The sequence below is a fragment of the Streptomyces zaehneri genome, from assembly GCF_032248645.1.
GTDB classification, from domain to species: domain Bacteria; phylum Actinomycetota; class Actinomycetes; order Streptomycetales; family Streptomycetaceae; genus Streptomyces; species Streptomyces coriariae.
In genome coordinates, this window is sequence record NZ_JASTTJ010000005.1 from 282,819 (window position 1) to 339,148 (window position 56,330).

Annotated in this window: 51 protein-coding genes, 1 tRNA gene and 3 pseudogenes (1 of these 55 only partly in view); 26 read left to right on the forward strand and 29 right to left on the reverse strand. The window is 72.0% G+C overall.

Annotation, left to right across the window (positions count from 1 at the left end; all coding sequences use genetic code 11):
• From QQM72_RS11440 to QQM72_RS11450, 3 genes are all read left to right on the forward strand, one after another.
• Positions 1–54: the end of an MFS transporter gene (locus tag QQM72_RS11440; RefSeq protein WP_314220722.1), read on the forward strand. It extends 1,185 nt beyond the left edge of the window; 54 of the gene's 1,239 nt are visible here — the last part of the coding sequence; the start codon falls outside the window, past its left edge; its stop codon occupies positions 52–54.
• A gap of 170 nt (positions 55–224) precedes the next feature.
• Positions 225–578: a VOC family protein gene (locus QQM72_RS11445; protein WP_314220723.1), complete on the forward strand. Its 354-nt coding sequence runs from the start codon at positions 225–227 to the stop codon at positions 576–578.
• Between the two features lie 203 nt (positions 579–781).
• Entirely contained in the window at positions 782–1,228 is a 447-nt protein-coding gene (locus QQM72_RS11450; protein WP_314220724.1) for a hypothetical protein, read from the forward strand.
• A gap of 311 nt (positions 1,229–1,539) precedes the next feature.
• On the opposite strand, the gene QQM72_RS11455 is transcribed toward QQM72_RS11450, so the two are convergent.
• Together QQM72_RS11455 and QQM72_RS11460 are read right to left on the reverse strand one after the other, a co-directional pair.
• A complete protein-coding gene (locus QQM72_RS11455; RefSeq protein ID WP_314220725.1) occupies positions 1,540–3,702 on the reverse strand; it encodes an FG-GAP-like repeat-containing protein in 2,163 nt (720 codons plus the stop codon).
• 163 nt (positions 3,703–3,865) lie between these two features.
• Entirely contained in the window at positions 3,866–4,393 is a 528-nt protein-coding gene (locus tag QQM72_RS11460) for an AAA family ATPase (protein ID WP_314220726.1), read from the reverse strand.
• Positions 4,394–4,548: 155 nt separating this feature from the next.
• On the opposite strand from QQM72_RS11460, the gene QQM72_RS11465 reads away from it, so the two are divergent.
• From QQM72_RS11465 to QQM72_RS11480, 4 genes are all read left to right on the forward strand, one after another.
• Entirely contained in the window at positions 4,549–5,103 is a 555-nt protein-coding gene (locus QQM72_RS11465) for a hypothetical protein (RefSeq protein WP_314220727.1), read from the forward strand.
• Between the two features lie 82 nt (positions 5,104–5,185).
• Positions 5,186–6,046, forward strand: a complete 861-nt coding sequence (locus QQM72_RS11470) for an oxygenase MpaB family protein (RefSeq protein ID WP_314220728.1) — start codon at positions 5,186–5,188, stop codon at positions 6,044–6,046.
• Between the two features lie 730 nt (positions 6,047–6,776).
• Positions 6,777–7,565 carry an alpha/beta fold hydrolase gene (locus QQM72_RS11475; protein WP_314220729.1) on the forward strand — a complete coding sequence of 263 codons (789 nt, stop codon included), beginning with the start codon at positions 6,777–6,779 and terminating at the stop codon, positions 7,563–7,565.
• 158 nt (positions 7,566–7,723) lie between these two features.
• Positions 7,724–8,224, forward strand: coding sequence for a hemerythrin domain-containing protein (locus tag QQM72_RS11480; protein ID WP_314220730.1), 501 nt, complete (start codon positions 7,724–7,726; stop codon positions 8,222–8,224).
• A 208-nt stretch (positions 8,225–8,432) separates the two neighbouring features.
• On the opposite strand, the gene QQM72_RS11485 is transcribed toward QQM72_RS11480, so the two are convergent.
• On the reverse strand, positions 8,433–8,711 hold the full coding sequence (locus QQM72_RS11485; protein ID WP_314220731.1) for a GlsB/YeaQ/YmgE family stress response membrane protein: 279 nt from the start codon (positions 8,709–8,711) through the stop codon (positions 8,433–8,435).
• 353 nt (positions 8,712–9,064) lie between these two features.
• Positions 9,065–10,441: an MFS transporter gene (locus QQM72_RS11490; RefSeq protein WP_314220732.1), complete on the reverse strand. Its 1,377-nt coding sequence runs from the start codon at positions 10,439–10,441 to the stop codon at positions 9,065–9,067.
• A 490-nt stretch (positions 10,442–10,931) separates the two neighbouring features.
• On the opposite strand from QQM72_RS11490, the gene QQM72_RS11495 reads away from it, so the two are divergent.
• A complete protein-coding gene (locus QQM72_RS11495; RefSeq protein ID WP_314220733.1) occupies positions 10,932–11,834 on the forward strand; it encodes an NAD-dependent protein deacetylase in 903 nt (300 codons plus the stop codon).
• A gap of 112 nt (positions 11,835–11,946) precedes the next feature.
• Here QQM72_RS11495 and QQM72_RS11500 read toward each other — a convergent pair whose 3' ends face one another.
• Both QQM72_RS11500 and QQM72_RS11505 read right to left on the reverse strand, forming a co-directional pair.
• On the reverse strand, positions 11,947–13,206 hold the full coding sequence (locus QQM72_RS11500) for an NAD(P)/FAD-dependent oxidoreductase (protein WP_314220813.1): 1,260 nt from the start codon (positions 13,204–13,206) through the stop codon (positions 11,947–11,949).
• Between the two features lie 621 nt (positions 13,207–13,827).
• Positions 13,828–14,301, reverse strand: a complete 474-nt coding sequence (locus tag QQM72_RS11505; RefSeq protein ID WP_314220734.1) for a pyridoxamine 5'-phosphate oxidase family protein — start codon at positions 14,299–14,301, stop codon at positions 13,828–13,830.
• A 173-nt stretch (positions 14,302–14,474) separates the two neighbouring features.
• Between QQM72_RS11505 and QQM72_RS11510 the strand changes: the two genes are divergently transcribed.
• Positions 14,475–17,267, forward strand: coding sequence for an ATP-binding protein (locus QQM72_RS11510; protein WP_314220735.1), 2,793 nt, complete (start codon positions 14,475–14,477; stop codon positions 17,265–17,267).
• A gap of 28 nt (positions 17,268–17,295) precedes the next feature.
• Here the strand turns inward: QQM72_RS11510 and QQM72_RS11515 are convergent, their stop codons facing one another.
• The gene (locus QQM72_RS11515) at positions 17,296–17,748 is read right to left on the reverse strand and encodes an iron chaperone (RefSeq protein ID WP_314220736.1); all 453 of its coding nucleotides are present in this window, start codon (positions 17,746–17,748) and stop codon (positions 17,296–17,298) included.
• A gap of 474 nt (positions 17,749–18,222) precedes the next feature.
• On the opposite strand from QQM72_RS11515, the gene QQM72_RS11520 reads away from it, so the two are divergent.
• The gene (locus QQM72_RS11520; protein WP_009192932.1) at positions 18,223–18,426 is read left to right on the forward strand and encodes a cold-shock protein; all 204 of its coding nucleotides are present in this window, start codon (positions 18,223–18,225) and stop codon (positions 18,424–18,426) included.
• A gap of 53 nt (positions 18,427–18,479) precedes the next feature.
• Positions 18,480–18,553, forward strand: a tRNA-Met gene (locus QQM72_RS11525).
• A gap of 246 nt (positions 18,554–18,799) precedes the next feature.
• On the opposite strand, the gene QQM72_RS11530 is transcribed toward QQM72_RS11525, so the two are convergent.
• Positions 18,800–19,324 carry a cupin domain-containing protein gene (locus QQM72_RS11530; protein ID WP_314220737.1) on the reverse strand — a complete coding sequence of 175 codons (525 nt, stop codon included), beginning with the start codon at positions 19,322–19,324 and terminating at the stop codon, positions 18,800–18,802.
• Positions 19,325–19,579: 255 nt separating this feature from the next.
• On the opposite strand from QQM72_RS11530, the gene QQM72_RS11535 reads away from it, so the two are divergent.
• A complete protein-coding gene (locus tag QQM72_RS11535) occupies positions 19,580–20,221 on the forward strand; it encodes a nucleotidyltransferase domain-containing protein (RefSeq protein ID WP_314220738.1) in 642 nt (213 codons plus the stop codon).
• A 205-nt stretch (positions 20,222–20,426) separates the two neighbouring features.
• Here the strand turns inward: QQM72_RS11535 and QQM72_RS11540 are convergent, their stop codons facing one another.
• From QQM72_RS11540 to QQM72_RS11565, 6 genes are all read right to left on the reverse strand, one after another.
• Positions 20,427–21,188 carry a bestrophin-like domain gene (locus QQM72_RS11540; protein WP_314220739.1) on the reverse strand — a complete coding sequence of 254 codons (762 nt, stop codon included), beginning with the start codon at positions 21,186–21,188 and terminating at the stop codon, positions 20,427–20,429.
• A 97-nt stretch (positions 21,189–21,285) separates the two neighbouring features.
• The gene (locus QQM72_RS11545; RefSeq protein ID WP_314220740.1) at positions 21,286–21,516 is read right to left on the reverse strand and encodes a hypothetical protein; all 231 of its coding nucleotides are present in this window, start codon (positions 21,514–21,516) and stop codon (positions 21,286–21,288) included.
• A 684-nt stretch (positions 21,517–22,200) separates the two neighbouring features.
• Entirely contained in the window at positions 22,201–23,811 is a 1,611-nt protein-coding gene (locus QQM72_RS11550; protein ID WP_314220741.1) for a sodium/solute symporter, read from the reverse strand.
• Positions 23,808–24,137, reverse strand: coding sequence for a DUF485 domain-containing protein (locus QQM72_RS11555; protein ID WP_399076825.1), 330 nt, complete (start codon positions 24,135–24,137; stop codon positions 23,808–23,810). The genes QQM72_RS11550 and QQM72_RS11555 overlap by 4 nt, the downstream gene beginning before the upstream one ends.
• Before the next feature lie 431 nt (positions 24,138–24,568).
• A complete protein-coding gene (locus QQM72_RS11560) occupies positions 24,569–25,513 on the reverse strand; it encodes an ornithine cyclodeaminase family protein (protein ID WP_314220743.1) in 945 nt (314 codons plus the stop codon).
• Entirely contained in the window at positions 25,510–26,280 is a 771-nt protein-coding gene (locus QQM72_RS11565; RefSeq protein WP_314220744.1) for an IclR family transcriptional regulator, read from the reverse strand. The genes QQM72_RS11560 and QQM72_RS11565 overlap by 4 nt, the downstream gene beginning before the upstream one ends.
• A 129-nt stretch (positions 26,281–26,409) precedes the next feature.
• Between QQM72_RS11565 and QQM72_RS11570 the strand changes: the two genes are divergently transcribed.
• The 3 genes from QQM72_RS11570 (at position 26,410) to QQM72_RS11580 (ending at position 29,240) form a co-directional block, all read left to right on the forward strand.
• Positions 26,410–27,741, forward strand: a complete 1,332-nt coding sequence (locus QQM72_RS11570) for an amidohydrolase family protein (RefSeq protein WP_314220745.1) — start codon at positions 26,410–26,412, stop codon at positions 27,739–27,741.
• Complete coding sequence (locus tag QQM72_RS11575) at positions 27,738–28,805, forward strand: dipeptidase (protein WP_314220746.1); 1,068 nt, start codon at positions 27,738–27,740, stop codon at positions 28,803–28,805. The genes QQM72_RS11570 and QQM72_RS11575 overlap by 4 nt, the downstream gene beginning before the upstream one ends.
• Positions 28,806–28,892: 87 nt before the next feature.
• Positions 28,893–29,240, forward strand: coding sequence for a PRC-barrel domain containing protein (locus QQM72_RS11580; RefSeq protein WP_314220747.1), 348 nt, complete (start codon positions 28,893–28,895; stop codon positions 29,238–29,240).
• Positions 29,241–29,284: 44 nt separating this feature from the next.
• On the opposite strand, the gene QQM72_RS11585 is transcribed toward QQM72_RS11580, so the two are convergent.
• Genes QQM72_RS11585 through QQM72_RS11595 form a run of 3 tightly spaced genes read right to left on the reverse strand, consistent with a single transcriptional unit; the run spans position 29,285 to position 32,357 of the window.
• A complete protein-coding gene (locus QQM72_RS11585) occupies positions 29,285–29,677 on the reverse strand; it encodes an STAS domain-containing protein (RefSeq protein WP_314220748.1) in 393 nt (130 codons plus the stop codon).
• Positions 29,674–30,768, reverse strand: a complete 1,095-nt coding sequence (locus QQM72_RS11590; RefSeq protein ID WP_314220749.1) for a cobalamin B12-binding domain-containing protein — start codon at positions 30,766–30,768, stop codon at positions 29,674–29,676. Before QQM72_RS11590 ends, QQM72_RS11585 begins: the two co-directional genes overlap by 4 nt.
• Complete coding sequence (locus tag QQM72_RS11595) at positions 30,768–32,357, reverse strand: PP2C family protein-serine/threonine phosphatase (protein ID WP_314220750.1); 1,590 nt, start codon at positions 32,355–32,357, stop codon at positions 30,768–30,770. Before QQM72_RS11595 ends, QQM72_RS11590 begins: the two co-directional genes overlap by 1 nt.
• Before the next feature lie 406 nt (positions 32,358–32,763).
• On the opposite strand from QQM72_RS11595, the gene QQM72_RS11600 reads away from it, so the two are divergent.
• Positions 32,764–33,132: an amphi-Trp domain-containing protein gene (locus tag QQM72_RS11600; RefSeq protein ID WP_314220751.1), complete on the forward strand. Its 369-nt coding sequence runs from the start codon at positions 32,764–32,766 to the stop codon at positions 33,130–33,132.
• A 159-nt stretch (positions 33,133–33,291) separates the two neighbouring features.
• Here the strand turns inward: QQM72_RS11600 and QQM72_RS11605 are convergent, their stop codons facing one another.
• The 7 genes and pseudogenes from QQM72_RS11605 to QQM72_RS11635 all read right to left on the reverse strand — a co-directional run bounded on the left by QQM72_RS11605 (position 33,292) and on the right by QQM72_RS11635 (position 40,675).
• On the reverse strand, positions 33,292–33,444 hold the full coding sequence (locus tag QQM72_RS11605; RefSeq protein WP_314220752.1) for a hypothetical protein: 153 nt from the start codon (positions 33,442–33,444) through the stop codon (positions 33,292–33,294).
• A gap of 355 nt (positions 33,445–33,799) precedes the next feature.
• Positions 33,800–34,258: pseudogene (locus QQM72_RS11610) on the reverse strand (SigE family RNA polymerase sigma factor); the annotation flags it as partial.
• A 346-nt stretch (positions 34,259–34,604) separates the two neighbouring features.
• Positions 34,605–34,868, reverse strand: a complete 264-nt coding sequence (locus tag QQM72_RS11615; protein WP_314220753.1) for a DUF3253 domain-containing protein — start codon at positions 34,866–34,868, stop codon at positions 34,605–34,607.
• 31 nt (positions 34,869–34,899) lie between these two features.
• A complete protein-coding gene (locus QQM72_RS11620; protein ID WP_314220754.1) occupies positions 34,900–35,337 on the reverse strand; it encodes an ATP-binding protein in 438 nt (145 codons plus the stop codon).
• Positions 35,338–35,550: 213 nt separating this feature from the next.
• Complete coding sequence (locus QQM72_RS11625; protein WP_314220755.1) at positions 35,551–37,305, reverse strand: glycoside hydrolase family 3 protein; 1,755 nt, start codon at positions 37,303–37,305, stop codon at positions 35,551–35,553.
• A gap of 131 nt (positions 37,306–37,436) precedes the next feature.
• Entirely contained in the window at positions 37,437–39,752 is a 2,316-nt protein-coding gene (locus QQM72_RS11630; protein ID WP_314220756.1) for a glycoside hydrolase family 78 protein, read from the reverse strand.
• Between the two features lie 299 nt (positions 39,753–40,051).
• Entirely contained in the window at positions 40,052–40,675 is a 624-nt protein-coding gene (locus tag QQM72_RS11635; protein ID WP_314220757.1) for a TetR/AcrR family transcriptional regulator, read from the reverse strand.
• A gap of 248 nt (positions 40,676–40,923) precedes the next feature.
• Between QQM72_RS11635 and QQM72_RS11640 the strand changes: the two genes are divergently transcribed.
• From QQM72_RS11640 to QQM72_RS11660, 5 genes are all read left to right on the forward strand, one after another.
• Entirely contained in the window at positions 40,924–42,411 is a 1,488-nt protein-coding gene (locus tag QQM72_RS11640; RefSeq protein WP_314220758.1) for an MFS transporter, read from the forward strand.
• Positions 42,412–42,479: 68 nt separating this feature from the next.
• Positions 42,480–43,982: a glycoside hydrolase family 43 protein gene (locus QQM72_RS11645; protein WP_314220759.1), complete on the forward strand. Its 1,503-nt coding sequence runs from the start codon at positions 42,480–42,482 to the stop codon at positions 43,980–43,982.
• 74 nt (positions 43,983–44,056) lie between these two features.
• A complete protein-coding gene (locus tag QQM72_RS11650; RefSeq protein WP_314220760.1) occupies positions 44,057–44,872 on the forward strand; it encodes a DUF427 domain-containing protein in 816 nt (271 codons plus the stop codon).
• A 24-nt stretch (positions 44,873–44,896) separates the two neighbouring features.
• Positions 44,897–45,601, forward strand: coding sequence for a TetR/AcrR family transcriptional regulator C-terminal domain-containing protein (locus QQM72_RS11655; RefSeq protein WP_314220761.1), 705 nt, complete (start codon positions 44,897–44,899; stop codon positions 45,599–45,601).
• Between the two features lie 176 nt (positions 45,602–45,777).
• Positions 45,778–46,767, forward strand: coding sequence for an NAD(P)-dependent alcohol dehydrogenase (locus QQM72_RS11660; protein ID WP_314220762.1), 990 nt, complete (start codon positions 45,778–45,780; stop codon positions 46,765–46,767).
• 7 nt (positions 46,768–46,774) lie between these two features.
• Here QQM72_RS11660 and QQM72_RS11665 read toward each other — a convergent pair whose 3' ends face one another.
• Positions 46,775–47,422 carry a TetR/AcrR family transcriptional regulator gene (locus tag QQM72_RS11665; RefSeq protein WP_314220763.1) on the reverse strand — a complete coding sequence of 216 codons (648 nt, stop codon included), beginning with the start codon at positions 47,420–47,422 and terminating at the stop codon, positions 46,775–46,777.
• 284 nt (positions 47,423–47,706) lie between these two features.
• Between QQM72_RS11665 and QQM72_RS11670 the strand changes: the two are divergent.
• From QQM72_RS11670 to QQM72_RS11685, 4 genes and pseudogenes are all read left to right on the forward strand, one after another.
• A pseudogene (locus tag QQM72_RS11670) lies at positions 47,707–47,853 on the forward strand (CoA transferase); the annotation flags it as partial.
• 14 nt (positions 47,854–47,867) lie between these two features.
• On the forward strand, positions 47,868–48,893 hold the full coding sequence (locus tag QQM72_RS11675; RefSeq protein ID WP_314220764.1) for an LLM class F420-dependent oxidoreductase: 1,026 nt from the start codon (positions 47,868–47,870) through the stop codon (positions 48,891–48,893).
• Positions 48,894–48,921: 28 nt separating this feature from the next.
• Complete coding sequence (locus QQM72_RS11680) at positions 48,922–50,064, forward strand: acyl-CoA dehydrogenase family protein (protein WP_314220765.1); 1,143 nt, start codon at positions 48,922–48,924, stop codon at positions 50,062–50,064.
• Positions 50,065–50,512: 448 nt separating this feature from the next.
• Complete coding sequence (locus QQM72_RS11685; protein ID WP_314220766.1) at positions 50,513–52,345, forward strand: AMP-dependent synthetase/ligase; 1,833 nt, start codon at positions 50,513–50,515, stop codon at positions 52,343–52,345.
• Positions 52,346–52,544: 199 nt separating this feature from the next.
• Here the strand turns inward: QQM72_RS11685 and QQM72_RS11690 are convergent.
• From QQM72_RS11690 to QQM72_RS11700, 3 genes and pseudogenes are all read right to left on the reverse strand, one after another.
• Positions 52,545–52,664 (reverse strand): annotated as a pseudogene (locus QQM72_RS11690) (IS5/IS1182 family transposase); the annotation flags it as partial.
• A 37-nt stretch (positions 52,665–52,701) separates the two neighbouring features.
• Positions 52,702–53,643 (reverse strand): NADP-dependent oxidoreductase, encoded by a 942-nt coding sequence (locus QQM72_RS11695; RefSeq protein WP_314220767.1) that lies wholly within the window; start codon positions 53,641–53,643, stop codon positions 52,702–52,704.
• A gap of 113 nt (positions 53,644–53,756) precedes the next feature.
• Positions 53,757–54,578, reverse strand: a complete 822-nt coding sequence (locus QQM72_RS11700) for a helix-turn-helix transcriptional regulator (RefSeq protein ID WP_314220768.1) — start codon at positions 54,576–54,578, stop codon at positions 53,757–53,759.
• 308 nt (positions 54,579–54,886) lie between these two features.
• On the opposite strand from QQM72_RS11700, the gene QQM72_RS11705 reads away from it, so the two are divergent.
• Positions 54,887–55,204: a UBP-type zinc finger domain-containing protein gene (locus QQM72_RS11705; protein WP_314220769.1), complete on the forward strand. Its 318-nt coding sequence runs from the start codon at positions 54,887–54,889 to the stop codon at positions 55,202–55,204.
• Between the two features lie 285 nt (positions 55,205–55,489).
• Here QQM72_RS11705 and QQM72_RS11710 read toward each other — a convergent pair whose 3' ends face one another.
• Positions 55,490–56,323 (reverse strand): SAM-dependent methyltransferase, encoded by an 834-nt coding sequence (locus tag QQM72_RS11710; protein ID WP_314220770.1) that lies wholly within the window; start codon positions 56,321–56,323, stop codon positions 55,490–55,492.
• Positions 56,324–56,330: the final 7 nt, after the last annotated feature.

The following is a 56,330-nucleotide window of genomic DNA, read 5'->3' on the forward strand; positions in this document are numbered from 1 at the left end:
CCGTCGGCCGGCAGGACCGCCGAGGTCGCCACCGCCGGCGAGACGGCGGGCTGACTGCACAAGGCCTGCGAGGTGCCGGACGGACAGCCGGTGGGGACCCGCGGCAGCCGGTGTAGGGACCCGAGGCAGCGAAAGACGCCCCGCGGTCATCGCAGTGCGGGGGTGAGAAGAGGGAGATTCCGTGGTGCCGTCCCGCCCGACCGCCGTCCTGGCAAGATGGCGGCATGGAACGTGTGCTTGGAATCGGTGGGTACTTCCTGCGGGCTGCCGACGCGGCGGCGCTGGGCGCCTGGTATCGCGACTGTCTGGGCCTGGACGCCGATGAGAACGGCCTGTGGCGTCAGGAATCCGGGCCGACGGTGTTCGCGACGTTCGAGTCCGGAACCGACTACTTCGGGTCCCGCGCCCAGCAGACCATGCTCAACCTCCGGGTCCGCGACCTGGACGCGATGCTCGCGCAACTGCGTGCCGGGGGAGCGGAGGTGGCCGAAGAGACGCAGGACATGGAGGGCGTCGGTCGTTTCGGCTGGGTCACCGATCCCGAGGGCAATCGGATCGAGCTGTGGCAGCCCGCCTGACCGCGGACGACATCGTGTTCGGAGACGGCGCGCGTCTCGTAGCGCCGGTCATTCCGCGCGGACGCAGCCGGTGACAGGCCCGACTGTCACATCCCCATGGCGGCCCCGTCACAGGGCCCCGCCGAAATGCCCCCTGCGTGGCCGTCGCCCGTCCTGGCCATGGCACCATGCCTATTTTGGCACCACCGTCCAGGGGGGACACCATGCGCACCAGCGCGACCATCGCCACCGCGGCTCTGCTCCTCGCCGTGCTCACCGCCTGCTCCTCGTCCGAGAAGACCCCGGCCGCGAGCGACAGCGGGACACCCGCCGCCGAGCCCACGGTGAGCGTTCCCGCGGACCACGAAGGCGACGACCTCAAGGCTGCCGTCGCCGTCTACACCGCGTCCTACTTCGCCGCCGACACGGATACCGCGTACGCCATGCTGTCCGCGCGCTGCGCGAAGGAGATCACCAAGGACGCGTACGCCGGCGTCGTGCGGCAGGCGAAGACGGACTACGGGCCCGACCACGCGGCGACGGATGTGCAGGCCGACGTGTCGGGGGACCTCGGCCGGGCCACCTACAAGGTGGAGGGCCTGCCCAAGTTCGACCAGACGAAGCAGCCGTGGACGTTGGAGGGCGACGCCTGGAAGTACGACGCCTGCTGACGGAGCACGGAGCACGGAGCACGGAGCACGGAGCACGGAGCACGGAGCACGGAGCACGGAGCACGGAGCACGGAGCACGACAGCGAGTCCCGCCGGACAGGGCCCGCCCTGCTCTGAGCGCGTCCGCTGATCACCCGAGACCGGGTGTGCTGCGGGGCCCGATGCGGTGGGGCGGTTCGGGGCCCGCGCAACGCCTCCACCTACCGCGACGACCTGCGCGAGGAGTTCGTCCACGGCAGGCCCGCGCCGTCATGGAGGTCGGCTGCTGCACGTACCTGGGCGGCGCCCGCTCGGCAGCCGTCGGGGCTGCCTCAGGACAACGCGCCGTAGTTCTGCCAGCCGGAGGCGAGGGTGTAGGTGGCGCTGAAAGTGCCGTCGCCCCAGCCCTTGTTGCGCAGCAGCCTGCCGTCGGTGGTTCGGGAGACCAGGTCGGGGAAACCGTCGCCGGTGACGTCGCCGACCGCGACGATCGCGTCGCGGTCGACGCCCCAGTCCCGGAACACCAGCGTCCGCGGCTTGAAGCCGCCGGCGCCGTTGCCGTCGTAGCGCCACAACTCGCCGCCGGCGTCCCGCGCGATGAGGTCGCCGATGCCGTCGCCGGTCACGTCGGCGGCGCCGACGACGGTGTAGCCCTTCCATCCGGTACCGACGCGCACACCCGGGTCAAGAGTGCCCTGGGCGTTGGACTTGTACAGGTAGAGGTAGCCGGTCGTGGTCTGGCGGGCCAGCAGGTCGGGGTGCTGGTCACCGGTGAAGTCGTCGGCGGCGACGACGGTGTCGAAGCCGTTCCAGCCGGAACCGACCAGCGTGCGCTCGGCGTCGGGCAGGAAGACGCCGGTGCAGCCGCCGGAGTGCCGGTACAGCTTGCCGTCGGTGGTCCTGCTGAGCATGTCGGAGCAGCCGTCGCCGGTCATGTCGCCGACGGGGACGAAGCGCGTGCCCGGGCTCCAGCCCGACCAGCCGCGGGAGTCGGTCAGCCTGCCGTCGGCGAACCGGTGGGCTTCGAGCAGACCGCCGCTGGTCATCGTGTACAGCTCGCCGTAGCCGTCGGTGTCGGCGTCATGGAAGGCGGACCGGCCACCGGACAGCAGGAAGCTCCCGGCCGGGAGGGTGCGGACGGCGCCGCCGTCGCCCGGGTCCACGGTCATGGTCCAGTGGTAGCGGCCGCTCACCGCCTTCACGCCCGCGTCGTCCTTGCCGTCCCAGGAGGCGCGGACGGCGGCGCCCTCGTGGGAGTTGCCCGTGAGGGTGCGGACGGTGGTGCCGTACGCGTCCTTGATGGTGAGCTTCCAGGACGAGGGCGGGCGGGTGAACCGCCAGGTGCTCTCCCACAGGCGCTCGCTCGCCCGGCGCAGGTCGACCGTGGCGTCGGCGCGCCAGTCGAACAGGCTGATCCGTGACCGCGGCACCGTCACCGGCCGGATGTGGATCATCTGCTCGGCGTCGACGTAGGCCACGTGGCCGCCGTACCGGTCGACGGTGAGCATGCCGACCCACGCCCCCTCGGGGGCCGTGACGAACGGGGAGGTGGCGGCAGGGTGGCCCCCGCCGAGGTGGAAGTCGGTGAGCGTCACCGCCCGCCCGTCCTCGGACTGCTGGACCAGATAGCCGTCGCCGACCTCGGCGGGCAGCGCACCGGGGACGGGGATGTTCCTACCGGTGCTGTTGTCCCACACCCCGGCCTTGTCCGACGCGGAGCAGCGCCAGTACAGCCACCGCCCCACCGCCTGCAGGTCGTCGGGGACGCAGCCGGAGCCGAGCGCCAGGTTCGCCGTGCTCGCCTTGGTGACCAGGTCGTAGGAGTTGACCGTGCCGACGGTGCTGCCCGGCTTCCAGATCTTCGTGCCCCAGATGGACACCGCGGTGACCGGGCGGGTGTGGACCTGCCCCGGGTAGGACACGCCCGGGGCGAAGGAGCCGACGCGCTGCACGCCGTCGTCGTTGACCGCGACATACGAACCGCCGGCGGCCACCACACGGTCCGGTGACTCCCAGTCGAACGTGCCGAGCCCGAGCTCGCTCTCGGGCGCCCCGCCGCCCAGGGCTTCCTGGCCCCCGAACGGCGTCATGAAGCCGACCCGGCCGTCGCCGAGCGCCCACAGCCTGGAGTAGAACCCGCTGCACGTGTACTCCGCGGGGTCGACGCCCTCGCACGGGTAGTTCGTCCAGACCTGGGGTACCGAGAGCTGCCGGGGTCCCGGCTGTGGGGCGCCGACGGCAGGGAGGTCGAACTCCCACAGCCCGCGCGCGGTCTCGGGGTCGGCCGTTCCCAGCACGCTGAGTTTCCCGCCGCCCAGCGCGAGGGTCTCGACAGAGGCCGTGAGGTCGCCCCTGGTGCCGAGCGGGATCACTATCTCGTCGTCGGCCTGCGGCGCAGCCGTCGCCGGCGCCGGGGAGAGACCGAGGCCACCGACCGCCAGCGCGACGGCGGTCCCGATCGTGAGCGAGGTGTGTATCGTCGCGCGAGTGGTCATGTCAGCCCCCTGGTTGACGAGGAGTCCCGCCGTCGTCCTGGAAGCTATGACCCTCAGGTCACCTCGCGGGTTGTACGGAACCGAATGCTGGTGAGCCGCTCGGCCGAGCCCCGTCGACGGCGCGTCTGCCGGTGCCGGTGCACCCCGGCCCGGGCAGGCGACCTCACCCCTTGACGGCCTCCGCGATCCGCAAGGCGGCCTGAGCGGGCGTGAGATGCGTGGTGTCGACGACCTCGGCCTCACGGTGCAGCCATGTGCGGGCCGCTTCGGCGTAGGGCTCGAGGTGCTTGAGGCGGAACGGGGAGGGGCCGAGAACGGTGTCCCCCTCGATGCGCCCACGGAGGGTCTCCTGGTCGGCGTGCAGGACGAAGTGCCTGACCGGGATGGCATGTTGGGCGAGGCCCGTGCTGATCTCGCGCCAGTACCGCTCGACCAGCACGGTCATGGGCATCACCAGGGTGCCGCCGGTGTAGTCGAGCACGCGGCGGGCGGTCTCGACGACGAGCGGCCGCCACGGCGGCCAGTGCTGGAAGTTGTCCGTCCCCGGCCCGGGCAGCCCCGGTGTGATGTCCATGAGTGTCTCGCCGACCTTCTCGGCGTCCAACACCCGTGCATCCGCAATCAGTTGCTGCACGAGCGTACTCGTCGTCGTCTTGCCTGCGCCGTGCGTGCCGTTGAGCCATACGATCATGGGACCCCACGCTAGCGCCGAGCGGTCCGAGGGAACGGGCACGGCGGAAGTCCGGCACGGTTCGGCCGTTCCCGGTGGCGCCGACCATCGAACTCAGGCACGCGGCGGGGTCCAGGGACGTTCACGGGGGAGAGACGGGGAGGGGAAGGACTCGGGTGGAGCTGTCGTCGGAGGCGAAGGCGTTCGAGGAGCTGGTGCGGCAGGGCGGGGATCCTCGGGCCGCCGCGGTCTCCCTCTGCGTCGGTTTTGGCGTCCCGCCCGCGGAGGCGCAGAGGCGGGTGCGGGCCGCGGAACCCCTCTTCGCCGGTCTCGGACCGGAGGAGGAAGAGGCACTCGCCCTTCTCCTCGACCTGTCGTATGTCTTCGTCGTCGACCGCCGGCTCGACGCGCGCGGGGAGGAGATCCGTCACCTGCTCGGCAGGGCGGTCGGTGCGATGGGCGCTGTTCGCAGCGGGCTCGGCCACAGTCTGCACCGGTGGCTGCGGACCGGAGAGCTGACCCGGTCCTACCTTGCCCTGGCCAGGGGAAACCAGGTCAAGGCCACCGGCGATCCCTCCGCCTACTGGTCCGCTCTCGTTGCCGTCGGGGAACTGCTCCCGGTCGGACCGGACGGCGGCGAGCAGGAATGCCTCGCGAAGGCGCGAGCGCACTGCCGGCGCATGGCCGCGCGGCATTGCGCCGCACGGCAACCCGTCGAACCCACAGAGTGAGGAGGGCGCCTCGCTGAACCCGATGCCGCCCGGATCCGGGCGGCATCGCGGACACTGGACAGCAGGAGAAGGGAGGCCGACCGTGCTGACCGTAGTCCGTGAGCGGATGGGCCGGGCCCTGTTCCGCCGTGTCGCGGGGCCCGAGGGACCGGCGGTGCGTGCCCGCATCCACCACACTCCCGGCCCGCGCTGGTTCGAGCCGGACCGCCCGATCCGTGTCGTCCACGGTGACGCCTCGATGTTCATCGGCGGGCTGAGCGCGCTGCTGCTGCAGTCCCTGCACCCGCTCGCGATGGCGGCGGTGGCCGGGCATTCCGGATACCGCGGCGACCCGTGGGGCCGACTGCAGCGCACCAGTACCTTCCTGGCCGTCACGACCTACGGCACGGCTGCGGACGCCCAGCAGGCGGTCGACGTCGTCCGCCACATCCATGAGGGGATCCGCGGGACCACGGCCGAGGGCGTGCCGTACCACGCGGCCGACCCGCACCTGCTCGGCTGGGTGCACGCAGCCGAGACGGACAGCTTCCTGCGCGCCCACGAACGCTTCGGCGCCCACCCGCTGGACGCCGCCGGGTACGACGGCTACGTCGCCGACACCGCGCGGGTCGCCGAGGCGCTGGGGGTGAGCGACCCACCGCGCGACCGACGCGAGCTGGGCGAGCGGCTGACCGCCTACCGCCACGAACTCGGGACCACGTCCGAGGCCCGCGCCGCCGCCCGCTTCCTGCTGTTCCGGCCGCCCCTGCCCCTCGCCGTACGCCCCTTCTACGGCGGGCTGGCTGCGAACGCCGTCGTGCTGCTCCCGCCCTGGGCCCGGGGCATGCTGTGGCTGCCCCGGGTGCCGGTCGTCGAGGATCTCGCCGTACGCCCCACCGGACATGCCCTGACCCGGACCATCCGCTGGGTCATGACCCCGCCGCGCGAGTCCCTCCCGACGTGATCGCGCGCCGTCCCGCGTCCCGCCCGGCCCCGTACGCATGGCTGCGTAGCGCCGGAGCCAGAGCCGGAGCCGGAGCCGGAGCTATCGCCGACGCGAGGTCCTGCACGTCACCGACGGTGTCGGCCTGGTGGGCACCCGTGACGGCAAGGTCGTCCGCGTCAGCGCCGGCGATGTCGGTCGGCCCGGACCGCGCTGGGTCGGGCTGCCCGTCGGTCAGTAGGTCAGCCACTGAAGTTCCTTACTCGTCTTGCGTGAAGTGACCTGGCTGCAGGGTGAGACACCAGGTGGGTGCTGTGCCGACAGTGGCTTCCGCCCTCATTCGCACGGCTCAGGCAAGGACGACGGGCACGCCGACCTCCGACGTCCGGCAGGGGGGAGGGGGCGGCGCAGACCTCCCCAGGCAGAGCCGCCCCCGGCATCACATCTGCCACACCCCGCCTGCCCGCGAAACGTTCCCGCACACCTGCGTCTTCGACGGCGTGGAGGGGAGGGACGGACACCCCGCGCTCACGGCCGTGTCGCAGCGCTGATCACGAGCTGCCCAGGGTCAGCCCCGAGCCCGTGAGCCGCACGCGGATGCCGTCCTTCTCCACGCGGACGTACCGCAGCCGCATGTCCCCCTCCTTCGGCCAAGCTGAAACCCGGGTATGCGACTCAGTTCACGATAATGATCTCCGGCGATCCGGTAATACAGTCCGCGCAGCACCCGTACGACAAGCGAAGAAGGCCGATGCAGCACACGACAACGCCTGACGGGGTCCGTATCGCCTACCAGGTGCGGGGCGAGGGGACGCCGCTCGTTCTGCTGGCGGGTCAGGCGAACAACCACCACTGGTGGGACGGGGTACGCGACGACTTCCACGCCGAACGCAGCACCCTCACGGTCGACTACCGCGGCACCGGGCAGAGCGACAAGCCCGACAGCCCCTACAGCACCGAGATCTTCGCGCAGGACGTGATCGCGGTGCTCGACGAACTCGACATCGACCGGGCCGACGTCTACGGCACGTCCATGGGGGGACGCGTAGGTCAGCAGCTCGCGGCCCGCCATCCGGACCGTGTGCGCGCCCTGGTACTCGGCTGCACGTCGCCCGGCGGCCCGCACGCCGTCGAACGCGACAACGACGTGCGCAGGTCGTTGGTACAGCCCCAACCCGGCGCGGCCCGAAAGGCCCTGCTCGAGCTGATGTACACCCCGGTCTGGCTGGCGACACACCCCGGCCCCCATCGGACGCTCGGCGATCCGGCCATGCCCCCGTACGCCCAACGTCGTCACCTGGTGGCCAGCAACCGGCACGACGCGTGGGACCTCCTGCCCGGCATCACCGCACCCACTCTGGTCGTGCACGGCAGCGACGATCTGCTCAACCCCGCCGCCAACGCGCCTCTGCTCGCGAACCGCGTCCCCGGTGCCCGGCTGCACATGATCCCCGGAGCACGGCACGCCTATTTCGAGGAGTTCCGAGCTGTCGCAAGCCCGCTCGTCCTGGACTTCCTCACCACGGCGCCGCCCCGGTAAGGGCAGACGGGCGGTCGTACGCGTGAGGGTGCCCGTCGCGGGGTCGCAGATCCAACCGAGCCCGCATGGGCGCAAGGATCAATGAAGAAGGCGGGCCGGGGTACTCGGTCGTGCCACAGGTTCCTCGTACGAAAGTGAAGCCCGTTCCCATGGCCGACATGCCTGACACGCCTGACACGCGAGACGTCGTCGCACTCATTCTCCAGGATCACCGAAGAATGGAGGACCTCTTCCGTCTGATGCGCAGCGTCGAAGCCGACCGGGCAGCCGCCCTGCGGGAGTTCGCCGACCTGCTCATCGCGCACGCCCTTGCGGAAGAGGCGAAGGTGTACCCCGCCCTCAAGCGCTTCGAGAAGATCGAGGACGAAGAGGTCGAGCACGGCGAGGAGGAGCACGAGGAGGGCAACAAGGCGCTCCTCGAGCTCCTGGAGGTCGACGAGGTCGGCTCCGAGGAGTGGGACGAGAAGCTGGAAGAGCTCGTCGAGGCCATCGCCCACCACACCGACGAGGAGGAGCGCACGATCCTCAACGGAGCCCGTGAGAATGTCGCCATGGAGCGACGGGAGGAGCTGGGCGAGGCGTTCCTGGAGGAGAGGGAGCGTCAGCTGAGGGCCGGCTGCGGCGCTGTGGACAACGTGCGCCGTATTGTCCGCTCCTGACCGCGACCCGTCGCGTGATCTCGCGATCCCGGCCGGCGAGCCCTTGCGGGAGCCACTGACGCCTGGGCTCGCAGGCGGCGACGAACCATCGCGCCGCGCCCCTGGACGCCGTGCCGACCCGCCGGCAGATGCCTCAACGCCGACGGCTCCCACCCCGAGGACAGGGTAGGAGCCGTTCGGATGCCTTACCGTCTACGATGTCGGCGGTTCACGCGTGGCGGTGCGAACGCCGGTTGCCCGTGACGAGGCGGTAGAGGGCGAGCAGGATGAAGGAGCCCACGATCGCGGCGATCCAGGTGGAGAGGTCGAAGAACCCGTCGACGGAGTCGACGCCGAAGATCACCTTGCCGAGCCAGCCGCCGAGCAGACCGCCCGCGATGCCGATGAGCATGGTGATGATGATGCCGCCGGGGTCCTTGCCCGGCATCAAGGCCTTGGCGATGGCGCCGGCGAGCAGACCGATCACGATCCACGCGATGATGCCCATGGTGTCTCTCCGCTTCGTCGTGTAAAGACAGTGTCAGTTTCTCGTGTGCACCGATTGCCTTCGAACAAACGTCTATGGCGAATACTTGGTGGGACGAGGAGCGACGCCCGGCCTCGATGAGGGGGAGGGCGGGGCGGGAGGCACGGGCGTGGTGCGGGTGTCTGTCGTGACGCATGGTCTGCGCGGCTGCCTCCCTGATCCGGCCGGCGGAGGGTCAGGACTCCGACAGTCGGTGGACGGTCAGGGGGCTCCGAGAGCCGCCGGACGGTCACGGGTTCCACGGTCGGCGGACCGTCAAGGCCCGGCCGGCCGGGGCCCGGTGTCCCGGGCGAGCGGTCCGGCGGTCCTCAGCCCTACAGCGAGGGTGCCGAGCCCGGCAGCGGGCGCCCCGCGGACTCGGCCATGAACCACACCGCCACACCGCCGATCACGGCCGCGGCCATCATGTAGTACGCGGGCATCATCATGTTGCCGGTCGCCCCGATCAGGGCCGTCACCACCAGCGGGGTGGTGCCGCCGAAGAGCGACACGGAGACGTTGAAGCCGATCGACAGCGACCCGTAACGGACCTTCGTCGGGAACAGCGCCGGCAGGGCGGCCGGCATCGCCGCCGTGAAGCAGACCAGCAGCAGGCCGAGCGCGCCCATGCCGAGCGCCACCGCGAACAGGCTGCCCTGGCGGATCAGCAGCAGGGCGGGGACGGACAGCAACAGGAACCCCGCACAGCCCGCGGCGATCACAGGCCGGCGGCCCACACGGTCCGTCAGGGCTCCCGCGAAGGGCTGGACGATCATCATCACGGCCATCACGCCGAGTACGACGAGCAGGCCGTGCGTCTCGTCGTAGTGGAGCTCACCGGTCAGATAGCTCGGCATGTACGACAGCAGCATGTAGTCGGTGACGTTGAAGACCAGCACCAGGCCGACGCAGAGCAGCAGCGCCCGCCACTGGCCCACGATCATCCGGCGCAGCGGCACCTTCGGGCGGTTCGACTCGGCCTTCTCGATCTCGGCGGCGAACGCCGGGGTCTCCTCCAGCCGCATCCGCAGATAGAGGCCGACGATGCCCATCGGGCCCGCGATCAGGAACGGGATCCGCCAGCCCCAGCTCAGCAGGTCCTCCGTGGACAGCAGGGCGGTCATCACGGTGACCAGGCCGGCGCCGCCGATGTACCCGGCGAGCGTGCCGAACTCCAGCCAGCTGCCGAGGAATCCGCGCCGCTTGTCCGGCGCGTACTCGGCGATGAAGGTGGAGGCGCCCGCGTACTCGCCGCCGGTGGAGAAGCCCTGCACCAGGCGGGCTGCCAGCAGGAGCACCGGGGCTCCGACGCCGATCGACGCGTACGACGGGATGAGGCCGATGGCGAAGGTGCCCGCGGCCATCATGATCATGGTGACGGCCAGCACCTTCTGACGGCCGACGCGGTCGCCCAGCGGCCCGAAGACCATGCCGCCGATCGGTCGGACGAGGAAGGCGGCGGCGAAGGCGCCGAAGGTGGAGAGCAGCTGGGTGGTCGGGTTCCCGGACGGGAAGAAGACCTTGCCCAGGGTGACCGCGATGTAGCTGTAGACACCGAAGTCGAACCATTCCATCGCGTTGCCCAGCGCGGCGGCCCGCACCGCGCGTTTCACCAGTGCGGGGTCCGTGGCGGTGGCGTTCTTCGGGACGGTGCCGTCCTTCGGGACGGTCGGGAGGGATGTCGGGGGAGAGGCGACTGTGGCAGTCGGCAAAGCTTCGCTCGCCTACTTTCGTCGGGGGCGGGGACGGGTCTGCTCGACAGCGCCGGCGGCAGGCCGAAGAGCGACGATAGGCGGACATGTCCCCCTCACGGGCTGTGCGCACTTCGCTGCATACTGCATGTAAATGTGGTGTGGGCAGGCCCGTAGCGCCGCTCCGGAGGGCACTTCACGGGATCATGTTGTGACCCATCTCGCGTCCCGCGAACGCGACCGAACCTCGGGGCCGGGCTGCGTTCGATCGGGGACGTGGCCCGGTCTCGGTCTCGGTCTCGGTCTCGGACCCGGACCCGGTCTCGGACCCGGACCCGGTCTCGGACCCGGACCCGGTCTCGGACCCGGACCCGGTTACGGACCCGGTCTCGGACCCGGACCCGGTCTCGGACCCGGACCCGGACCCGGTTACGGACCCGGGCCCGGACCCGGGCTCGGTCACGGACCTGGGCTCGGGCGCCGAAGGCGGCCTGTTCCGTACCCTGGCGGCATGCGCATGCGCCCCACCCTGAGCTGGACCCCCGCCGAGGACCTGCCGCCGGGCACGACCGATCCGGAGCGTGTCGTCGACGCGCTGAGCGCCGGTGGCGTGCTGGTGCTCAGCGGGGCGGGTATCTCCACGGAGTCGGGGATTCCCGACTACCGGGGCGAGGGCGGGAGCCTGAGCCGGCACACCCCGATGACCTACCAGGACTTCACCTCCGATGCCCAGGCCCGGCGCCGGTACTGGGCGCGCAGCCACCTCGGATGGCGCACCTTCGGACGCGCCCGCCCCAATGCCGGGCACCGGGCCGTGGCGGCGTTCGCGCGACACGGTCTGCTCTCGGGCCTGATCACCCAGAACGTCGACGGTTTGCACCAGGCCGCCGGCAGCGAGGACGTCGTGGAACTCCACGGGAGCCTGGGCCGGGTCGTCTGCCTGTCCTGCGGTGCCTTCAGCCCGCGTCGCGAACTCGCCGAACGGCTGGCGCAGGCCAACGCGGACTTCGAGCCCGTGGCGACGGCGATCAATCCGGACGGTGACGCCGACCTCACCGACGAACAGGTCGGGGACTTTCGGGTGGTGCCCTGCACCGTCTGCGGCGGCATCCTCAAACCGGACGTGGTGTTCTTCGGCGAATCCGTTCCGCCGCCGCGTGTGGAGCACTGCCGCACGCTGGTCCGTGAGGCGGCCTCGCTGCTGGTCCTGGGTTCCTCACTGACGGTGATGTCCGGACTTCGGTTCGTCCGCCAGGCGGGTCAGGCCGGGAAGCCCGTGCTGATCGTCAACCGGGACCCGACCCGGGGCGACCAGCACGCCCTCGCCCGGGTCGCGCTCCCCTTGGGAACGACCCTCACCACCGTGGCCGGCCGACTGGGCATCCTGGTCGACGATCGGGCCGCGCCTGGGTGAGACCGTGACGGCGAACGTGGCGATTCCGTGCGACCGCGACGCACGACCGCGACGCACGACCCGCGCCCGCACGACCACGCAAGCACGACTGCTTCCGGTCCTTGCGCGGGTGCTACCCGCGGCCGAGGTCGCGCAGCACCTCCCTGGCAGCGCGCGCACCCGAGGCCATCGCCCCTTGGACCGAGCCCGTGGCCCGGTGGTCACCGCACACGTACCTGCCCCGGGCCACCCGGGTCGTGCGGCTGAGTTCCTGAGGGGGCGCCATCGCGGGCAACGCGTCGGGCACCGTGCGGACGGTCAGCAGGTCCCAGCGGTCGGCATCGGTGCCGTAGACCTCGCTCAGCGCCGCGCGCAGCGCGCGTTCGCGGCCTTCGGCGTCCGGGCCGAGCACCGACGTGGCCACGAGCGCCCGGCCCGGGGGCGCGTAGGAGGCGGCCACGTTGCTCAGCACACACGTGTTGAGGAAGCGGCGCCGGGTCTCCACCAGCAATGCGGGCTCCTTCAGCGGCGGGTCCGCCATGACGTGGTAGTAGGTCGTCACCACGCGGTACGCGGGCACGGTGACGTCGGGCAGCAGGGTTCCGGCTGGTCCGGGGCCCGTGGCCACCACCACGGCGCGCGCCGGGACGAGTTCGCGGGTGGCGGTCTCCACGCCGTCGTCCGTCAGGCGCTCGACCGGCGTCCGCAGTCGCACCGTGCCCTTCGGCAGCGACGCGGCCAAGGCGAGAGGTACGGCACCGATGCCTGCGGCGGGCAGGCTCAGGGAGCCGCGCAGCATGCTGCGCCACACGAGATGGAAGACCCGGGCGGACGTCTCGAGCCGGTCCTCCAGGAACACCCCGGAGAGGAAGGGCCGGAAGAAGCGCTCGACGAACGCGTCGGTGAAGCCCGCGTCGGCAAGAGCCTTGCGTGTGCTGCGATCCGGCCGCCGCTTCAGCCGGTGCGGCGGGGCCACCGCGTCGGAGGCCGAGAGGGCGCCCAGCGCCGCCAGGTCGCGCGGTCCCGCGAGGCGCCCTGACAGGAGGTCGACGAGCGCGGACGGGTGAGCGCGGGGATCGGTCAGGCGGCGCCTGCCTGTGGCGGTGTGGATGAGGACGCCCCGGTCGAAGGGACGCAGGTCCAGCCCGTCCCCTGCCAGGCGTCGCCGGAGCTGTGGGTAGGACGGGTTGAAGACCTGGAAGCCACGGTCGATCACGAAGCCGTGCACACGGTCGGAGCGCATCCGGCCACCGACCCCGTCGGAGGCTTCCAGGATCCGCACGCCGACGCCGGCGGCCAGCAGGTCCTGAGCGCAGGCGAGGCCGGCGACGCCTGCTCCGATCACCACGACGTCCGATGATCGTTCGGTTGCGGTCACGTTGTTTCCCTCCATCACCGGGTCGCCCACGGGCACGAACGCAGCGGTGCAGGTACGCGGATCCGTGCCGTCAACTCCAGTTCGCTCCCGACCGGGGGAGCGGATGCGGCTCGGCTCTGTTACCGGGCGGTCTCGCCCGCGCGGTCCGGCCGCCCGGACCGGGGACGCCGGCCGCCCCCTGCGCCGCGTTCACCGGCGATGGGCGCGGTTCTCTTCGGTGTGCGTCCTGACGTGGCGACGAACGCGGCATCGTGTATCGGCCGATGCTGGTGGCATGCGTGTTCGGTTCGACCGGGATTCATCCAGGTTGCAGGTCGAACGCATATGCGCGGTGCATTGGAAAAGCGTGACGACGACATGCCCGGGCTTCGCGCGCCCCCACGACGGACTCGGCCTCGCCTACGGTGCGGCGGGCGTGCTCTGCGCCTGCGCACCGTGGGTGCGCCCGTCGACCCCGGCCACGTCGAATGGCTCGTGGAGGCTGTGGCACGCGAGCCCTGCCGTCCCGGCCTCTGCACCGGCGCGCACGGAGTGGCCTTCGCCCTGGACCGTCTCGGTCGGACCCGGCAGGCCCACAACCTCCTCGAGGAGAGTTGGGGACACCCGGCCGACCGCGCGGCCGGCCGCGGTGCCGGATCAGCCACCTGCCGTCGCGGTCAGGTCAGCCCACCGGCCGTCGCGCATCAGCTCGCGGTCGGACAGCTCGTTCGCCTCGCGCCAGGCCTGGATACGGCGCGGGACGATCCGGAACCAGCGATACGACGTGGCCGATACACGCGGATCGAATCCCGTGCGTTCGGCGAACCGGTCGCCTCGCTCCCGAGGCAGCCCGTCGAGCTCGAGGACTTCGACCTCCCCGTCGATCACGGTCACGTCGCGGGTGCGGCCGAGCGCCAGGCGGACGGTGCGGGTGGCGGCCAGGTTCCTGCCGGTGGGGCTGTTCGTCGGGGTGGCCAACAACAGTGCCTCCCCGTCCCAGTCGAAGGACAGCGGCACCAGGTGCGGCGCGCCGTCCGCCGAGGCACTGGCGACCCAGACATCGACGTCGTGGGTGAGCCGGTGTTCGGTGTCGTGACGACGCTGAGCGCGGGAGCGGGGTTCGGCGTCCATCGGTCCTCCGGAAGTCCGTCGTGGTCACGATCGGCAGAAGGCCGGTCGTGGTTCACGATCGGCCCGGGAAGCCCGCCGGGCCGATCGCCGTGGTCACAGACTCCCCCGGCCCGGGTGCGGGCCGCCTCCGTGCCCACCACGGAATCCGCCACGGACGAACGGATAATGAGGCGGTGATCAGTTCAGAGATATCCGCCCGGGAAGCCCAGGTGCTCGCACTGCTCGGGGAGCACCTCAGCAACGCGGAGATCGCCGCACGGTTGGTCATCTCCGTACGCACCGTCGAGTCGCATGTCTCCTCGCTGCTGCGCAAGCTCCAACTGCCGGACCGGCGGGCGCTCGCCCGGCACGCGGCCCAGTTCGCCCGCACCGAGCCGGCGCGCCCGGTACCCGCCCTGCCGGCACCGCTGACGGCGTTCGTCGGCCGGGTGGCGGAGCGCGGACAGTTGGCCGAGGCGGTGACAGCGCACCGACTGGTGACCGTGGTCGGCCCGGGTGGGGTGGGCAAGACGCGCCTCGCGCTGGCGGTGGCGGCGGACGTGGCCGACGACTTCGCCGACGGGGTGTGGTTCGTCGACCTGGTACCGGTCACCGAACCGGGTCGGGTGGGCGCGGCCGTCGCGGCGGCCGTGGGGGTGGGCGAGCAACCGGGGCAAGGGATCGAGGACTCGGTGCTCGCCGCGCTGACGGACCGCCGGACGCTGCTGGTGCTGGACAACTGCGAGCGGGTGAGCGACGCGGTGGCGCCGTTCCTGGAGCGGCTGTTGGCGGCCTGTCCGCGGTTGCGGGTGCTCGTGACCAGCCGGGTCAGGCTGATGGTGCCGTTCGAGCGGGTCTTCCAGGTCCCGCCGCTGTCGCGGGCCGGCGGTGACCGGTCGGAGGCGGTGGCCCTGTTCATGGACCGCGCGTCGGCGGTCGGACAGCCGCCTGGTCCGTCATCGAACGAAGAGGTCGTGACCATCTGCGAACGGCTCGGCGGCATGGCGCTGGCGATCGAGCTGGCGGCGGCGCGGTGGTCCACCCTCGGACTGGACGGCCTCACGGCCGGCCTCTCCGATCAGCTGCGGATCCTCACCGGCGGACCCCGCGCCGACGACCGGCACCGGTCGGTGCGGGCGGTGCTGGACTGGAGCCACGACCTGCTGGAGCCGCAGAGCCAGGCACTGCTGCGCCGGATAGCGGTGTTCGTGGCGCCGTTCACCGCCGAGGCGGCCGCCGAGGTCGCCGGATTCGCTCCGCTGGATCCGGCCGCGGTCGTCGACGGGCTCGGCAGACTCGCCGAGCAGAGCCTCCTGGCCGTGACCTCGTCGGCCACCGGCACCCGGTACCACGCCCTGGAGACCATCCGCCAGTACGGGACGGAGCGGCTCACCGACGCCGACGAGCTCGACCGGGTCCGATCCCGCCACCTGGACTGGTGCTCGACCGGCGCGCGTGTGCTGGTCGGAGCGGCGGGCACGGACTGGCGCGCCCGGTTCGAGGCCGTGGCCGACGACCTCCGGGCCGCCCTCACCTGGGCGGCCGGCCGGCCGGATCGGCGCCCGGACGCGCACGGCCTCGCCCTGTCCCTGGCCGAACTGGCCTTCTGCCGCAACCTGCTCGGCGAGTCCCAGCAGCGGTACGAGCAGGCGGCCGGGCTCTGCGATGACGCCGACGGGGCCGCGGCACTGCGGCAGGCCGCCGCGGTGGCCGGGTGCCGAAGGCTCGGTGACGACATGTTCCGGCTGCACTGCGCCGCCGCGGACGCCGCGCGCCGGGCCGGGAACACCGCCGGTGCGGGCCGCGACCTGGCGGCCGCCGCCACCAACGCGTACCGCTTCTCCAGTACGTTCACGCAGGTTCCCTCCAGGGCAGAGGTGACCGCCCTGCTGGCGGCGGCGCGAGAGCTGGCCGGCGATGCCCCGGCCGCTCGGGCGGCTGTCGCGCTGGCCGAGGCGGCGGTGGTCGCGGACGCCTTCGGCGCCGTCCAGGGCGACCTGGACAACACCGTGGAGGAGACCGTCGTACGCGCCGAACGCGCTGTCGAGCTCGCCCGGTGCGCGGGCGACCCGGTGGCGGAGTCGGCCGCCCTCGACGCGCTCTCCGGGGCCCGGAGCTGGACCGGTGAGGCCTTCGCCGCCGCGGCTGCCGCCCGGCGCCGGATCGACGTACTGGACTCGGCGCCGCGTACCCCGGCCGGTGCGCACGAGCTCATGGACGCCCTCGCCATGGCCGCCGGAACCGCCGTCGGCGTGGGCCGGCTGCCGGACGCCCGCCGGTGGGGCGGACAGCTCGCCGACCACCCGCTGCTGGCCGAGGTGGGCCACCACGCCACGTCCTGGCTGCTCGTCGCGGACGCGTTCGCCGGCCATGCCGACCAGGTGCTCACGGGCAGTGCGCGGTTCCTCGACGCGTGGGAGCGCAGCGGCCGTCAGCGGTCGTTCTCGCTCGGCCCCGCCGCCGCTTCGGTCGCCATGGTGCACGGCCTGCGCGGCGACCACGACGGCCGGGACACCTGGCGCGCGATCGTCGGCCGGGCGGGCAACGCACCGGAGCACCGCCACGGCTACGGCGCGGTCTTCGACGCCATGGTGCTGCTCCACCACGGGGACGCGGACGCGGCGGCGCGGCGGGTCGCGCCGGAGCCCGAGCAGGTGTGGAAGTGGGTGTCCTGGGTCTGGCTCCACTGGTACGTGGCGCTCCGGGCGGAAGCCGCGGTCCTCGCCGGGCACCCGGACGCGCGGGCCCGGATCGACGCCGCCCGGACCGTGGTCGCCGGCAACCCGATCGCCACCGCGCAGGTGGACCGCGCGCAGGCCCTGCTCGACGGCGACCCGGAGCGGCAACTCGCCGCCGTCGCGGCTTTCGAGGCGGCCGGCTGCCCCTACCAGGCGGCGCGCACGCTGCTGCTCGCCGGGGGCGGGCATGCCGCTGCCGGTACGGCCGTGCTTGCCGGTCTCGGTCTCGCACCCGTGGCCGTCCGGTAGCCGCTCGCCCCGTGCGGCCGGCGCGCCGTCAGCTCACCGCCTGCTTCACCAGTGCGGCGATCCGCGCCTGCGCCTCGGCCGTCACCTCGGTCAGGGCGAAGGCGGTCGCCCACATCGTGCCCTCGTCCAGCTTCGCCGGGTCGTTGAACCCGAGCGTCGCGTAGCGCGACTTGAACTTCGCCGCGCTCTGGAAGAAGCAGACGACCTTGCCGTCCAGTGCGTAAGCGGGCATCCCGTACCAGAGCTTCGGCGCGAGGGCCGGGGCGTTGGCCGTGACGACGGCATGGACGAGCTCGGCCATCGTCCGGTCGGAGTCCTGCATCTCGGCGATCTTCGTCAGCACGTCCCGCTCCGCCTCCGCCGCCTTGTCCGCACGAGAGCCGCGGCGCGCCGCCTTCTTCTGCCCCTCGGCGTGCTCCTTCATCGCGGCCCGCTCCTCGGCCGTGAATCCCTCGTACGTGCTGCCGTCGGTGCTGGTCATGGTTGCTCCCGTGGTCAAGGCGTGGACCGTGATCGGCCCGGCGGGTCCTGCCGGGCCCGTCGCTGTGGGTCACAGCCTCTCCCGGCCGGCGACGGAGCGCCTCCGTGCTGACCACGGAAACCACCACGGAGCGGGTCGGTGCCCCGGACGAGGGCCCGTGGCACCGACGGAGCCGGCGCCTCAGCCCGTGGCGGCGAGTCCGTCCGTGCGGCCGCCCAGCGTGGCGGACAACGGTCCGTGACCTGCGCCGGGGCCACCACGGCGGCGGGCGCGAGCGGAGGCGCGCCATGCGCCCAGCAGGCCCGGCAGGAGCAGCGGCGCGGCGGCGAACCACCACCGAGCGCTTGTCCGGCATGTAAGTCGGATAACCGCCCCGTCGACGGGGTAGGACGAACGCCGGGTGCCTTCCGCTCGTGGACGGCGCCGCACACAGAGCAGCCGGGACCTCCCGGCAAGGATCGAAGGACGAGCAGCATGGCCAGCGGCACCGTGAAGTGGTTCAACTCCGAAAAGGGCTTCGGGTTCATCGCCCAGGACGGCGGCGGACCGGACGTTTTCGCCCACTACTCCAACATCTCCGGCAACGGCTACCGGGAGTTGGTGGAGGGAGAGCCGGTCACCTTCGACGTGACCCAGGGGCAGAAGGGGCCGCAGGCCGAGAACATCGTCCGCGGCTGAGACGGCCGTCCGGCGCAGCACCCCGTGGATCACGTGTAGGGTGGCATCACCGACGCGGGGTGGAGCAGCTCGGTAGCTCGCTGGGCTCATAACCCAGAGGTCGCAGGTTCAAATCCTGTCCCCGCTACGAGAAGAAGGGGCCCGGCATCGCCGGGCCCCTTCGCTGTGGGTGGACGCCGTACGTCTGGAAGTCTCACGCCCGGCCGCCGTGGCCTCGGCGGACGGTGTCGGCCTCGTCCGCTCAGGATCGTTGCGGGACACCCGGTCCCACGAGGTGAACACGGCTACGAACGGGCCGGCACACGGGGGCGCCGCCCGACAGCCATGGCCTGGGCCCCCCTTTCGAGGCGCCTTCGCTCGCCGCGGCCAGCCCTCAGCCGCGTGCGGCGAGTGCCTCGCGCCATGCGGGGCTGTCGACGTAGTGGTTGTCGAACCGCTCGGAGGAGTCCTTGATCTCCTGCGGGTCGGCCTCGCCGCGCATCACCCGGCCGAGGAGGCGCAGGTAGTCGAAGCGGTCGGCACCCGGGGTGAAGACGAACAGCACGTCGGCGGTCCTGCCCGGCGCCGCGGCGAAGGCGTGCGGGGTGTGCGGCGGCACGACGAGGAAGTCGCCCGCCTCCAGGACGATGATCTCCTCACCCACCAGTACCTGGAGCGCTCCGTCGATCACGAAGAACGCCTCGGAAGCCTTGGTGTGCAGGTGGGCGGGTGCCCCGACCGCGCCCTCGGCGAACGACGACCGGTAGCTGGTGAGCCGCCCGCCGGTGTGGCTCGAGTCCGCGAGAAGTGTCATGACGCTGCTGGGGTCACGGGTCGTCTCGGCGTCGGCGGCGCGGGTGAGGATCGGGGCGACGGTCGCGGTCTGAGCGGGCTGCGTGGTCTCGTTCTTCTTCGTCATGACTACGACTCTAGGGAGTCGATCGACCGGGGCCAGGGTGCACTTCATGGTCAGGATCGTGGGTCAATTTTCGCGACCGGCGACCGGCGACCGGCGACCGGCGATTCCGTTCCGGACGAGTCGACGATCGGCCAACTCGAGACCCCTGAAAGGCAGTTGCGCACGGCGTCCGGGCGAGCCGTGCCGCACCCGGGCCTGCGTTCGGTGGCCGGACAGGGCCCGCACCCGGGTGACACGTGGAAGTAGGTTGTGCCGATGACCGAACCCCTGCCGCCCGGCGGCACCGTGCCCGATGAGGACGAACTGCGTGCCCGGTGGGCTGATGCCTGGGCGCCGGAGCAGATGGTGGAGCGGTTGGGCGGGGTGGGTGCGCCTTGGTGCATCGCCGCGGGGTGGGCGCTGGATCTGTTTCGCGGGGCGCCGTCGCGGCCGCACGGTGATCTGGAGATCGCGGTGCCCGCGGCGGCATTCTCTGAGATTCGGGACCGTTTCCCCGAGTACGCGTGGGACGCGGTGGGTTCGGGGCGGGTCTGGGCGGGCGCGGGAGCCGAGGCGCTGGCGGCCACGTACCAGACCTGGCTCCGGGATCCGGTGAGCGGCCAGTTCCTGTTCGACGTCTTTCGCGAGCCGCACGAGGGCGCGACGTGGGTCTGCCGGCGGGACGAGAGTCTGCGGCTGCCGTACGACGCGATCATCGAGCGGACGGCGGACGGGATCCCCTACCTGGTGCCGGAGTTGGTGCTGCTGTTCAAGGCGAAGGCGATCCGGCCCAAGGACCAGGCCGACTTCGACGGGGTGCTGCCGCTGCTGGGCCGGGCGCGGCGGGATCGCCTCAGCGAGTGGCTGGACCGTGTGCACCCCGGACATCCGTGGCTGGCGGAGCTGGCCCGGCAGTGATGCGGAGCCGTCGGCCACCCGCGTCGCCCCCGCGCCGGGAAGTGCCGCGCTCGCACCCGCCCGCGCCGCCCTGGCCGCGGCCCAGGAGGTCGGCCGGGTGGTGGGGCGGGTGACCGGTCTGATCCGGGGCCGGCTCACGGTCGGCACCGAGGCCGATCCCGGCCAAGGGCTGTCGCCTGTCCCGTGAATGATCCAGGCGCGCGTCTCAGGTCGTGCCGGCGAACAGCTCCTGCAACGGCTGAGCCGAGTCGGTGCCGGAGTGGCCGAAGGGAGCGTCGAAGCTCCAGACCATGAAGAGCAGGAAGACCACCAGGGCGCTGAACGCGCTGGCCAGCATCAACTCGCGGGCCGAGCGACGGATCTGGAGGGCGTAGAGCAGGCCGAGCGTGACGATCCCGCCGGCGATCAGGCCGAACCAGACCACCCCCGGCAGGGTGCTGCCGGCGCTGTCGAGGCGCTGGTGGCGCGCGTCGTCGGCGGCGGCGACCTGGTCGAGGAGCGGCTGATAGGCCTGGGCCTGGAGTTCGTCGGTGGGCGTGTGGTGCGCGATGTCGCTGCGGATGCGGGTCAGCAGGCGCCCACCGGTGGCGTCGATCGGACCGTCGTCCTCCATGGCCGGCCATTCGGCGGTCACGGCGTGCCGGGCGTAGGCGTCGATGTGCTGACGGACCCGGGTGTGGAAGGCGGCGGGGTAGACGTCCAGGCGCTGGTTGATCTCGTACAGTGCCTGGGCCTCGCGCTGCACGGTGTCCTCGGCGGCGCCGCGAGCCTCCCAGACACCGGCGATCGCCAGACCCAGGACGATGGCGTAGACGACGCCGACCATCATCACCATGTACTCGAGGACGTCGGGTGTCTGCGAGGTGTCCTCGTCGTCCGCCACACGGCGGTGGCGCATCACGGTGGCGGCGACCACGAAGGCGCAGACCAGCGCGCAGGCCAGGGTGTAGATCAGCCATTCCGGCACAGCAGGACTCCAGGATGAGCAGATGAGCAGATGAGAATGAGAGATGAGCGGATGGGCGAGCTGAGTGGACGAGGCGCAGGGGCGGCCCTCGGCTGGGTCAGCCGCCGTTGCGGCGTCGGGAGCCCGGACGTAGCGCGGCGGCGGCCAGGATGGCCGGGGTGGTGATCACGACGGTGGTCATCGTGGTGGACAGGCCGGCGGGTGCCGGACGTGTCGAGCCGCCGCCGTAGTGGAAGCGGGGCACCCAGCGGAAGGGCGCGGCGCGGGGTGCCGGGGCGGGCGCGTCGTCGGCGGCGTCTGCCTCGGGCGGCGGTTCCGGCGTGGGCACCGGGCTTTCGGCCGGCCGGGGGAGTGGGGCTGCCGACCGGGGCGGAGCCGGTGGGGCTCCGACAGGGCGAGGCGCGTGGGCCGCCGGTGCCGGCTGTTCCGCCGGTGCCGAAGGGGCCGGCGTGCGCGGTGGCCGTGGTGCGGGCGGAGGCGACGAAGGGGGGCCGGGCCGATGCCGGGAGGGGGCGCCGATCTCGACCCAGCCGTCTGCGGAACACATCACCACGTGCGTGGTGGTGGGTGTGGTCTCGACGACGACCGCGGGTCCGCCGGCGCCCGGCAGGGGGCAGAGCGCGGCGGCGGTTCCGAGACCGACGGTGATCCAGCCGCTCACCAATGCTGTTCCTCTCGGCTGACGGTGTGTGCGCCTTCGGACGGAGGCGCACATGAGTGGATGCCGATGCGCTCACCGGGCGGCGGCCGTTCGGCAACAGGAGTAACGATCATGCTCGGCCCGGGGACACGGCCGCGTCCGGCCTTCGGCCCGCTGCTCTCCCCGCGGCCCAAGTCCCGGGCGCCGGGCGTGTCCCGGCCGTCGGGCATGTCGAGGTCGCCGCTCCGGTGCGGGTCCAGCCCCGTCCGGTCCAGCCCGGTGCGGGTCCAGCCCCGTCGGTCCAGCCCGGTGCGGGTCCAGCCCGGTCCGGTCCAGGCCGGTCCGGTCCAGGCCCGGCCGGTTCGGGCGGGTTCAGCGGCTCCTGGGGCTCGGCGGTCCGGCGAGGAGGACGGCTTCGATGGCGGCGTAGCGCTCCCGTTCGCGTGCGGTCGCCTTCCTGCCGGACAGAACGGTCCCGAGCAGGCCGCAGAGGAAGCCCGTCGGTACCGAGACGAGAGCCGTGGTCGTGAAGGGGAACCAGTTGAAGTCGACTTCCGGGAACGCTGATCCGGGAGAACCGGAGACGAGGTTGGTGCCGGTCATCAGGACGAGAACGCTGACCGACCCGCCGATGAGCGTGCACAGCAGGCCGGCCCGGGTGAAGCGCCGCCAGAAGAGGCTGTAGACGAGGGCGGGGGCGATCGACGACGCCCCGAGGCAGAAGGAGACGGTGGCGAGCGGCTGGAGACTGCGGTGCTGGGCGATGACGGCGAGCACGATGACGGGGAGGCCCACGGCCAGGGCGGCCAGCCGCGCCAGGGCCATCTCGCGCAGCGGCGAGACGTTCGGGCGGGCCGCGGCGATGTCGTGGGCCAGGGAGTTGGCGCAGGCCAGCGTCATGCTGGCCACGGAGGCCAGGAGGGTCAGGAAGATCGCCGTCGTGACGGTGGCGAACAACAGGCTCTCCGGGCGGGACAGGTGCATGCCGAACGCGGCGCGCGAACCGAGCAGGTAGGCGGTGTTGCCGCGGGGGTCGGCTCCGGCGACGCCCGCGCGCCCGATGAGGGCCGTGGCGCCCACGCCGATGACGGTGATCACGGCGATGAACAGGGTGACCGTGGAGATCGCCCAGGACATCGCGCGGCGCACCTGGGGAGCACTGCCGGCGGTGTACATCCGCATGGTGACGTGCGGCAGGCAGGCGCCGCCCAGCACGATGGCGCACTGGGTGCTCACCATGTCGAGGCCGCGGTGCGGGCCGTTGGCGAACTGCAGGCCGTAGCGCAGGAAGTTCTCCTCGGCGCCGCTGCCGTGCGCGGCGGTCTGGAACAGGTTGCGGGGGCTCCAGCCGAAGGTGTGCAGGATGAGACCGGCGACGACGAGGCCGGAGCCGAGCAGGATCACCGTCTTGAGGATCTGGATCAGGGCGGTGCCGCGCATGCCCCCGATGGCCGCGTAGCCGATCATCAGGGTGCCCGCTCCGACGACGCAGCCGGTCCGCATCGCACTGTCGGAGAAACCGAGGACGTACGCCAGCAACTGGCCCACCCCGGCCAGTTGTACGACCATCATCGGCACCAGCGAGGCGAGGGTGACCACACACACGGTGATGCGCACCGCGCGGCCGGGCAGCCGTCTGCCGAGCGCGTCGGCCATGGTGAACCGGCCGGTGTGATGCAGGGGTTCGGCCAGCAGGACCATCAGGAGCAGCAGGGACAGCACGGTGCTCAGGGCCAGTACGACACCGTCGTAGCCGCACAGCGCGATGACCCCGCCGATGGTGAGCACGGTGGCGGCGGAGATGTAGTCGCCGGCGATGGCGAGGCCGTTGCGCAGGGGCGACAGGGAGCGGTAGCCGGTGTAGAACTCGTCGAGGTCGTCGCGGTCGGGACCGGTCAGCACGCACAGCATGAGCGTCAGGGCCACGACACTCGAGAACGCCACCAGGGACCAGGACTGAGCGGAGCCGTCGAAGTCCGTCACGGCCGTGGCTCCTCGGGCGGGACGGGATCGGGTCGGCGGTGTACGCGCCGGGCCAGCGGGTCGACGTACCGGCGCGCCGTGTACTCGTAGAGGAGCACGGCCAGCCAGGTGACCGGCAGTTGGACCAGGGCGAGGCAGAGTCCGGTGGGAAGGCCGCCCGGGGCGAGGCGGGTCATGACGGAGGGGGCTTCGACGGTGAGGGTGAGGAAGACGGCGAAGTAGCCGAGTGCGGCGAACGTGGCGACGCGCCGCTGCCAGCGGCAGGCCCGGCGCAGCCGGCGGAGGTCGCGGTGCCTGCCCGTCCACTGCTGGGCACGTTCCGGCACACGCGACTCGGCCGGCAGGCGCGTGTCGGCCGGCAGGTATGTCTCGTCCGGCGGGGCGGCCCACCGTGGGGTGGCGGTGGGGGAGGCGTGCCGTCCGGGCCGGTGCCGCGCCGGGTATAAGTCCGAGCTGTCGGAGGACATCCCAAGATCTCCTACTGGGTCGTGGGCCCCAAGAGGTGCGGCCCGCGCGAACATGGGGAGGGGGTTCGTGTGTTCGGGTCACCGCACGCTATGCGGGTGTCGGACCGTGCGCAGAGACTTCCCGGAACTCCCTGATGAGGACCGCTGCGGCGCTCTGACCTCGGATGTTGTGGGAGTGGCGGGTGTGGTGAGGGGGCACGGCGGTGCTGTGCCGGGCCGCGCGGGTCGCATCGTCCGAACGGGTGCAGGGAGAGGCCCGTGGGGATGCGGCGGCTCCGGGCACCGACGCGCTAGCGGGGCGCCTCGTCCGTACGGCGGCGGCCGGTCGCCGTGCGGTGGACGACGTGTGCGGCGGCCACGTCCAGGGCGGCGTGGCCGGTGGACTTGAAGACGGTGAGCTGGTCCTGGGATGTCCGGCCGGGCGCCTCGCCGCTCAGGACGGAGCCGAGGAGGACGACGAGGCTGTCCTTCGGCAGCCCCTGCAACTCGTGGGCGCCGGAGGGCGGGGGAGTGGCGGCGGCGCCGGGCCATTCTGTGAAGAGTGCGGCGTCCCGGATGGTGTCGTCGTCGAGTTCGGGTCCGTGGGAGCCGCCGACCGAGCTCACATGGGTGCCCGGGGCGAGCCATGCGCGGCGCAGGACGGGCCGGGTCGCGCCGGTGCAGCAGTACACGGTGGACGCCTCGCGTACGGCGGTCTCGATGCCGTCCGTCGCACGGCCCGCCGGGTGCAGGGCGGCCAGCGCGCGGGCCGCTTCGGGGTCGCGGCCGGTGACGGTGACGGGTTCGGCCGGGCGCAGCGCGGCGAGGAGGGAGACCTGGGCCCGGGCCTGGGCGCCGGTCCCGACGACCACGACGGGTCCGGGCCGGGCCAGGGCCCAGGCGCTGTGCGTGGCTGCCGCCGCGGTGCGCCAGGCCGTCACGGGCTCGGCGTCCATGACGGCCAGGGGGCGGCCGTCCTCGGCGTCGAAGAGGGCCACGATGCCCCGGTGGGTGCTGCGTCCGGGGCGGGCCGGGTCGGCGAACACCGACACGAGTTTCGCCGCGAGGCCGAGACCCGGCACGTATCCGGGCATGGTGCCCAGCAGACCGCCGGGCGCGAAGGCCGCTATCCGGGGCGGCGCGGACACCGTGTCCCGGGCCACGGCGACGAGCGCGTCGGACACGGCGGCCATCAGGCGGCGCGGGTCGAGGGCCGCAGCGGTGGCCGCCCGGTCGAGGACGAGGACGTCGTTCACGCGCCGCTCGCCGTGCCCGGGCCGGACAGCAGGCCGCACAGGGTGTCGACCGCCGAGGCGAGTTCGTCCCGCAGGCGGCGCATCCGGGGTTCGTCGATCTCGGCATCCGGGCCGACCACCGTGACGGCGCACACCGGTGCCCCGGGGACCGGGACGACGGCGCGGCTCAGCGAGGCGACGAACTGCTCGTTGCGGCCGTGCTCGACGGCGAACCCGTCGGACTCGGTCCGCTCGAGGTCGGCGAGCAGCCCCGTGTCGCCGTCCAGGGGATGTCCGGCCCTGCGGGCCACGTCGAGGTAGGGGCCGCGTGCCTGCGGGGGCAGGGCGGCCACCAGGGCGAGGGGGCCGGCGAACCGGTGGACGGGCAGCGCCTCGTCCCGGAGTGTGCTGATCATCGCCAGCCGGTCCGGGCGGATCACGTCCACCACCCGGGAACCGTCGTTCTCGAGGACCTGGAGGTTGACCATCATGCCGGTGCGCGCGGAGAGGTCCTCCAGCACCGGGCGGGCCAGCGAGGTCAGCGAGTTGTGCGCCGCCCGGGCCGACAGGCGCAGGACGGCGGTGCCCGGCAGATACCGGTCGTCGACGCGCAGCACCCAGCCGCGGCGGACCAGGTCCACGAGGACCCGGTACGCGGTGGCCCGGTGCAGCCCGACCTCGTCGGCGAGGTCGGTGAGCCGGGGCGGCCGGGGGGCACGGGCGACGGCCTCGACCAGGTCCAGCGCCTTGTCCACGGCCGTTCGCGTTGTTTGCGTCGCCTGCGGCATCGAAACCCTTCCCGGTGACCGGACGGACCGTCCCGGCGAGGCGTGTCCGACACCGGGATTCGGGGGTAGGGTATCGCGTGTTTCGAGTAGCGAGAGAGTTGTTACGTAGAGCGTAACAGATCGAGAGTGGTGACCTTGACGAACGAGAGTTCCGTGGCGGCGAACCCCTTCGCGCCGCCCGAGGCCGGCGAGTTGGTGGTCTACCGCGGCCTCACGCTGTTCGACGGGACCGGCAGCGCGCCCCGGCCCGCCGTGTCGCTCGTCGTGGACGGCTCCGTGATCCGGTCCGTCGCGGACGAGACGGACGTGGCGGCCGCCCTCGCCGACGGTGCCGAAGTCGTCGATCTCACCGGTCACTTCGTCACGCCCGGCCTCATCGACGCGCACCAGCACCTCGCCACTCCGCCCGATCGTCCGGCCGCCGAAGCGGTCCTGCGCCGCCTCGTCCACAGCGGCGTCACGGCCGTGCGGGACATGGCGGACGACCTGCGTCAGGTGGGGGACCTCGCGCGGGCCGCGCTGGTGGGCGAGATCGCCGCCCCGGACATCCACTACGCGGCCCTGATGGCAGGTCCGGGCTTCTTCGACGACCCCCGCACCCACCAGGTGACCCAGGGCGCCGTCCCCGGACACGTGCCCTGGATGCAGGCCGTCACCGACACGACCGACCTCCCCCTGGCCGTGGCCATGGCCCGCGGAACCCACGCGTCGGCCATCAAGGTCTACGCCGACCTGGAGGCGGGCCTCGTCGCCGCCATCACCGCCGAGGCGCACCGGCAGGGCATCCCGGTATGGGCGCACGCGGCCGTGTTCCCCGCCACGCCCGGCGAGGTCGTCGCGGCCGGCGTGGACACCGTCTCGCATGTGACCCTGCTGGCCCACGAGGCCGCCACCGAGCCGCTGACCAGTTACAAGCACAAGCCGGCCGTCGATCACGAGAGTCTGGTCACCGGCGAGGACGCGCGGCTCGACGGGCTCTTCGCCCGGATGCGGGAGCGGGACGTCGTCCTGGACGCGACCGCCGGCATGTGGGCGAGCGCGGAGCTCGCCGGCGACGACCCGGAAAGCGCCGAACATGCGCGCCGGCAGACCGAGTTGGCCATCGCCCTCACGGCGCAGGCGCACCGGGCGGGCGTGGCGCTGGCCACCGGCACCGACTACGAGACCGCTCCCGGCGAGCCGTTCCCCGCCCTCTACGAGGAACTCGCCTTCCTGGTGAAGCGGTGCGGCATCCCGGCCCCGGACGTGCTCCGCTGCGCGACCCTCGTCGGCGCCCGCAGCGCCGGCGCCGCACACCTGACGGGCAGCGTCGAGCCGGGCAGACTGGCCGACTTCGCGGTCTTCGCGCGAGACCCGCTGGCCGACATCGACCACCTGCGCACCATCACCCTCACCGTCAAGCGGGGCCGCCGCTTCCCGCGCGCCGCCTACGCCACCACCCCGTCCCGGGAGACCCGTTGACCGGCACGCCCCTGATCATCAACGCGCTGGGACAGCTCGACAACCCCAACGCCCCGCAGTCGAGGGAGGCGGCGGGAGACCTCAACCCGACCAGCGAGCAGTACACCGTCGACGCCCGGACGCTGGCCGACGCGAGAGCCTCCGGCCTGACCGCCGTTAACATCACCCTGGGCTATGTGATGGGCGACCTGCCGCCCTACGAGCACACCCTGCACGAGATCGACATCTGGGACGGCGTCATCGACCGGCACCCGGACGACCTGCTGAAGGTGACCGGCGTCGCCGACATCCGCACGGCCGCCCGCGACGGACGCGTCGGCGTCATCTACGGCTTCCAGAACGCGGTGGCCGTCGGGGACGACGCCGGCCGGATCGCCACCTTCGCCGAACGCGGTGTGCGCGTGGTCCAGTTGACCTACAACCAGGCCAACCACCTCGGCGGCGGCTCGACGGCACCGTCCGGCACGGGGCTGACCGCGTTCGGACGCGAGGTGGTCGACGCCCTCAACGACCACCACCTCATGGTCGACCTCTCGCACAGCGGTGAGCGGACCTGTCTCGACGCCGCCACGCACTCCCGGGTCCCCGTGTCGATCAACCACACCGGGTGCCGTGCGCTGACCGATCTGCCCCGCAACAAGACCGACGAGGAACTGCGTCTGGTGGCCTCCCGCGGCGGCTTCGTCGGCATCTACTTCATGCCGTTCCTCAGCCCGACCGGCCACGCGCGCGCCGCCGACGTGGTCGAGCACATCGCGCACGCCGTGGACGTCTGCGGCGAGGACCACGTCGGCATCGGCACCGACGGGCCCGTCACCGCGATCGACGACCTCGACGCCTACCGGGCCCGGCTGGCCGAGCACGTGGCGCAGCGCCAGGAGGCCGGGGTCTCCGCGGCCGGCGAGCGGGCGGACACCTACCCCTTCGTGGTCGACCTGCGGGGCGTGGACCAGTTCCGCGAGCTGATACGGCTGCTGGAACAGCGCGGCTACTCCTCCGGCCGCATCGAGAAGATCATGGGGCGCAACTTCGTCGACTACGCGGAACGGGTGTGGACGGCGTAGCCCCGCGACGTACGCCGTGACGATTCCCGCACGTCTGCCACCCGCCTGAGCGGGCACTAGCAGGAACAGGACGACAGGGAGGACACCGTGAGCCAATACCGCGCACACCACGTGCCGACCGCCGGCCACACCCCGGACGACGACCTGACCGGATACCAGGTCGACGCCACGGACGGTCACGTCGGCAAGGTCAGCAAGTACTCCAGGGACCTCGGCCCGCGCTTCCTGGTGGTGCACACCGGCCTGTGGGTATTCGGCAAGGACGTGGTGATCCCGTCGGGCGACGTCCTGGGCATCGACCACGACGCCCGCATCGTGCAACTGGCCCGGACGAAGGCACAGGCCAAGTCGGCACCCGTCTTCGACGCCGACACGTACCTGGGCGATCCGCGCCACCGCGACCAACTGGGCGGCCGGCACGGATCCGGCCACTGACAGAAGCGGCCCGCACCCTTCGAAGGGTGCGGGCCGCTCGCCGTTCAGGGGATCGCAGCCTCTGGAGAGCCCGCTCCGTGTGCCTGTTGCGTCAAGTGGCCCATGACGCCGGTGACCTCGAGCAGGCGGGTGAAGTGGGTGGGCTGGTGGTGCAGATGCAGGGTGATGCCGGCCGGGTGGGTGCGGCGGCGCAGGGCGAGCAGGGCGGACAGGCCGCTGGAGTCGAAGGCGGTGAGATCCGTCCAGTCCAGACGCAGGTGGCGCAGGGCCGGGCCGTGCTGTTCGGCGTGTGCGTCCAGCAGCTCGTCCACGGCGGGAGTGAACTCGTCGCCGGTGTCGTAGTCGAGGCAGCCGTGGATCGCCACACGCAGCGTGTGCGTGTCGGCGGCCTGGACGGTCAGGGTGAACTCCGCCGGCGGACAGGGGGTGGAGGTCATGCGGTGATTCCCGGGCCGGAGCCGGTGGGCATCGCGGGCAGGGTGTCGGTCGCCGCCTTCAGGACGCCGAGGGCGCGGGGGTAGTCGCGCAGCTGATCGGCCAGGATGTCCAGCCCCAGGCGCAGGCTGCCGGCGGGCACCCGGCGGGCCGTGAGGATGTCCGCGGTCCAGGTGATGAACGTCGTGAACAGGGCGGCGTCGTCGACGTAGAGGGCGGTGGCCAGGAAGTCCACGATGTGGGCGAGGTCCTCGGCGGTCCGTTCGCGCTGCGCCGGGGTGTAGGACCGCATGGCCGGCCAGCGGTCCTCCATGGCGGCCAGCGACTGCCGGACCAGTCCGGTACGGCTCTGCCTGATGAAGGTGTACTCCTGATCGGCGAGATGGGGCAGGTCGTCGATCTGCTGCCGCTGCTGCGCCCGGTGCCCGGTCAGGCCCTGAGCCAGGAGGTCCGCGGCGGTGCGGGCGTCGGGCGCCCAGGCATCGGCCTGGATGAGGCGGGCGTAGCGGCCGTCCGCGGCGAAGGCGGCGCCGCCGACCATGACGGGGATGCCGAGGGACTGCACGGCGGTGACCGCCTGGTGCGCGGTGGGCAGGTGGGTGGGGATCGAGGCCGACAGCAGCACGGCGGCGGGGTTGGTCCGGTGCAGGTGCGCGATCAGTTGCGGGGTGGGTGTGCGGGCGCCGAGGAAGTCCACCCGCCAGCCCCGCAGGGTGAGGAGTTCGGCCAGGAACCGGGCGGGAAGGGCATGCCATTCGCCGTCCACGCAGGCAACCGTGACGCGCCCCCGTTCGGGCCGGCCGGTCGGGGGCGCCGGGTGGTCGGCCAGGGCGGTGATGACCCGGTCGGTGATCGCGCTGGCCGCGTGTTCCTCGGCCACGCTGATGCGGTTGGCGGCCCACTCCATGCCGACGCGGTGCTGCACGCCGGCGACGACGTCCAGCAGCAGCGCCTCGCGTGTCTCACCGTCGGCTCCCGCGTCTGCCGCGGTAGTCACCAGCCGCAGCGCGGCCGGCTCGTCCCGGCCGATCACCGCGGTCCACAGCCGATCCGACAGCCCCCGCAGGCTCGTGTCGACTCCTGCGCCCGCCATCACGGCTCCCTCAGGTGTGGGTGGCGGCCCTCGAGTCCGTCCGCGACCCGCGGCGTGCCGTGGCCGCCGCCGACAGGATTGGTGATCGCGAGGGTGGCCATGTCGTCATGGCGGTCACTCTCCAACCACTGCGCGGCCAGCATCTGCACCCGCTCGACCACCGCCTCGGCAGGCATCCGCGCACACTCGCGCAGGGCGTCCCGCAGCCTTGCCTCGCCGTAGAGCTGATCGCCCAGCGGGCCGCCGCGGGCTTCGGTGATCCCGTCCGTGTACAGCAGACAGGTCTCCCCGGGTGCCAGCACCACGTCGACGCCGCGCATCCGGACGTCGGGCAGCGCGCCCACGAGCGTGCCGCTGGTGTCGGCCTCCTCCACCCGGCCGTCGCCGCGGACGATCAGCGGCGGCAGATGCCCGGCGCTGGTCAGCCGCAGCAGCACCTGCTCCGAACTCCGTCGTACGGAGGCCAGCACCAGGGTCGCGAACCGGGTGGTGTGGGAGTTGAGCAGTGCGCCGTTGAGGAGGCTGAGCACCTGCTGGTGGTCACCGGACAGGGGCAGCAGGGCATGCAGCACGCTGCGGATCTTCCCGGTCAGGACGGCGGCCTCCAGGCCCTTGCCGGCCACATCGCCCAGGACGACGAACGTTTCGTCGGTGGGCTCCGCACCGGGGTGGACGTCGTAGAAGTCCCCGCCGACCCGCTCATGGTCCTGCGACGCCCGGTAGGCCCCGGCGTATTCGACACCGTGCACGCGTTCCAGCCGCGGCGGCAGCAACTCCCGCAGCAGCGTGGCCGTGATCGACGCCTGCTCGGCGTACAGGCGCGCCGCCGACAGAGCGGCTCCGGCCCGTGCGGCGAACAGCCGCGCGAAGACCTCCTCGCCGTCCGTGAACGCCCGGTGGGTGCTGGACCGCAGCAGGATCAGCACCCCGGCCGGCATCCCGTGTCCGGGCAGCGGAGTGACGATCACCGACCCGATCGGACGGTCGAAGCCCGGTGGGACCACCCAGCCCGGGAGATCGTCCGGGTCGAGCCACCGCGTGGGGACCGGTGGGAAACCCTGGAGCGCTTCTGCGAGTCCGGGAACCGATCCCGCGTCGATCGGCACCGTGACCTGGGTGACCTCACCGCCCACCTGCGCATAGGTCAGCGCATGGCGGCGCCCTTGAGCGGGCGCGACGATGACCGCCGCGTCGGCGAGATGATCAGCGGCCATCCGTGCCGTCACCTCCGTGCACCGGTCCACGTTCAGCGACGACAACAGGGCACCGGAGATCTCGGCGAGCAGCCCGGCCCGCTCACGTTCACTGTGCAACGCCTGCTCGGCGAGGCGGAGATCGGTGTTCTCCACCAGCCACCACACCACGTCCCCGCCCTCGGTGGGCGAGGGGTGCGCCACGAACGTACGGCCCGCCACGGCACCCGAGACGGCTCCCGACGGCCCTCCGGTCGTCCGCAGGCGGCCATGGGCCTCCGCGAGCCAGCGCGGCAGGCCTTCCGCCGCGATGCTCTCGTCGGTCCGATCGAAGAGCAGGCCGCGCGCGGCCTCGTTCGTCTCGACGACGTCCCCGCCGCGGTCGAGGACGAGCACGGGGTAGGGGGCGTCACTCCACGCGGTGCCGACGCCCAGGCGTGGACTGCCAGAGGTATCTGGAGAAGGAGTCACAAGCGGGGGAACGCATCGCGCGTGCCCCACCACCTCTCTGCCGATGGAAAAGATTGCCGTCGGGCAACCATCTCGCATCCGCCAAACCTATGCAACGCCCGGCCCCATCTCGCACAAGGTCACCACTTGCCCGCATACCGTTCCCCCATCCACGCAGGGCCCGGCGGCCCGCTCACGTCGGTTCAGCTCCCGGTGGCAGCGTCCCGTCCGCCGGCGACCGGACTTCCCCCGGGCCGCCCCCGGTCCACGGTGGGGTCGCACAGGATGTCCGATGGCGCGCATGACCCCAGAATTGGCGTTATGTGTTGTTCTTGCCGGATCGGAGGCGTTCATGAAGGACCTCAAGTTCGAGCAGAAGCGTTCGCTGTCACGCCTGGAGGCGGCCGACCAGCTCACGGCGCTCGCGGCTGCGCTGAGGGAGGGCGGGGATGTGGAACTGGAGTTCGGTCCCGGAACGCTGAGCCTGCGGATCCCCGACGAGCTGCGCACCGAGATCGAGGTCGAGGTCGGCGGCGGGGAGATCGAGCTGGAGTTCGAGTTCAAGTGGCCGACCGCGCCGACCCGGGCGGCGCCGGCACAGGAGGTCGCGAGCACCGAACGACCCGTGAGCCGGAAGAAGGCGCCCGCCGGGCCTGGTCGGAGCGGTGCGGGCGCCGGTAGGAGCAGAAGCGCGAAACCGTCCGGGACGAAGACGTCCTGAGCTGTGCCGCGGGCTCCGGGGGCCGGTACGGCGTGTGCGGTGCGTCGAGTGCGCCGAGGCTAGTGCGTCGAGCGCGGTGAGTGGAGTCGAGTCCGGGGCGAGCGGGCGGGCGGATGGGCAGTCACCGCGATTCGTGCGGGCGGGCGGGCAGGTGGGCGGTCACCGCGATTCGTGGTGGTCGACGCGGCACCGGCGGCCGAGCTCCGCCTGGCTCGCGGGCCCGAACTCGTGCAGTGCCGCCAGGATGCGGTAGTGGTATCCGCGTGCCCCGGAGGCGGTGAAACCGCCGAACACCAGCCGGCGGGCGTGCACGGCCAGCTGGGCGCCGCGACGGCCGCTCGTCGCCGTGCCGGCACTACCGGGCGAGCAGCCAGGACCGGCTGGTGGCGATGGTCCTGAGTTCCTGGGCCGTGATCAAGGGGGCGGCGCCGCTCTTCCTGGACGTCGGACTCGGAGCGTTGTAGGCGCAGACGGACATCCACCGCCCGTTCACCCGGAGTGCGTCGACCCGGAGCTGGACGACTCCCGGCTGCTGGCCGGGCAGTTGCCGGGTGCCCACCTTGGTGCCGTCGGGCAGGGTCTCGTTCCACGCCTCCTTGTCGCCGGCGGTCCGGGTGGCTTCGATGTAGGTCCGCCGGCCACTCTTGGAGTCGACGACCACGACATGGCAGCGGGTGCGTACGGCCGCGGAGCTCACGTTCATCGCGTCGGCGGTGTCCTCCACACTGCGGTCCTCCCAGTACCGCAGCACCACCACCGCCCGGTCCTTGGGCGGCAGTTCCCGCAGGGCCTGGAGCAGTGCGAGCCGCAGGGCCGGGTCGTCCGTGCTCCGGGCCGCCGGGGCGTCCGGCAGCTCCGCCAGCGGGCGCTCGGCCGCGGAGTACCTCCGACGGTGTGTCAGGAAGATGCGGACGAGAACGGTCTGGGCGTACGCCGCAGGGTTGTCGATCCGGGACACCCGGCCCCACAGGGTGTACATCCGGCTGAGCGTCTCCTGCACCAGATCCTCGGCGAGGTGTGTGTCTCCGCTGGTGAGCAGGCATGCGGAGCGGAGCAGGTGCCCGGCGCGTCCGGTGGCGAACTCCATGAACTCATCTGTCCGGGACGATGTCCGGGACCTTCGCATTCCCACCACCCCTCGGCGCCTTTCCGTTGGCCTACACCTCACAGACGCGGTGGACCGGGGCAAATGTTTCAGACGAGTTCGGCGAGCGTCCGGCGAGGTGAGCGCGGGGAGGGGCGAGTGGGTTTCGAGCGGGGTGGTGGAGGGTCGGTGGACAGGAGGAGCGCCGAAGGCCGTGGGGAGGTGGGGGCTTGGGGAGCGAGGTCGCTCGGGATGCGGTGGTGGTGGCGTCTGTGCCTGCCGACCGGCGTGCCGATGTACAGGAGGGGCAGGGCAGGTCTGCCGGAACGGCGGGGCCTGAGCGGGAGCTCCGGCTACCGCCCGCCGCGCAGCCCTCCGGTGGAGGTCGTCAGCGTGTCCGGCGGATCCTGATCGGACCACGGGCCGTCGTCGGGTCGACGGGCTCTCCGCCCTGGGTGATCTCCACCCGACCCGCCCGGGACAGCCGTCGGGCCGCGGCACGCGTGGGCTCCATCAGCCGTCGCCATCCGTCGCCCGAACCGTGGTGGACCGACCGGGCGACCTCGGACGGGCAGAGCGACGCGTCCGGCCGCCGCCGTGCCAGGAGGTCCAGGATGGCGTGTTCGAGCCGCTCGCCCTCGTCGGATGTCATGGGTTGGCTTCCCTCTCGGTGACCGGACCGCTCATCCCGGGCCGGTCGCTCCGGGCGCGGCGGCCGGGGGTGCTTGAAAGCAGGCGGTGATGCTCTTGCCGCGAGGGCAGGGATAGGCCTCCCATTTGTCGGCGAGGGCGTCTACCAGCAGCAGACCGCGCCCGCCGGGGGCGCTTGTGCCCGGATCACGCGGCTCGGGCAGCCGAGGCGAGTCGTCATGCACGGTGACGTGCAGGCACTCCTCGTCCCAGGTGAGGATCAGCTGCGCCGCGCTACGGGCATGCACGTGGGCGTTGGTGACCAGCTCGGACACCGCCAGCAGGATCGAATCCACCAGATCCGGTGCCGTCCGCGTCCAGCCGAGCGTGGCCACATGCGCACGCGTCCACTCCCTGGCGACCTTCACCCCGCTGCTCACCGGGAGCGAGCGCGCCCATCCGACAGCCTTCAACGGTGAGTCCTTCGTCATGCTCTCTCCTTGGGCCGACCAGCCGGGTCCGTGTCCCGGGTGCCCGGAAACCCCAGGTCCACGCTGGGCACAAGGGGAGGGCACGGGCGGGGACGCGCGCGATGCCGGGGCGTCGAGCCCCGACACCCCGGCGGATCCGTTCAGCGCTGTGTCCGGACCCCGTCGGCGGCGGATGGCGATGGCCTCACGCCCCGGCGGCGGATGGCGATGGCCTCACGCCCCGGCTGTGTAGCGCAGGCCGTGGCCGAAGGGGTAGAGCGGGTCGGTGCTCTCCTGGGGCACGTCGGGGTGTCCTGCCTCGACCTCGGCCATGGAGCGGGGGAGTTGGAAGGGCAGCGAGCCCTCCGGCACGGCCCGGCCGAACAGGAGGTCGAGCAGGGCGCGGTCGCCGGTGCCGTACACGGCGAGGAGCGCCGCCGAGCGGTCGGCGATCTCGGGGATGACGGCCGGGCGTTCCAGGTGGATCGCCACGACGGTGGGTACCGCGTCGAGCAGGCGGAGGATCTCCTTGAGGCGCTCCTCGGGGAAGTCGAGACGGCCGGCGTGGAAGAAGGACTCGAACAGTCCGGGCCGGGGTTCGTACGGCGTGGTCAGGCGCAGCACCGCGAGGTCGGCGTCGGCGGGGTCGGCGACGAGGTCGGCGTACTCGGCGGCCGCCGTCGGATCGACGCCCTCGACGTAGAGACGGGGCCTGCCGGACAGGGGCAGCGGCCCGCTCTTGAGCAGGGTGGCCGAGCGGCGCTGGGCGACCTCGCCGGCGGCGTGGAAGTCTGCGTGGCCGACGATCTCCTCGGCGGCGTCGGGATCGACGTAGCGCCGGTCGTCGAACAGGCCCAGGCGGAACTTCTCGCCGAGCAGCCGGACCACGGAGGCGTCGAGCCGCGACTCCTCGAGCCGGCCCGTGCGCACCAGGTCCACGATCAGTTCGGGGCAGGACTCGCCGCCGACCTGGTCGGCGCCCGCGTGCAGGATCTTCAGCAGTCGCTCGGCGGGGGAGAGGTCCTCCACGCCCCAGGCCCGCGCCAGGTGCGGCTCGCCCATGACCAACTGGTCGGTGACCAGGCCCCAGTCGGTGCAGACGATGCCGTCGAAGCCCAGCTTCTCGCGCAGCAGTCCGGTGATGATGCCGCGGTTGAAGCCGAAGCCGACCTCCTCGTGCTCGGTGCCGACGGGCATGCCGTAGTACGGCATGACCTGGGTGGCGCCCGCGGCGATGGCGGCCTTGAAGGGCAAGAGGTGGTAGTCGAAGAAGCCGCCGGGGTAGATCTGCTCCTTGCCGTAGGGGAAGTGGGGGTCCTCGCCGTCCTTCTGGGGTCCGCCTCCGGGGAAGTGCTTGACCATCGCGGCGACGCTGTCGGCGCCGAGGCCGTCGCCCGGCCCGCTCAGTCCCTCGATGTAGGCGGCGACGAGTCGTGACGTCAGGTCGGCGTCCTCGCCGAACGTGCCCGAGCCGCGCGCCCAGCGGGGCTCGGTCGCCAGGTCGATCTGCGGGTGCAGGGCGACCCGCAGACCGACGGCCAGGTACTCGCGGCGCACGGTGTCCGCGTACCGCCGTACGAGGTCGGCGTCGCCGACGGCGGCGAGGCCCAGCGACTCCGGCCACTGGGAGAACGGGCCGGCCAGCATCGCGGTGCCCGGGTTGTCGGTGAAGGCGTGGCGGGGGTCGGTGGAGAGGGTCACCGGGATGCCGAGGCGGGTGTCGGCCGCCAGTTGCTGGACATGGTTGTGCAGGTCGGCCATCTGGCGAGGACTGCCGGCTCCGAGCAGGTTGAAGTGGGACATCAGGCTCTCGGACATCATCTCCTCGGCGGTGCGCCCGGCGGGTGCGGGCCGGTCGCCGATGCCGATGACGTGGTGGAAGAGCAGTCCGGCCTTCTCCTCGACGGTCATGCGCGCCAGCAGGTCGGCCACGCGCTCGGTGACGCTGTGCCGGGGGTCCTGGTACGGGTGGTTCACTGCGTGCTCCATGGGTGGGGGTTCGCGGGTGGGGGAGTACGGGGCGGCGCGGGGCCTAGGCCGAGGCCGGAGAGTGGCGGTGGCGAGACGCCGTGCGAGGGCGGCCGCGCGTACGGCGGTCTCCGTGCCCCTGCGGCCGTGGGTCATTTCTGTGGCGGTAGCCGGGGCTGTCGCTGCGGAAGCGGGGTGTGGAAGGAGTGCCGTCCGGGTCCCGCGGTCACGGGTTCGGCGCCCGGCAGGTCGACGAGGGCGGAGGTTTCCGGCGGAACGAGGAGGTCCAGCAGGAGCAGGCCGCCCTCGACGCGCCAGGCGGTCTCGGCCCGGCCGTACGGGGTCTCGTGCGCGGCGCGGGCCCAGGTGAGGCCGCCGCCCGGGCGGGGACGGACCAGGAGCCGGCGGTAGCCGGGTTCGGCGGGGGCCAGACCGGCGACGGTGCGGTGCATCCAGTCGGCGACCGCTCCGAGGGCGTAGTGGTTGAAGGAGGTCATCTCGCCGGGATTGACGCTGCCGTCGGGAAGCATGCTGTCCCAGCGCTCCCAGACCGTGGTGGCGCCCATGTCCACCTGGTACAGCCAGGACGGGCCGGAGCGCTGCGTCAGCAGCCCGAAGGCGGTGTCCACGTGTCCGGTGTCGGTCAGCGCGTCGCACACCAGCGGGGTACCGAGGAACCCGGTGCCGATGCGGTGCTCTCCCGACGCCACGAGGTCCGCGAGCCGGCGTCCGGCCTCGGCGCGTTCGGCGTCGTCCTCCAGCAGTCGGAAGCACAGGGCGAGGGCGTAGGCGGTCTGGGTCTCCTCCACCAGCCGCCCGCCCCCGGCATGGAAACGGTGCCGGAAGGCCTCGCGGACCGAGTCGGCCAGGGCGCCGTAGTGCTCGGCGTCGTCCTTCTCCGCCAGCACGTGGGCGGTACGGGCCAGCAGCCGGGCCGAGTGCGCGAAGTACGCGGTGGCGACCAGGCTGGAGGAGGTCGTCGACCGCCCGGGGTCGTCGGCGGGTGCGGCCGGGTCCAGCCAGTCGCCGAACTGGAAGCCCTCACCCCAGATCCGGCCGTCCCCGGCGAGGCGGTCGACCGCGTCGACCCAGCCGCGCATGGAGGCGTACTGGGCGCGCAGCACCTCGGTGTCGCCGTAGCGCTCGTACAGCACCCAGGGGACGATCACGGCCGCGTCGCACCATCCGGCCATCGGCGGATTGCCCGGCGGGATCTCGACGGGGGTGATCACCGGGATGTCGGGGCTGAACACCGGCGGGACGCCCCGCTCGTCCTCGCCCTGGTCGGCGGCCAGATCGCACAGCCAGGAGCGCAGGAACGCGCGGACGTCGTAGAGGAAGGCGGCGGTGGGGGCGAAGACCTGCACGTCACCGGTCCAGCCAAGCCGCTCGTCGCGCTGCGGGCAGTCGGTGGGGACGTCGAGGAAGTTGCCGCGCATCCCCCACACCACGTTCTCGTGCAGCCGGTTCAGCGAGGCGTCGGAGCAGGAGAACCAGCCGGTGGGGCGCAGGTCGCTGTGCAGGACGACGGCCTTCACGTCGGCCGGGGCCGGCTCCCCGGGCCAGCCGTCGATCTCGGCGTAGCGGAAGCCGTGGAAGGTGAAGCGGGGTTCCCACACCTCGCCGTCCGCGTCGCCGCGCAGGGTGTAACGGTCGGTGGCGGTGGCGTGCCGCAGCGGACGGGTGCACAGCTCGCCGTCCTCCAGGACCTCCGCGTGCCGCAGGGTGACGGTTCGGCCCGCTTCGCCCCGGACGCGGATGCGCAGCCGTCCGACCAGGTTCTGGCCGAAGTCGACGAGGGTGCGGCCGGTGGGGGAGGTGGTGACGGCGACCGGGGTGACGGACTCGATTCGGCGCACCGGCGGGCTGTCGGCCTCGAAGAGCACGGAGGCGTCGAACGGCAGGAGCCGCACCGGCGGCCAGGCCGAGTCGTCGAAGCCGGGCTCGCTCCACCCGGCCTGCTCGCGGCGCGCGTCGTACTCCTCGCCCTCGTACAGACCCGCCGCGGTCACGGGCCCGGCGCTCCAGCGCCAGTCCCCGCCCGTGGTGACGGTGTGGGCGCTGCCGTCGGCGTACTCGATCCGCAGCTCGGCGAGCAGGCCGGTGTCCTCGCCGTAGATGTTCCGGGTGCCGCCGTTGAAGCCGAGCAGCCCCCGGTACCAGCCGTCCGCCAGATGCGCTCCCCAGGCGTTGGCCCCCTCGCGCAGCAGGTCCGCCACGTCGAAGACCTGGTAGCGGTGGCGGTGGCGGTAGCTCGTCCAGCCGGGGGCGAGGACGTGGTCGCCCACCACGGCGCCGTTGAGTTCCAGCTCGTACACGCCGAGCGCGGTGACGGAGAGCCGGGCCGCTCTGACCGCTGCCCGCACGGTGAACTCGCCGCGCAGCAGAGCGGCCGGCCGGGCCGCGGTGGCGGACGGCCGTGCCGGTCGGGAGGGGGAGATGACGCGGGCGGTCCAGGGGTGGGGCATGTCGAGTCCTCGGCGCCGTGGGCGTGGGCGTGGGTGTCGGGTGCGTGGGTCCCGTGGGACGGAGATGAGCAGGCTCGATCATGCGCGCCAATACCTAGTGGGCGCTAGGTGTTGGCCTGTGTGACGTGAGTCATACGGCGTGATTGGGTAGGGATGTGCATGTCGTGTACATGACATCTCGGTGCGGTCGGGGGGCGACGGTGGGTCCTTGCTGTGCCCGAGGGTGCCGTGTGTCGGGTCGCTGCCTGTCGGGGCGCTGTGCGTGAGGGCTCGCCCCGGGCTGTCCTGCCCGAGCTGCCCTACAGCCCCTGGCCGTCGGCGGAGATGGAGCGCATCAGCCGGTCCAGGTGGGCGTGCATCACCGGGACGAGATCGAAGGAGCGGCCGGAGGCGAGCCACTGCTGCCGCAGTCCGGCGTCGACGGCGGCGCATTCGCGCGCGATGCCGTCGTGGTCCAGGCCGGGCAGGAGTTCGCCGTTGTGGCTTCCGGCGCGCAGTCGCTCCGCGAGCTCCCTCACGCCCTTCTCCTGCCAGTGGGCGAAGAACTCGTGGGCCGGATGGTCCGGCGCGGTCGCCTCGGCGGAGACCACGACGGCGAGTTCCACCATGCCCGGCATGGTGAGCGTCTCCGCGGTGTCCTCCACGTGGCAGCGGAACGCGTCCCGCACCGACTCCGACACCCGCTGCCACTGGGTGTCCATGCGGTCGTGCCAGTGCTCGACCACGGCCAGCAGGAGCTGCTGCTTGTCGCGGAAGTGGTGCAGCAGCCCGGCGTCGGTGATCTCGGCGTCCCGGGCGATACGGGCGAGGGAGGTCTTGCGGTAGCCGTCCTGCCCGAAGCGCAGCAGGGCCGCCTCGAGAATCTGGGTGCGCCGTGCCCGGCCTGCCGTGTAGCCGCCGCGCGGTCCCCTGGGTGTCGCCATGGAAGAACGGTACCGGGGTGCCGTGCGGCGTCCATGACGGGTCGTGAGCGCCCGGTGTGCGTGTGACATGGGTCACTCTACGAACACCTAGTAAGCACTAGGTGTTCGGGTCATCATCGACGTCACGCGACGACGGATTGCCGCGCTGTCACCTCCCGGTGAGCGACGTGTCACGGCGGGTTCGATCCTCCGCGCACCCCCACATCTGCTCTGACTCCCTTCGGCACCTCCGTGAAAGGAGGGCTGGCATGACACCGACGTCGCCAAGCCCCTCGCTCGACATCGCGCCGTCCGCCAAGACCGGCGGAGGCTGGAACCTCCGCCTGGTCGCGGTGCTGATCGCGCTCGCCTGGCCCACCCAGCTGCTGGCCGCCGGCGGCATCCTCGGCGCCAACGCCACCGCGAGCGTCGCGCAGAGCTTCCACACCACTCAGGTGGCGTGGTTCGGCCTCACGCTCACCCTGGTGACCATCCTGCTGACGCCGTTCGCCATCAAGTTGGGCGACCTGTACGGCAGGAAGCGCGTCATGCTCGCCATGATGGCGCTGGGGGCCGGCGGCGAGGCGCTGGCCGCTCTGGCCGGAGACTTCTGGCTGGTGCTGGTCGGCCGGGCTATCGCCGGGTTCTACGGCCCGTTCGGCGCGCTCTCCTTCGCCGCGGTGCGCGACATCTTCCCGCGTCGGCTGGTCAAGTCGGCCAGCGGCATGATCGGCAGCGGCGTCGGACTCGTTGCCCTCGGCACCCCCTTCCTCGCGGGATGGCTCGTCGACCACTGGGGCTACCGCGGCGCCCTGTGGTTCCTCGCCGCCGCCACCGCCGTCGCGTTCCTGCTGGTCGCCCTGGTCGTGCCGGAGACACCGCGGCACGCCTTCGACCCGGGCTTCGACTGGACGGGCGGACTGGTCCTCGGCGGCGGTCTCACCGCCGTGATCTACGCCGTCGGCCAGGGCCAGAGCTGGGGCTGGACCGACGTCCGCACGCTCGGCTGGCTCGGTGCCGCCGCCGCCGCCCTGATCGCGTTCCTGTTCGTCGAGCGGGCCAGCGCCCACCCCATCCTCGACCTGACCGTTCTGCGCCGGCGCCCCGTGGCCCTGGCGCTCACGGCCGGCGGCCTCGCGCAGACCGTCGCGTTCACGATGCCGGGACTGGCCATTCTGCTCGCCCTCTTCCCGCACATCCCCGGCGTCTCGGCCGGACTGGGATGGACGGCGCAGCACAACGCCGTGGTCAGCGTGAGCTGGAACCTGGTGATGTTCGGGACCGGCATCCTCGTCAGCCGCTTCCTGCGCAGCCTGGACCCGCGCAAGGTGTGGATCGCCGGCCTGACGGTGATGGCCGCCGGCTACGCGCTCGTCGGCTTCTTCCACGGCAACGAGCTGGAACTCTCCCTGACCTCCTGCGTCGCCAACATCGGCGCCGGTGTCGTGGTGGCGGGAGCGCCGGTGCTCGTGGTCGGCGTCGTCTCCCGTGACGAACAGGGACTGGGCAGCGGCATGCTGAACATGCTGATCAGCCTCTTCGGCGCCATCGTCACCGCCGGCGCGTACGCCCTCCTCAGCGCCCACAGCACCGTGGTCGACGGCACCGCCTTCTACCAGGACGCCGGTTACGCCTGGGTCTTCTGGCTCGGCGCCCTCGTCACGCTCCTGGCCCTGGCGCTCTCCCTGTTCATCCCGCCGCTGCGTGATCCCGAGACCGAGGACGCGGTGGAGGCGGTGGACGAGGCCGCAGTCTGAGCGGGCCGTACGCCCACCTCCGCCCCGCACCTCACCCCGCCCGCTTCCGACCACCGGAAAGTCACGCCGTGCAGCTGCCCGTCCGCCCGGTCCTCCCCGGATTCCATCCCGACCCCAGCGTCTGCCGGGTGGGAGACGTGTACTACCTCGCCAACTCCAGCTTCGAATACGCGCCGGGTGTGCCGATCCACCGGTCGACCGACCTGCGCACCTGGGAACATCTCGGCCACGCGCTCGACCGGCCGTCGCAGTTGCCGCTGGCGGGGGTGTCGGCCTCCGGAGGCATCCTGGCGCCGACCCTTCGCCATCACGACGGCCGCTTCTGGATGATCAGCACCCTGCTGGTGGGCGAGCCGAGGATGTTCCTGGTCACCGCCGAAGACGCGGCCGGCCCCTGGTCGGACCCGGTGTGGATCCCCGACGCGCTGGGCATCGACCCCGACCTCGCCTGGGACGACGACGGCGCCTGCCTGCTGACCTGGACCCGCTTCGGCGAGGGGATCGTGCAGGCCGTGCTGGATCCGCGGACCGGCGCCCTGCTCACCGAGCGACGGCGGCTGTGGCAGGGGACGGGCGGCAAGTTCCCCGAGGGCCCGCACCTGTATCGCGTCGGCGCGCTCTGGTACCTGCTCATCGCCGAGGGCGGCACCGAACGCGGTCACGCCGTCACCATCGCCCGGGGGCCATCGCCGTCCGGCCCCTTCGAGGCGTGCCCCGGCAATCCGATCCTCACCGCGCGCGGCAGCGACGCCCCCGTCCAGAGCACCGGTCACGCGGACCTCGTGCGGCGTCCCGACGGCACGTGGGCCATGGTCTACCTGGGCGTGCGGCCGCGCGGCAGCAGCCCCGAGTGGCACGTACTCGGCCGGGAGACCTTCGCCTGCGAGGTGCGCTGGAGCGAGGGCTGGCCCGGCACGGCCGCACCGATCCAGCCGGACGCCGCACCGGCTTTCACCGAGCACCTGACGGAAGCGGGGGAGCCCCTGCCGCCGTCCTGGGTGGCGCCCGGCGCGTTCCCCGCCGACGTGCTGAAGGCGACGGACCAGGGCCTGCGACTGACCGCGACCGCCGGCCCGGCCTTCGTGGGCCGCCGTCAGGAACACCTCCACCTGCGGGCGCGGGCAACGGTGGTCACCGACGGGAGGGCCGGGGGACCCGGCGGAGCCGGAGGACTGGAGCTGCGGATCGACGCCCGCCACGCGGTACGCGTCGAAGTGGCGGACGGCCGTGTCCGTGCCGTCGCCCGGATCGGCGCGGCGCACGCGGTCCTGGGCGAAGCCGCCGCCACAGGGGCCGCCACCGGCGGGACGACCCTCGAACTGCGCGTCGTACCGCACAGCGCCGCCACGCCCTTCGGGACCGACTTGGGGCCCGACGAAGTCGTGGCCGGCCTGCACGGCGCGGACGGATTCCGGGAACTCGGCCGCATCGACGGCCGGTACCTCTCGACCGAGGTCGCCGCGGGCATGACGGGCCGGACGGTCGGACTCACCTGCTCCGAGGGCGAGGTGCTGTTCCGCTCGTTCACCTACGGCGGGGCCGACGATCCGGAGGCTCTGGACGGACGGTGAGAGCGGTCCCCGTTCGGGGAACGCGGAGGAAGAACGGAGCGTTCCAGATTCGAGGTTCGAGGGAGGAAACGGACATGACCAGGCTCAGCACCGCCGACTCCGTACGCACCACCCCCGAAGGTCTGCGCTGGGAGCCCAGCCCGCGCTGGGTCCGGGGCCGCAAGGGCGGGTTCACCGTCGTCGACAGCCGGCATCCCGTCCTCGTGTGGGAGCCCGGCGTGCCGGTGCCCCTGTACGCCTTCCCGCGCGAGGAGGTCCGTGCGGACCTGCTGCGGCCGGCGAAGAACCCGCCGGTCGGCACGCACACGGGCTCGCGAACCTTCTACGACCTCGACGTGCCCGGTGAGTTGCTGGAGAGCGCGGCCTGGACCTTCCCCGCGGAGGACCTGGCCGGTCACGTCGCCTTCGAGTGGTTCCGGCGCACGGGCAGGGGACTCGACCACTGGTACGAGGAAGAGGAGGAGATCTTCATCCACCCCCGCGACCCGCACAAACGTGTCGACGCCCTGCCCAGCAGCCGGCATGTCCGGATCGAGATCGACGGCACGGCCGTCGCGGACACCCGCCGCCCGGTCCTCCTCTTCGAGACCGGCCTGCCCACCCGCTACTACATCCCACGTGAGGACGTCCGCCTCGACCTGCTCACCCCCACCGGCCACCGCACGGGCTGCCCCTACAAGGGCACCGCCACGTACTGGTCCTGGACCGGCGAGGCGGACGTCCCGCCCGACATCGTGTGGAGCTACCCCACACCGCTGCCCGCCGTGGCCGCCATCGGCGAGCTGCTCGCCTTCTACAACGAGGCGGTCGACATCACCGTGGACGGCGAGCGCCTCGAACGCCCCGTCACCCCCTTCACGCATACGCTGTTGCCCGGTCCGACGCCCTGACGGCGTCGTCCCACGGCAGAGGAGATGGTGGAGATATCGACGAAGGCGGTCGTCGCCGCGCAGTCCCGCCCGCCGCTGAGCAGGGGACGGGTGCTGAGTGCCGCCGTCGCGCTGGCCGACGAAGGCGGAGTCGACGCGCTCAGCATGCGCAACATCGCCCAGGCGCTCGGCGTCGTGCCGATGGCGCTCTACAAGCACGTGGCCAACAAGAACGAGTTGCTGGACGGCATGATCGACGTCCTCATGGACGAGATCGACCCACCGGCCGGCGACACCGACTGGAAGACGGCCGTGCGCCGGCGGGTGCTGTCGGCCCGCCGCATGCTGCTGCGCCACCCGTGGGCGCCCGCGGTCATCGAGTCACGGACGAAGGCGCGGGCCACTCCGACCCCCGCGGTGATGGCGTACCTGGACTCGATGATCGGGATCTTCCGGGCCGGGGGTTTCTCGATCCGCCTGGTCCATCACGCGATGCACGTGATGGGCAGCCGTCTGCTGGGCTTTTCCCAGGAGCTGTTCGAGGACGGCGCCGACGGTGGTGAGCCGGACCCGGACGCGATGCCGCCCGAGGAGATGGCCGCGCGCTACCCGCACATCACCGAACTGGCCAGGGCGGTCGCCCATGACCCGGAGTCCGTCGTCGGCGCGGGCTGCGACGACCAGTTCGAGTTCGAGTTCGCGCTGGATCTGACACTGGACGGCCTCGAACGGCTCCTGGGCACGACCTGACCGTCCTTTCCTCCTGCTGCCGTTCCCTGCCGCCTTTCGCTCCTGCGCACTCCTTGACGGGTGTACGCCGTACACCTACCGTGCCCGAGAGAGGTGTACGGCGTACACCCGCCGGGTCGGAGGCGTCTGTCGACGGCTCCTGGCGACATCGATGCCGCAAACGAGGGGGAGACTCGATGAAGGCGATCACGCAGGAGAGGTTCGGCCCGCCGGACATCCTGGAGCTGATGGACACCGACCGGCCCGAGATCTCGGCCGGCCAGGTGTCGGTACGGGTGCGCGCGGCCGCGCTGAACCCCTACGACTGGCACATGCTGCGCGGCGACCCTTACGTGGCGCGGCTGATGGGAGGCGTGGGGCTGACGAGGCCGAAGTGGCGGGTGGCCGGCATCGACGTCGCCGGACAGGTCGAGTCGGTCGGCGCCGACGTACGAGGGCTCCGGCCGGGCGACGAGGTGCCGGGTTTCTGCCACGGCTCCTTCGCCGAGTACGCGCGCACCACCGCGGATCTCCTGGTCCCCAAGCCCGCGTGTCTGACCTTCGAGCAGGCCGCGGCGGTGCCGATGGCGGCGGTGACCGCACTGCGTGGCATCCGGACCGTGGGCCGGGTGCGGGCCGGGCATCGGGTGCTGGTCAACGGAGCCGCCGGTGGCGTCGGGACGTTCGCCGTGCAGATCGCGGTGGCCCTGGGTGCGGAGGTCACCGGGGTGTGCGGCACCGCCAACGTCGATCTGGTGCGCTCGCTCGGCGCCGCGCACATCGTCGACCACACTCGGGAGGACTTCACGCAAGCACGCGAGCGCTACGACGTGATCCTGGACAACGTCGGCAACCACCCGCTGAGCCGGCTGCGTGAGGTCCTCGCCCCGACGGGCACACTCGTGGCCAACGGCGGCGGCTCGCCCGGCCGGGTGTTCGGGGCGGTGGGTTCCATGCTCCGGGTGATCGCGGTCGACGGGTTCGTCCGGCAGCGGCTCCGCACGATCCTCCCGTCGGCCCCGGCCGGACCGACCCGGGAGGACCTGCTCGCCGTCACCGCCCTCATCGAGGAGGGCGGACTCACCCCGGTGATCGGCCGGACCCACACCCTGGCCGACGCGGCCGAGGGCGTGCGGCATCTGGAACGGGGGCATGCGCGCGGCAAGGCCGTGATCACGGTGCCGTGAGCGGGAGTCAGGACGGGCGCGGTGCGGCCGCCTCCGCGCAGCCCACCGTGCCGAGGCAGAGAAGGACGTGCCGCTCGGCGATCTCCGCCGCGCCGAGAGGGCCGTCGGCCCGGTACCAGTTGGCCACCCCCTGACACATGATCAGAACGGCCCGGACCGCGTCGGCCGGGATGGGCGTGGTGAACACCCCCTGGGCGATGCCCGCCCGCACGGTGTCCAGCAGCATGTGCTCGAGGTAGTCCCGCAGGGCCACGTAGCGAGCGCGGTTCGCCGGTTCGAGACTGCGTATCTCGGTGTCCAGGAAGGCCAGTCCCTTGCGGTTGGCCATGTAGAGCACGATGGACTCGACCATGGCGCGGAAGCGGGGGAGCGGCTCGTCGCCGGCCTCCGCGGCGGCGGCCCGGCAGCGGTCGAGCACGTCCTTGATGGACGTCTCCAGCAGGGTGGCCAGCAGCGCCTGCTTGTTCGCGTAGTGGTAGTAGAGCGCCGGAACGGTGACTCCGACCCGGCCGGCGATGTCGCGTACCGAAGTGCCGTGGTAGCCGTGCTCGTTGAAGGCTTCCATGGCGTGCAGCAGGATCGGGTGGAGGTCCAGCGGCGCGTAGGTGCGCCAGTGGGGCGCCGCGGCGGTCTCCTGGCGGGGCTGCGTGCTCAAGGATGCTCCTCCGGTGCGGTGCCGACGAGCGACATGGTACGTCCCCGGGCACCTGAAAGTGCCCCTCGCGCCGCTTAACGTACGCTCATCAACTCTGAGTTCCTGGGCACGCTTCGTCGGCGAGTTCCTCTGTTGCGTGTGGTCCTTCTGGCTGAACGACGGGAATTCAGAGGCTCGACTTCCCTCGGAACGGCTGGTGTTACCACCATTGACCGGCTGCCCGCTCCTCTCTACCTTCTTAGCGAGCGCTAAGTGGACCGGGGTTCGGAGGGCTGATGAGCGCGATGAGGGACACCGCGACGCACCGGGACGCGAGGACCGTGCGGCAGGCGGCGCCGGTGAGCCGCCGGGCCGGGCCGCTGGCCGGTGTACGGGTGGTGGAGCTGGCGGGGATCGGGCCCGCGCCGTTCGCCGCGATGCTGCTCGGCGATCCGGACGGACGCTGATGGAACTCTCCACCCCCCTGCAGTACGCCGGTGACCCCCGCGCCGCCGCCGACGAGGCGGCCGCACTGGAGGCGGCCGGACTCGACGCGATCTGGGTCGCCGAGGCCTACGGCTTCGACTCCCCGACGGTCATGGGATATCTGGCCGCCCGCACCGATCGTCTGCGCATCGGCTCCGCCGTGCTCAACGTGTACTCCCGCACGCCCGCGCTGATCGCGCAGACCGCGGCCGGACTCGACGCCCTGACCGGTGGCCGCGCCCTGCTGGGCATCGGCGCCTCCGGCCCCCAGGTGGTGGAGGGATGGCACGGCCGCCGCTACGACCGTCCGCTCGGCCGCACCCGCGAGACGATCGGGCTCGCCCGCCGCATCTGGCGGCGCGAGGTCATCGAGCACCACGGCATCACCGACCTGCCCCTGCCGCCCGAGAAGGGCGGCACGCTCGGCAAACCGCTGAAGCTGCTGACCCGCCCGGTGCGCGACACCATCCCGGTGTACGTGGCCGCGCTCGGCCCCGCGAACGTCCGGATGACCGCCGAACTCGCCGACGGATGGCTGCCGTTCCTCTATGTGCCCGAACACGCGCCGAAGGTCTGGGGCGGGCCGCTCGCCGAGGGCGCGGCGCTGCGCGCCCCGGAACTCGGCCCGTTGTCCGTCGTCGCCGGCGGGCTGCTGGCGGTCGGGGACGACGCCGAGGGGGTCCGCGACCTGATGCGGCCCGTCATCGCCCTGTACGTCGGAGGCATGGGCGCTCCGGGCCGCAACTTCTACTACGACCTGGTCTGTTCCTACGGCTACGAGGCCGAGGCCGCCGCCGTCCAGGAGCACTTCCTCGCGGGCCGCAGGCGCGAGGCGGAGGCAGCGGTCCCCGCCGAACTGTGCGAACTGGTCTGTCTGGCGGGCCCCGAGGGCTATGTGCGCGAACGGGTCGAGGCGTTCCGGGAGGCGGGCGTCACGATGCTCAACGTCACCCCCGTCGGACGCGACCCCGCCCGCCTCGTCGAGCTCGTCAGGAACTGGCTCTGAACGACGATTCCCCGACCCGGAGGCGACCATGGAACGAGACCTGTACACGACGGAGCACGAGGCGTTCCGCGAGACCGTCCGCACCTTCCTCGCCAAGGAGGTGCTGCCCCACCACGACCGCTGGGAGCGCGACGGAGTCGTCAGCCGTGACGTCTGGCGCGCGGCGGGCCGCCAGGGCCTGCTGGGCCTCGCGGTACCGCAGGAGTACGGAGGCGGAGGGACCGACGACTTCCGCTACAGCGCCGTCCTGATCGAGGAGTTCGCGCGGGCGGGAGCGTCCGGCGTGGCGCTCAGCCTGCACAACGACATCGTCGGCCCCTATCTGACCCGGCTCGCCACCGACGAGCAGAAGCGGCGCTGGCTGCCCGGATTCATCTCCGGCGAGACCGTCACCGCCATTGCCATGACCGAACCCGGAGCGGGCTCCGACCTCCAGAGCATCCGCACCACCGCAACCGACCAGGGTGACCACTACCTTCTCAACGGCGCCAAGACGTTCATCTCCAACGGCATCCTCGCCGACCTGGTCGTCGTGGTGGCCCGCACCACTCCCGAGGGCGGCAGTTCCGGGCAGAGCCTGCTCGTCGTCGAACGCGGCATGAAGGGCTTCGAGCGGGGCCGCAACCTCGACAAGATCGGCCAGAAGGCCCAGGACACCGCCGAGTTGTTCTTCGACGACGTGCGGGTGCCCAAGGAGAACCTGCTGGGCGGGGAGAACCAGGCCTTCGCCGCCCTGATGGCCAACCTCGCCCAGGAACGGCTCGCCATCGCCGTGGGCGCGGCGGCCGCGGCCGAACAGGTCCTGGAACTCACCCGCGCGTACGTGAAGCAGCGCGAGGCGTTCGGCCGCCCCCTGGCCCGGCTCCAGCACATCCGCTTCGAGATCGCCGAGATGGCCACCGAGTGCGCCGTCACCCGGACCTTCGTCGACCGCTGCGTCACCGAGCACGGCGCGGGCCGGCTCGACGCGGTACACGCCTCGATGGCCAAGTGGTGGGCGACCGAACTCCAGAAGCGGGTCGTCGACCGATGCCTCCAACTGCACGGCGGGTACGGCTATATGACGGAGTATCAGGTCGCCAGGGCGTTCCTCGACAGCAGGGTCCAGACGATCTACGGCGGGACCACCGAGATCATGAAGGAGATCATCGGCCGCGCCCTGCTGGCCTGACCGGCCCCGCCTTCTCCTTCGCACCCGGCGCTCCCGCGTCCCCGTCGACTCCTCTCCGCCCGACCGGAAGGTTCCCCGCGACGACATCGGCATCGGCGTCCCGGCGTGGACGGGCAGCGTGCTCCAGTGCGTCAACGGCCACTTTGGTGGTCCGCCCGGCTTCGTGACCCGCGCACGCGAACGCGCCGAGCTGCACGGAGGCCGCCTCGCCCCGCCCGAACTGCCGCTCCGCAAGGCCGAGCGCGGTGAGACCTTCACCGACCGCTGCCCCCCATCCCACCCTGACTTGACCTCGATCCGATCCAATCCCGATCCGATCCAACCCACCCCACCCTGACTTGACCTCGATCCGATCCAATCCCGATCCGATCCAACCCTCAATCCGATCCGACCCGATCCCGATTCGCCTCGATCCGATCCGATCCGTCCAGCACGTCAGGAGGCCGTCATGACATCTGCCCCGCGCACCGACGGGGACCCACAAGGAGAACCGGCGGCGCCGTCCACGCTGCCTCTGCTCCTGGAACGCAACGCCCGCCTTCACCCGGACCTGCCCGCCCTGTCGTGGCGGACCTCGGACGGCGGCGCGTGGTCCACGCTCACCTGGGCGGAGGTCCGGGACCGCACCACCGAACTGGCCGCCGGCCTCGCCGCGCTCGGTGTGGGCCGCGGCGACCACGTCCTGCTGATGATGGCCAACCGTCCGGAGCACTGGCTGTCCGACCTCGCGCTGGTGCGCCTCGGCGCCGTGCCGGTCAGTGTCTACGGCACCGCCGCACCCGAACAGATCACCCACATCGCGCGCAACTGCGGGGCCGCGCTGGCCGTGGTGGAAGGCGCCGTCCAAGCCGCGGTGTGGGCCCCGCTGCTCGACGACGACGCCACGCCGCTCGGACGGCTCGTGGTGGTGGAGGACGCAGAGGAGGGCCACCACCTGCCCTACGCGGCGCTGACCCACGAGCCGGTCCCGGAGGGCTTCGGCAAGGCGCTGGACACGGCCCGGCCAGGGGACGCGCTGACCGTCGTCTACACCTCCGGGACGACCGGTGAGCCCAAGGGCGTGGTCCTCACCCATCAGCAGGTGCTCGCCAACGCCGTCGCGCTCGACGAGGTGGTGGACCTGCCGCCGCACGTCGAGCACGTCTGCTACCTGCCGTTCGCCCATATCGCGGAGCGGATGCTCGGCATCTACCTGCCCTGTCACCGTGCCTCGCACGTCCATCTCTGCGCCGATCCGGCCACCGTGGCCGAAGCGGTGCGCGAGCTGCGGCCCCGGCAGTTCTTCGGTGTGCCGAGGGTCTGGGAGAAGCTCGCTGCCGCGGTCCGCGCCGGCCTGACCCTGCTGCCCGAGGAGCGGCGCAAGGCCGTCGAGGAAGCCGCGGAGGTGGCCCGCGAGCATGTCGGCTTCCAGGAGCGCGGCGAGGAGCCGCCCGCCGGCCTCGCGGCGGCGTACGCGCGGTGTCGCGAGACGGTGCTGCTGCCCCTGCTGGCCGCGGGCGGCCTCGACCGGGTCGCCTGGGCCGCCAGCGCGTCCGCGCCGATGCCGCTGGACGTGGTGCGGTTCTGGGCCGGCTTCGGCATCGTCATCATGGACGCGTGGGGCCTGACCGAGACGGCGGGCGTCACGACGGCCAACAGTCCCCGCACCGGATTCCGGCTGGGCTCGGTGGGCCGCCCGGTGTCGAGCGTGCGGGTGCGCACCGCCGCGGACGGCGAACTCCAGGTGCGCGGTTCCTCCGTCTTCGCCGGCTATCTGCGGCCGGACGGCACGGTCGGCCCCGCGCTCGACGAGGAGGGGTGGCTGAACACGGGCGACATCGGCCGGGTCGACGAGGACGGCTTCGTCTGGGTCACCGACCGGAAGAAGGAGATGATCATCACCTCGACGGGCAAGAACGTCTCCCCGGCCCTCGTGGAGAACGCCCTGAAAGAACACCCGTTGATCGGCCAGGCGATGGTGCACGGCGACCACCACTCCTACCTCGTCGCGCTGCTGGTGCTCGACCCGGAGGCGGCACCCGCCTGGGCCGCCTCGCACGGCCTGGAGCACGGCGCGGACCTCACGGCGCTGGCCGCGCATCCCGCCGTCATCGAGGAGGTCGACCGGGCCGTGGCCGCCGCCAACAGCCGCCTCAACCGCACGGAACAGGTCAAGCGGTATCGGCTGTTGGCTCAGGAGTGGGGACCGGCGACCGGTGAACTGACCCCCTCGCTGAAACTGCGCCGCCGGGTCGTCCGGGACAAGTACGCCACCGAACTGACCGGCCTCTACAGCGACTGACCGCCAGGGCGACCGACATCGAGGCTGACGGCCTGGACCGCGAAGCCGCCGGTGATCACCACAGGGCGCGCCGGTGCCCTCTTGCTCCCACGTGACCTCCCTCCTCTGCTGGGTGCTGAACGTGTGGAAGCTGCTGGTGCAGCGGGGAGCCGCGATGCCGCCGGTCGGGATGCTGATGTCGTGCTGCTTCGGGCCGTCACGCGATGGCCTCGAGCGTGCGGCGGTGGTCGGCCCACCGCCGTCCGCGGACCGGATCGGCCGGCATCAGCGGCTCGATCCGATCCCACATCGCATCAGTGATCACTAATCGGACAGACACGTCCGATCAACTGATGAGCTCACCAAATAGACACGCTCTAGCTCAGAGAGGCGGCGGAGGGAAGGACCAGGACCTTGCCGGAGATTGCGCCTTCCGCGGCCTCCGCGTGCAGCGCCGGCAGCTCGGCCAGCGGCACCCGTCGAGCGATGTCGACGTGCAGCGCTCCGGAGTCGACCAGCGTCACCAGCCTCGCCAGCTGCGCGGCGTCGCTGTTGACGAAGAGGTTGACGCCGCGCACGCCGCGTTCCTCGTCGGAAGGCGCGGGCATCCACACCGTCGTGTTCACCACGATGCCGCCGTCGCGGACCACGGAGGTCAGCGCGGCCAATTGCATCGGATCGACCGGCGCGAGGTTGAGCACGACGTCGACCAGCGCGGCCAGCTCGGGGACCCCGTGGCCGAACACCTCATCGGCACCCGCCGTCCTGACGCGTTCGCTGCTGCGCGGCCCGGCCGTGGCGATCACGTGTGCGCCGGCGTGCTTGGCCAGCTGGACGGCGTAGCCGCCGACCGCACCGCCCGCACCGTTGATCAGCACCCGCTGGCCGGCAGTGAGCTTGGCGTGGTCGAAGAGGGCCTGCCAGGCGGTGAGCCCGACCAGCGGCAGCCCGCCCGCATCGGCCAGCGGGATGCGCGCAGGCGCCGCCGTCAGCAGGGCGGCCGGTGCGAGTACGTACTCCGCCGCCGCGCCGGCGCCGGTCATCGGCAGGAAGCCGACAACCTGGTCACCCGCCCGGACTGTGTCCGCGCCCTCGCCCAGCGCGTCGACCGTGCCCGCGACGTCGATGCCGGGGGTGTGCGGCAGGGTCACCGGGATGGGGCCCTGCATGAAGCCCGCGCGGATGTTGCCGTCGACCGGGTTGAAGGACGTCGCGGCCACCCGGAGCCGGACCTCCCCGGCCGCGGGGACCGGCTGTTCCACGTCCTCGTAACGCAAGACGTCCGGAGTGCCGTACTCGTGGAAACGTACTGCTTTCATGACAAATGCCACCTTTCATGACAGAAGAGATGCTTCGAATCTGAAGCATTGCGGGATCGGGGCACGCCTCGGCTTCGAGACAGTGCCTTCAGGTGTGTGGGGGAGTACAGCCGCTAGAGGGCGGTCAGGAGCTGAAGCTTGGCGTGGCTCGGGGAACCGGGCACGGCGGTGAACACCAGCAGTGTCTGGTACTGCTCCGGATCCAGCAGCATCTCGGCGTACAACTCCAGCTCCCCCAACTCGGAGTGCAGGTAGCGCTTGAGGTCGTGATGATGGGTCACGCCCACCTCGTGCAACCGCCAGATGTTCGCGAACTCGGAACTGACCTGCAGCAGCGCGGCGACGATCTCGCCGGCCCTCCCTGTGGGATCCGCCGTGTACGCGTCCCGGATCTCCGCGGCGAAGACCCTGCCTCGTATCGGATGGTCCTCGACGGGGTACAGGCCACGGACCCGCGGATCACCGGTGAACCAGCGGTAGACCAGGTAACGGGACATGCCCGAGTACCGGGTGTAGTCGCCGAGCAGTGCGACCGCCGGGGGCGTCTGCAGCAACGCCTCGCCGAGCCGTGACAGCACGATGGCCGGCACGTCCGAGAGGCCGGCGACGATCCGCATCATCGTGGGACCGACGTAATCGTCCCGCAGGATGCGCCGCGGCGCCGGGGTCCCGCCCAGGACGAAGAGGTGGTCACGTTCGCTCTGGTTGAGACGCAGTGCCCGGGCGAGCGCGACGAGCATCCGCTCCGACGGCGCCGGACCTCGCTGCTGCTCGATCCGGCTGTAGTAGTCGGCCGACATCCCGGCCAGCGCCGCCACCTCCTCGCGCCGCAACCCGCCGGTGCGGCGCCGCTGCCCGCGGGGAAGCCCGACATCCTCCGGCTGCAACGCGTCACGACGCGCTCGGAGAAAATCCGCCAGCAACGCCCGGTCCATCGTCCGACCTCCTCTGTTCGACAGGACAATCTTGACGCGAACCGGGAACCGGATGAAGGGCAGTTCTAACCGCGGACAAGTTGTCCCTGGCTAACGAGCTCGTGCACGGTATGCGGTGAGACGGCGAGGGTTTCGGCGGGGCTTGGTTTCACGTCTGACGTGCCGGGTTCAGGTCCGCGGCCTGCCGATGTCGGCACCCCGTCGCCCACACCTTCTTGAGCGTCCCGCATCCGACAGCCGGGGAGCGGTCGAAGTATTGACAGCGGCAGCGGCAGCAGTGAGCGAAAGTCGGCGAAGGAGGAGACTTCATGGTCGGGTGGACCCCGCGTCCCGATGGTGGCCGGCCTGAGGGGCGCCGATGCGCACACATCGAGACAACTGAACCGGAGCACGCACCGCAGAGCGACACATGCCGGCAGTGCGCGGCTCTCGGCCACGACTGGGTCGCCCTGCGGGTGTGCCTCGCCTGCGGCCACGTGGGCTGTTGCGACAGCTCGCGCCACGGCCACGCCACTGCTCACTTCGAGTCCAGCGGACACCCTCTGATGCGCTCCACCGAGGACGGCGACGAGTGGGCCTGGTGTTTTGTCGACGAGGTGTACCTCCAGCCGCGTGACGACGGCTGAGCATCCATTTCCCGGGTTGCCGCGCCCGTCGACCGGGGGCGTTCGTGTGCGGCCCGCGCCCACCGGCTCCGAGGGTCACCCGTAGCGGCGAGCGGCGAGCGGCGCACGGGGCGCGACGGCGTCGAACCGCCACTGCCGTGCGAGACCCACCGGGTGCCCGCCCCTCCCCGGTGGGGCCGGGGCCGCGGAGCCACGCTCACTTGCCGGCGTCGATGCCGAGGCGGTTCGCCACCCCGGCGATCTGCAGGCCGCAGGCGCAACCGCCGGACGACCGCCGCCCGGGGATCACGGCTGGGCTTTCCGGGCCAGTCCGGCGGCGATGAGGTGTTCCCAGACCGTGAGCTCTCGTCGTTCGCCGCTGTTCCACGGGTTGGCGGTCTCGTCGGGACGCCACAGGGACGCCGGGACGATCCCGGGGTCGAGGATCTCCAGACCGTCCAGCAGGGAGGCGATTTCCACGTCGGTGCGCCACCGGCCGCGGCCGAACGTCCGCTGGAGAACCTTCTCGGCCTGCGCGGTCTCCGGGTTGTTGCCGGAGCGGAAGTGGCTGATGAAGAAATAGCTTCCGCAGGGGACGTGGTCGCGCCAGTAGCGGACGATCCCGGCCGGATCCTCGTCGTCGTTGACGTGATGGAGGACGGCGCTGAGGATGACGGCGACGGGACGAGTGAAGTCGATGACTTCGAGGGTGTCGGGGTGAGTGCGGATGCCTTCGGGATCGCGCACATCGACCGCGACGACGCGGGTCCGGTCGTTGTTCTCCAGCAGTGCGCGGCCGTGGGCCAACACTTGGAGGTCGATGTCCACGTAGACGACCCGCGACTCGGGAGCGTGCCGCTGCGCGACCTGGTGGACGTTGTCCGCGGTCGGCAGGCCACTGCCCAGGTCGATGAACTGCCGGATGCCGGTGGTCGTCGCGATCTCCCTGACCGCCCGGGTCAGGGCCGCGCGATTGGCGAAGGCGATGGCCACCGAACCGGGCAGGTCGCGCTTGAACACGTCGCCTATCTCACGGTCCACGGCGTAGTTGTCCTTGCCGCCGAGCAGATAGTCGTAGACGCGGGCGATGCTGGGCTTGGCCGGATCGATGGAGGAGCCTTCGTACGTCATGGCGGCCATTCTTCCC

Bases quoted from the DNA above. Each gene is read 5' to 3' on its own strand.
- QQM72_RS11445 (WP_314220723.1), top strand. From the start codon at position 225: ATGGAACGTGTGCTTGGAATCGGTGGGTACTTCCTGCGGGCTGCCGAC.
- QQM72_RS11450 (WP_314220724.1), top strand. From the start codon at position 782: ATGCGCACCAGCGCGACCATCGCCACCGCGGCTCTGCTCCTCGCCGTG.
- QQM72_RS11455 (WP_314220725.1), bottom strand. From the start codon at position 3,702: ATGACCACTCGCGCGACGATACACACCTCGCTCACGATCGGGACCGCC.
- QQM72_RS11460 (WP_314220726.1), bottom strand. From the start codon at position 4,393: ATGATCGTATGGCTCAACGGCACGCACGGCGCAGGCAAGACGACGACG.
- QQM72_RS11475 (WP_314220729.1), top strand. From the start codon at position 6,777: ATGCAGCACACGACAACGCCTGACGGGGTCCGTATCGCCTACCAGGTG.
- QQM72_RS11480 (WP_314220730.1), top strand. From the start codon at position 7,724: ATGCCTGACACGCCTGACACGCGAGACGTCGTCGCACTCATTCTCCAG.
- QQM72_RS11485 (WP_314220731.1), bottom strand. From the start codon at position 8,711: ATGGGCATCATCGCGTGGATCGTGATCGGTCTGCTCGCCGGCGCCATC.
- QQM72_RS11495 (WP_314220733.1), top strand. From the start codon at position 10,932: ATGCGCATGCGCCCCACCCTGAGCTGGACCCCCGCCGAGGACCTGCCG.
- QQM72_RS11500 (WP_314220813.1), bottom strand. From the start codon at position 13,206: ATGGAGGGAAACAACGTGACCGCAACCGAACGATCATCGGACGTCGTG.
- QQM72_RS11505 (WP_314220734.1), bottom strand. From the start codon at position 14,301: ATGGACGCCGAACCCCGCTCCCGCGCTCAGCGTCGTCACGACACCGAA.
- QQM72_RS11515 (WP_314220736.1), bottom strand. From the start codon at position 17,748: ATGACCAGCACCGACGGCAGCACGTACGAGGGATTCACGGCCGAGGAG.
- QQM72_RS11520 (WP_009192932.1), top strand. From the start codon at position 18,223: ATGGCCAGCGGCACCGTGAAGTGGTTCAACTCCGAAAAGGGCTTCGGG.
- QQM72_RS11530 (WP_314220737.1), bottom strand. From the start codon at position 19,324: ATGACGAAGAAGAACGAGACCACGCAGCCCGCTCAGACCGCGACCGTC.
- QQM72_RS11535 (WP_314220738.1), top strand. From the start codon at position 19,580: ATGACCGAACCCCTGCCGCCCGGCGGCACCGTGCCCGATGAGGACGAA.
- QQM72_RS11565 (WP_314220744.1), bottom strand. From the start codon at position 26,280: ATGCCGCAGGCGACGCAAACAACGCGAACGGCCGTGGACAAGGCGCTG.
- QQM72_RS11585 (WP_314220748.1), bottom strand. From the start codon at position 29,677: ATGACCTCCACCCCCTGTCCGCCGGCGGAGTTCACCCTGACCGTCCAG.
- QQM72_RS11590 (WP_314220749.1), bottom strand. From the start codon at position 30,768: ATGGCGGGCGCAGGAGTCGACACGAGCCTGCGGGGGCTGTCGGATCGG.
- QQM72_RS11600 (WP_314220751.1), top strand. From the start codon at position 32,764: ATGAAGGACCTCAAGTTCGAGCAGAAGCGTTCGCTGTCACGCCTGGAG.
- QQM72_RS11615 (WP_314220753.1), bottom strand. From the start codon at position 34,868: ATGACATCCGACGAGGGCGAGCGGCTCGAACACGCCATCCTGGACCTC.
- QQM72_RS11620 (WP_314220754.1), bottom strand. From the start codon at position 35,337: ATGACGAAGGACTCACCGTTGAAGGCTGTCGGATGGGCGCGCTCGCTC.
- QQM72_RS11625 (WP_314220755.1), bottom strand. From the start codon at position 37,305: ATGGAGCACGCAGTGAACCACCCGTACCAGGACCCCCGGCACAGCGTC.
- QQM72_RS11630 (WP_314220756.1), bottom strand. From the start codon at position 39,752: ATGCCCCACCCCTGGACCGCCCGCGTCATCTCCCCCTCCCGACCGGCA.
- QQM72_RS11635 (WP_314220757.1), bottom strand. From the start codon at position 40,675: ATGGCGACACCCAGGGGACCGCGCGGCGGCTACACGGCAGGCCGGGCA.
- QQM72_RS11640 (WP_314220758.1), top strand. From the start codon at position 40,924: ATGACACCGACGTCGCCAAGCCCCTCGCTCGACATCGCGCCGTCCGCC.
- QQM72_RS11650 (WP_314220760.1), top strand. From the start codon at position 44,057: ATGACCAGGCTCAGCACCGCCGACTCCGTACGCACCACCCCCGAAGGT.
- QQM72_RS11655 (WP_314220761.1), top strand. From the start codon at position 44,897: ATGGTGGAGATATCGACGAAGGCGGTCGTCGCCGCGCAGTCCCGCCCG.
- QQM72_RS11660 (WP_314220762.1), top strand. From the start codon at position 45,778: ATGAAGGCGATCACGCAGGAGAGGTTCGGCCCGCCGGACATCCTGGAG.
- QQM72_RS11675 (WP_314220764.1), top strand. From the start codon at position 47,868: ATGGAACTCTCCACCCCCCTGCAGTACGCCGGTGACCCCCGCGCCGCC.
- QQM72_RS11680 (WP_314220765.1), top strand. From the start codon at position 48,922: ATGGAACGAGACCTGTACACGACGGAGCACGAGGCGTTCCGCGAGACC.
- QQM72_RS11685 (WP_314220766.1), top strand. From the start codon at position 50,513: ATGACATCTGCCCCGCGCACCGACGGGGACCCACAAGGAGAACCGGCG.
- QQM72_RS11695 (WP_314220767.1), bottom strand. From the start codon at position 53,643: ATGAAAGCAGTACGTTTCCACGAGTACGGCACTCCGGACGTCTTGCGT.
- QQM72_RS11700 (WP_314220768.1), bottom strand. From the start codon at position 54,578: ATGGACCGGGCGTTGCTGGCGGATTTTCTCCGAGCGCGTCGTGACGCG.
- QQM72_RS11705 (WP_314220769.1), top strand. From the start codon at position 54,887: ATGGTCGGGTGGACCCCGCGTCCCGATGGTGGCCGGCCTGAGGGGCGC.
- QQM72_RS11710 (WP_314220770.1), bottom strand. From the start codon at position 56,323: ATGGCCGCCATGACGTACGAAGGCTCCTCCATCGATCCGGCCAAGCCC.